The sequence below is a fragment of the Aminobacter sp. MET-1 genome, from assembly GCF_026521175.1.
Classification (GTDB): Bacteria; Pseudomonadota; Alphaproteobacteria; order Rhizobiales; family Rhizobiaceae; genus Aminobacter.
Genome location: NZ_JAMSHL010000018.1, coordinates 1 through 53,577, shown reverse-complemented (window position 1 = coordinate 53,577; position 53,577 = coordinate 1). Strand labels below are relative to the sequence as shown.

The window sequence follows — 53,577 nt, the reverse complement described above, 5'->3', positions numbered from 1 at the left end:
GAACCCACGTCCGGTCCGTGTGCGTCGTCGCCGCGTTCGACCGGCACATAGGCGGGCTCGATCGCGCCGGCGTCGGCGCCGGTGGCCTCGGCGACGCGCCGCGTCAGCGTGGTGAACTCCATCGCCTTGAGGAAGGAAATCAGCCGCGCGCCGTCAGGTGGCTGCAGAGCGAATGCATCGAGGCCTTCGGTGACCGGCACGTCGTTCTTCAGCTTCACCAGCTCGCGGCTGATGCGCGCCTTGTCAGCGTTGTCGATGATCGACTGGCGGCGCTTGTCCTGCTTGATCTCGGAGGCGCGGGCGAGAAGCGTGTCGAGATCGCCGAACTGCTCGAGCAGCTGTGCAGCGGTCTTCGGGCCGATGCCTGGCACGCCGGGGACGTTGTCGACGGAGTCGCCGGTCAGCGCCTGCAGGTCGATCATCTTCTCAGGCGGTACGCCCCACTTTTCGATAACTTCGGGGATGTTGATCTGCCGATCCTTCATCGGGTCGTACATCGACACCGTCTCGCCAACGAGCTGCATCAAATCCTTGTCCGAAGAGATGATGGTGGCGTCGCCGCCGGCCTCGCGGGCGAGGCGGGCATAGGTGGCGATCAGGTCGTCGGCCTCAAAACCTTCCATCTCGATGCAGGGCAGGTCGAAGGCTCGGGTCGCATGCCGGATCAGTCCGAATTGTGGGATCAGGTCCTCGGGCGGGGCCGAGCGGTTGGCTTTGTATTCGGGGTACAGCTCGTTGCGGAAGGTCTTCGACGAATAGTCGAAGATAACGGCGAAATGGGTGGGCGTGACGCCAACATCGGTGTTGCGTGCGTCCTGCATCAGCTTCCACACCATGTTGCAGAAACCGAGGACCGCATTGGTGGGCAGTCCGTCGGATTTGCGGGTGAGCGGCGGCAGCGCGTGATAGGCACGGAAGATGTAGCCGGAGCCGTCGACAAGGAAGAGATGATCGCCTTTTTTCATGGCGATACGGGTAACTTGGCGCAGCCGCGCTGTCCATGGTCAAGGCGGCTCCGAAGCGCCCACTCATGCCGTCAGCTGACGCTTTCCACACTATCCCATTTTTCGGGACAGTCGTTTGCGCCTTCCGCCGCTTATCATCGCCTGCCGTCGCGATAGGATTTTCCCGGGAAAAGCGCAGGAGCAAGCGGGAATGTGCCAAGAAACTCGATTGCATCGCAGCGAGATGGCAAAGGCGGCTTCGACCGTCCGCAAACCGGGTTGCACCGGGACCTGTACGCGCTGCCCGCTGAATGCAGGAGCAGTCGCGCGGGCGTTGGAGGCGCTGGCGACCCCGGAGCTGCTGTCTCCGGAGCCGTCGTCAGGCACGATCAGACACTAGGCCTGGTCGATCCACGTCTGGTCGAAATGCTGGTCGTAGGCCTGGTGGATCTGGTAGCCCATTACGTTCGGGCGCATATGGGCAAAGAGCTTGCGCCAGAAAGGCTGCACGATCACACCGGACCCCTGCAGGATCGCCTGCAACTCGCCCATGATCTGCTTGCGCTTGTCCGAGTCGCCGATGGCGTTCGCTTCCTTGAGCTTGGCGTCGAACTCGGGATTGGAGAAGCCCGACTCGTTCCAGGCATTGCCGGTCTGGTAGGCGAGCGCCAGGGTCTGGATTCCCAATGGCCGCGCGTTCCAGTTGGTGGTCGAGAACGGATATTTGGTCCAGTCGTTCCAGAAGGCCGATTCAGGGATGAGCGTGCGTTTGACCTTGAAGCCCGCTTCACGCATCTGCTGGGCGATGACGTCGGAACTCTCCTTGCGATAGTCGCCGTCGACCGAGATCAGGTTGAACTCGAAGTCGAGCTTGCCGGCCTCGGCCAGCAACACCCTTGCCTTTTCGATGTCGCGCTTGACCGGCGGCAGCGGCGCATAATCAGGATGCATCGGCCCGACATGGTGGTTCTCGGCAGCGATGCCGTGGCCGTTGGCGCCGAGCTTCAGCACCGTCTCGTTGTCGACGGCAAGCTGGATAGCCTTGCGGACGCGCTGGTCGTTGTAGGGTTCTACATTGACGTTGGTGCGGGCGACGATTGTCGTTGCCGTTACGATCTCCGAACGCTTCAGCCCGAGCCCGTCGAGGATATCGACGTCGTTGGTCTGGGTCTGGCCATTGAGATCGACCTCGCCGGACTCGAACGCCGAAATGGTGGCAGCCGAGTCGGTGCCGTAGTCGATCCATTCTATGCCGTCGAGATAAACCTCGCCGCCCCACCACGCGCCGTCGGGCCGCCGCTTGACCGATGCCTTGACGCCGACGTCGATGCCGGTCAGCTCGAACGGTCCGGTGCCGATGGGCTGGGCCGACAGCATCTCACCGCTCCTGTCGAAGTCGCGGTGGACGATCAGCGCGGGGTAGTCCGTCATCGCCGGAATGATCGTGACGTCCGACCGCGCCAGCTTGAGCACGACTTTATGGGCGTCGGGCGCGGTAATGGCCCCTTCGATCGCCTTCTTCGTCGCCGGATCGATCAGCGCACCCATGCGCCCGGCCATCGAATTGCCCGGAGCGTCCTTGTCGCACCAGCGGGTGATGTTGAACACCACGTCTTCGGCGGTGAAGTCGTCGCCATTTGACCACTTCACGCCCTTGCGGACGTTCAGCGTGTATTCCGTGGCGTCGTCATTGATCGACCAGCTTTCGAGCAGCATCGGTCGGAAGGTGAAATCGGAGTTCCAGCGAACCAGCGGTTCGAGGAACTGCATGGCGATGTTGCCCATCTGAGAGACGCTGAACTTGCGCGGATCCTCCAGCGCCATCACCTGCATGGCGATGCGCAGCGTGCCGCCGCGTTGCGGGGTTGCGGCGCGGGCCACCCCGCCACCTGGCGCAGCCAGTCCCAGCAGCGAATAAGCAACCGCGGTGCAGGCGCCGAAGGCGCTGGCCAGGCTGAGGAATTCGCGGCGATGCATGCCGCCGCTGTCCACGTCGCGCAGGAATTTCCCGATTGCCGGATGAAGGTCTTTGGTCTTCATTTGTTTCTCTCCCATTGTAATCGTTCAGTATGTCGTTGTTCCGATAGTGCCCGGCCGGGTTCGTTGTTGTTATGCCGGGTATTCAGGTGTGCCGCCGATCGATTGCGACCGGCCGGATGTGAAATTCGCAGAGGAACGGCATGAACCTTGTGACTGCCATGAAGGTGTTCGACCGGGTGGCGCTGCTGGGCAGCCTGACGGCGGCGGCCGACGACCTGACGATGTCGACGACGGCCGTCAGCCGCTACATCAAGGAGTTGGAGGACGATCTTGGCGTCAGGCTGATCAACCGCACCACACGCCGGCTCAGCCTGACAGAAGCGGGCAGGGAATATGCGACCCGCGCGCGCGCTCTTCTCGACGACCTGGACGAGTTGCGCGACGCGACCAGAGGCCTGCATCGCGATACCCGCGGCTCGATCAAGGTGTCCTGCTCCAATGTGCTCGCACACACCCGGGTCACCAGGCTGGTGCCGAAATTCCTCGACGAAAATCCGCAGGCCTCCATCGAGCTGCACCTGACCTCGCGCTACGTCGTCGGCATCGTGGAAGAAGGGTTCGACGTCGCCATCCGCTTTGGCGAACAGAACGATTCCGCATTGATCGCCAAACGCCTCGGCGAAGTGCGCAACTATGTGTGTGCCACGCCCGAATACTGGGATCGCCATGGCCGTCCGCAACATCCTGGTGAACTGGCCCAGCATTCCTGTGTCTTGAGCAATTTCGCCAAGCGGCTCGGGAGCTGGCCGTTCCAGGGACCGGACGGGCCGTTTTCGGCGCCGGTCAGGGGGCGCGTGTCGACCAATCACATCGAAGCTGCCTATCAGATGACCCTTGCCGGCTTCGGCATCGGCAACCTGCCGAGCCTGCTGGTCGACAAGGCCATAGCGTCGGGCGCGCTCGAGGCGCTGCTCGAAGAGTTCAGGCCGGAGTCCAGCCCGATCTATGCGCTCTATCCGCACCGGACCTACGTGGCGGCCAAGGTGCGGGCGTTTGTGGATTTCCTCATGCGCGAGCTTTCCTCCGACCTCATAGCCTGAAGGCCGCGTCGGGGAACGCGGCCTCTGGGGTTTGCTGGACTTAGTTCCACCACGCGGTGGTGTCGTATGACGGGCCGGGATCCTCGAAGAGCCGCTCGTATTTGCAGAGCTTGGGCTTGTCGCCGAGCGGCATGGAGACACCGTCCTTGAACGCCCATTCGCCTCTGGAGGTAGAGTCGGCTCGGACGTAGCTCGACAGCGCGAACGCCCGGTCGTGAGCGGATTTGTTGGCGGCCGATCCATGCACGGTCAAAAGGTTCCACATGGCGAGGTCGCCCGGCTCGAGTTCAAGCGAAACGATGTTGGCGGGGTCGATACCGACGGCGACCAGCTCCGATTCCGCAGTAACCCCCTTCATCAGCTGGCCGTGGCCCTCGTCGGACAGTCCGAGATAGCCGAGCTTGTGGCTGCCGGGGACGACCTGGAGGCAACCGTTCTCCACTGTGGCGCGGTCGACGGCCAGTCCGGTGGTGACGGTCGACTCGACGATGGCGTCGAAGTCGGCCTGGTTGCGGAAGCGGATGTCCTGGTGGAAGCGGTAGCCGGTAAGATTGGCGCCCGGCGGCTTCCAGTGGAGCTGCTGGGCGATCTGCTTGATGTCGCGCCCGATCAGCCCTTCAAGCAGCTTGAGATAGTCGGCGTTGCGCCGGAACTCCTCGAAATACCGGTTGATCCACGAGAACCAGTAAGCCTGTAGCACGTAGCGCTTGTCGAAATGTGTCTCGGGCAGGACCTGGAAGTTCAGGTTGCCATGCCGGAAGGTGGCGTGATGGCGCAGGCCCTCTTCATAGACGGCCTGCGTCTCCTTGCGCAGCCGCACCAGGTCGTCGCCATCGACGAAGCCGCGGACGATGGCATAACCTTCCTCGCGATATTGCTCTGCGGCGTCTTTCGCCTGTGCAGTTGTGATCATTTCGGTTCTTCTCCCATACCGTCCAGAGGGAGAATATCGATCGGCTGCCAGGCGATAAGTTTCTAAATCCGCAAACAACTCTGCCGAATTTCGGGACAATGAGCGGCGGAACGTCTTCCCAGCCGTTCAGTTTGGCGCGAGACGCTTGGAGATGGTTTCCGGGCCTTCCCGATAGTCGGTGAAGCCCATCCCCTGGTAGAACGCCAGTCCGCCGGTGTTTTCCTTGCGAATGGTGGCGTCGATGAAGCTGGCGCCTGCTTTTCTGGCGGCTTCCAGCGTGTTGGCGAACAGCGCCCGTCCGGCGCCCTTCTTGTGCACGCGCGGATCGACGAAGGTGGCGACAATGGCCCAGTCCGACGGCAGCTTGTCGCCTGGCCAGTCAGGGTCGGACCATTCGAGCGACTGGAACCCCAAAACCTGCTCGCCTTCCAACGCCACGAAGCAGCTGATTCCGAGTTTTGGCGCGATGAAGTAGCTGATGATGCGCTGCTCGTCGAAATGCTCGCGGTGTGCTGTCGTTCCGCCGATCTCGATGATTTCATTGAGGATTCGCGCCATCGCGCTTGCGTCTTGCGGTTGGGCGGGTCGGACATGCAGGGGCATGGATCGGTCATTCCACTGTTGGTTTGATTTGCCGGAAACTAAGCGTCCTGCAGCTGTTCTGCAAAGGCGAGGACTACGCAGCTGACATTGGCTGCGGCACTCGGCAGGTTGATGTCAGGAAGAAACGGGCCGAGGCTTCCGATCACGGGTATGTTACGAAAGTGTAATCTTCGTGCCCTTGAATCGCCACGTTCGCGGCCACAAATAGCAGTCATCGGCAGTTTTTGCCGAAGTCCGGTCTCAGGCCCGTCCCCCGCCTATCCGGACCCTGCGGCAGCCTCATCCCCCTCTCCGGGCTGCCGCACCGTTTTGAAATGTGCCGCCGTGGCCACCCCTCCACCACGGCGGCACTTTTTTGTCCGGAGTTCAGCGGTTCCCCTTTCCCTGCGCCGGCCTCTGGCCCAATCCTGCCCGCTTTGCGTTTTTCTCTTCGGCCACTAGTTTGCGCCGCAGAAGAATCGAAAGGCACCCACATGTCCGCTGTCGCACCCGTTCTCGATCGTCTCGACAAGAATCTCGACCAGAGCCTGGAGCGCCTGTTCGAGCTGCTCCGCATCAAGTCGATCTCCACCGACCCGGCCTTCTCAGCCGACTGCCGCAAGACCGCCGAGTGGCTGGTCGCCGACCTCAAGACCATCGGCTTCGACGCCAGCGTGCGCGATACGACGGGCCATCCGATGGTCGTCGCCCACCATGCCGGCCCTGCCGGCTCGCCGCATGTGCTGTTCTACGGCCATTACGACGTCCAGCCGGTCGATCCGCTTAACCTCTGGGAAGATGATCCCTTCGATCCCAAGATCAAGGAGATCGCAGGCGGCATCAAGGTCATCACCGGCCGCGGCTCGTCCGACGACAAGGGCCAGCTGATGCTGTTCGTCGAAGCATGCCGCGCCTGGAAAGAGGTGCATGGCGGCCTGCCGTGCGAGATCACCCTGCTGTTCGAGGGCGAGGAAGAGTCCGGCTCGCCGTCGTTGAAGCCGTTCCTCGAGGCCAATGCCGAGGAACTGAAGGCCGATTTTGCCATGGTCTGCGACACCGGCATGTGGGATCGCCAGACGCCGGCCATCTGCGTCGGTCTGCGCGGCCTTGTCGGCGAAGAGGTGATCGTTCACGCCGCCAACCGCGACCTGCATTCGGGCGAGTATGGCGGCGCTGCCGCCAACCCGGTGCGTATCCTCGCCAAGGTTCTCGCCGACATCCACGACGACAACGGTCGCGTCACGATCCCGGGCTTCTACGACGGCGTCGAAGAAACGCCCTCTCAGGTGCTGAAGTCGTGGGAAACCCTCGGCGAGACGGCGGAAAACTTCCTCGGCGAGATCGGCCTGTCGATCCCATCGGGCGAAAAGGGCCGCTCGGTGCTCGAGCTGACCTGGGCGCGTCCGACCGCCGAGTTCAACGGCATATCAGGCGGCTACACCGGCAAGGGCTTCAAGACGGTGATCGCGGCGGAAGCGTCGGCCAAGGTGTCGTTCCGCCTCGTGCACAAGCAGAACCCCGAGAAGATCCGCGCCGCCTTCCGCGAGTTCGTGCGTGCGCGCATTCCAGCCGACTGCAGCGTCGAGTTCCACGAGCATGGCGGCTCGCCGGCGATCCAGCTGTCCTACGACTCGCCCTTCCTCGCCAAGGCCAAGGACGCACTGTCGGATGAGTGGCCGAAGCCGGCCGTGATGCTCGCCATGGGCGGCTCGATCCCGATCGTCGGCGACTTCCAGACCTTCCTCGGCATGGAGTCGCTGCTGGTCGGTTTCGCCCTGCCTGACGATCGCATCCACTCGCCCAACGAGAAATACGACCTGGCCTCGTTCCACAAGGGCCAGCGGTCCTGGGCGCGCATTCTCGAGGCGCTCACCCGCAAGTGAGGTAGAAACCGAGGTTTCTATTGATTTTTCCTCCGATCGCGGCAAGTGAGAAGCCAAGCCGCGATCGGAGACACGCATGACCATCCGCTTCCACAAGCACGACCTTCCAGACCTTACGCATTACGATGTCGACGCCGTTGCCATCGACACAGAGACGCTGGGCCTGAACCCGCATCGTGACCGCCTCTGCGTCGTCCAGATTTCGCCGGGCGACGGCACCGCCGACGTCATCCAGATCGCGCCGGGCCAGAAGAAGGCGCCGAACCTCACGGCACTCCTGAAGAACCGCAAGGTGACGAAGCTGTTCCATTTCGGCCGCTTCGACATCGCCGTGCTTTACAATGCCTTCGGCGTGATGGCCGAGCCGGTGTTCTGCACCAAGATCGCCTCGCGCCTGACCCGCACTTACACCGATCGCCACGGCCTCAAGGACATCTGCAACGAGCTTCTGGGCGTGTCGCTGTCCAAGCAGCAGCAGTCGTCGGACTGGGCCGCCGAGACGCTGTCGCCGGAGCAGTTGGAATATGCCGCCTCCGACGTGCTCTACCTGCACCGCCTGCGCGACGTGCTCGCTGGCCGGCTGGAGCGCGAGGGCCGCGCCAGGGAGGCCGAGGCCTGCTTCCGCTTCCTGCCCACGCGCGCCAAGCTCGACCTGATGGGCTGGGGTGAAGAGGACATTTTCGCCCACAGCTGACCTGGCGCATCGGTCCGGAAATCGGAAACGGTTTCCGAAAAACTTCGAGGCGTGAATTCAACACCTGGAGCACCCCTGACGCGTCCATCCGGACGCATGGTGCGCCAAGGTCTGGGCTGGTCGATGGAACGAACCGGCCCGTTCGCCCGTTTGGGCTGCGTCGTGTCTGCGGCGCGCCCTACGTCCTCTTGGGACATGAAACCCGGTGCCGCAGCAATTTGAATCCGCGCGCGGCCCGGCTGGATATCGATCCATCGGGGCAACGCGTCAGCAAAGGACGCACAAATGGCTTCGACCCGCGAAGAAATCCAGAACGACCTCGAAGAGCAGGTTGCCCAGCTGAACAAGCAGGTGGCGCAGCTTACCAAGGCCATGTCGAAGCGCAGTGCGGCAGCCCTTGCCGAAGGTCGCGACAGTGCTGCCGAACTGTATGACGACCTGCACGGCCGCTTCGCCGATGCCATGCCCGGGATTCGCAGGCAGGCTCGGGTGGCGCAGAAGACGGCGCAGGACAATCCGTTGGCCACAGCCCTCGTCGGCGTCGCCCTGCTTGGCCTGGTGGCCGCGCTGGTGGCCCGTCGCTGACCGGTCTTGCCGTGCGGCCGGCGGTGGCTGATGCTGCGCATTCTTCCATTTCATCCAAGGGAAATCGAATGAGCACCAAGAAGCCCATCGCCACCGCACCCAGGGACGGCTCGAAGATCACCGTCTACTGGACCGACCGCGACGGCCAGGAGAACGAATCCATTGCCCAGTATCGCTCGCTGTCGCGGCTCCAGGCCGCCGGCGGGCAGTGGGACGCAAGCGACGAAGGCTGGTGGGCCTATGTCGACAGCGAAACGCAGAAGCGCATCGAGCCGCATTCCTGGGCCGCGCCCGGCGGCAAAGATCAGGACGACGAGGAAGAATAGGCGTATTCTCGGGCGTTCATCTGCCGGGGAGAAGACCCATGGCCGACAGGTCGGAGAAGGACACCCACGAATTCCTGGTTACGGCGGTCGAGCATGCCCGCGACGACAAGCTCGACGGCGTCGCGCTGATGCTGATCGATGCGCGTGGCGGCCGGGTACGCCTGCACATGCACGCCGATATCGCCGAGGTGTTGCGCGAGCATATCTCGGCGGCGCTGGCGAAGACGACAGGCCCGTAGAACTCTGTTTGCCGCCGCCTCTCTAGACGTGTCTACGCGCGACTGCCGCTGGGGCTGTTGCGAAGCCCTGCATGGGTTGGACCGCACGGCCGGCCCGGCCGGATGGAATTTTCCCGCGTGTTGCTGCCGCGCCCAAAAAATCTTCTCTGCCCTTTGAACCTTTCTCCGCGCCACAGCGACCAATCGCTGTGGACGGGCAATCGAGCCCAAAAGGAGAAAACGATGAGTGCATTGAGGAACATCCTTCTGGCGGTTGCGACAGCGTCCGTCGTCACGGCGTGCCAGTCGACAGAGATCCGGCATTGCGAGTGGAAGCCGAAGAAGCAGATCTATCTCGAAAGCAGCAACTGCTGTGATCGCAACAACCCGTCGAGCCCCTGCTACAAGGGCGGCAGCGACAAGCCGGATCGTCCGAAGCCCGACAGGCCCAACGACCCGCGCCCCGATCCGATCCCGCAGTAAAGGGCCCATAGCGGTCGCAAAAGCCGTCGGCAGGCAAGCCGACGGCTTTTGATTTTCTCAGGTGCCGGTGCACACCTGAAGGAATCTGCCACCTCAGCGACACCGTCCCGCCATTGCGCCCGCGGCTGCCAGAATCGCCACCGCCAGCGTGTACCGGGTGGCCACGAACAGCGGCGAGTCGTTGAACCAGTGGGCGGTGTAGAAGCTGGCAGCGATGCTGCCGGCGAGCAGTCCGGCCACGGCTCCCGCCAGCAGGAGTTCAGCCTGCACATATTCGGCAACCAGCGCCGATCCTGATGGCGACGCTGTCAGGCGTCGGCGAGATCGTGCGGCCGATCCTGCCGGTGCTCGGGCCCGGCACACGCTTTGCCGCCCTCGGCATCCTCGCCATGACCGCGTCATCCAGCTGACCGTTCCAGACGGCTGGGCGATTTCCATGTGCCCTTGGCAGCAATGACGCTGACGCTGGTCGTCCATGGCGGCGGCCTGTCGCGGTCGACCGAGCGCTCAGGCTCTCGTCTAGCCCGAGCGGCTGCCTTGGCTGGCCACACAAGCTGTTGATCCCGGCCGTTCGCTGCCAGGGGAGGCTTAACGCCCCCTTAAATCGCCGCATTTACTGTCCAACCGGAACGCCATTGGCATGGGGGCCGGACTTTAGACATGGCGAACCGGAACGACAGACGCATCGAGCCTAGCTTCGGTGAGGCGCATGAGGATGCGGACGACGATGTCCTTTCGGTCCGCGAAGAGGATCGCGTCGTGCCCACCCGCCGCAAGCAGCCTACCAAGCGCAAATCGTCGAAGGCCGGGACGTCCGAGCGCGGTCGGGGGCGATCGAAAAAGCCCAGGCGCGGCCTGTTCGGCATCCTTGGTCGTATGGTCTACTGGTGCTTCGTGCTGGCGATCTGGGGCGGCATCGCCGCTGCAGGCATCGTCATCTATTACGGCGCCCAGATGCCTAGCGCCACGACCTGGGCCATTCCCGATCGCTCGCCCAACATCAAGATCGTCGGCGTTGACGGCCGCCTGGTCGCCAATCGTGGCATGACCGGCGGCGAGGCCGTCGGCCTGCACGAGATGTCGCCCTATATCCCACAGGCGGTGATCGCCATCGAGGACAAGCGTTTCTATTCGCATTTCGGCTTCGACCCGATAGGCTTGGCGCGCGCGGTATCGACCCGCTTCCTGCATGGCCGTTTCACCCAGGGCGGCTCGACGCTGACCCAGCAGCTCGCCAAGAACCTGTTCCTCACCCCCGACCGAACGCTCGAGCGCAAAGTCCAGGAGGTGCTGCTCGCCTTGTGGCTCGAGCAGAAGCACACCAAGGACCAGATCCTCGAAATGTACCTAAACCGCGTGTTCTTCGGTTCGGGCTCCTATGGCGTCGAGGCTGCCTCCCGGCGCTATTTCGGCAAGTCGGCCCGTGACGTGACGTTGGCAGAGGCGGCGCTGCTCGCGGGCCTGCTCAAGGCGCCGTCGCGCCTGTCGCCGGCCCGTGATCCAAAGGCTGCCGGCGACCGCGCCCAGCTGGTGCTCGCGGCGATGCGCGACCAGGGTATGATCGGCGACAAGGAACTCACCAACGCGATGAATGCGCCGGCGACCCGTGTCGCCTCGTTCTGGACCGGATCCGAAAACTACGTCGCCGACCGGGTGATGGAGGAACTGCCGGGTCTCATCGGCGAAGTGCGCTCCGACATCGTCGTCGACACGACGGTTGACATGACGCTGCAGGACCTAGCCGAGAAGTCGATCCGCCGGCTGATCGACGAGAACGGCCAGAAACTCAATGTCAGCCAGGGCGCGCTGGTATCGATCGACAATTCCGGTGCCATCCGTGCAATGGTCGGCGGCTATGACTATTCGACCAGCCAGTTCGATCGCGCCTCCGAGGCGCGGCGACAGCCGGGCTCGGCCTTCAAGCCCTTCGTCTACATGGCGGCGCTCGAACAGGGGCGCACGCCCGACAGCGTTCGCAACGATGCGCCGATCAAGATCGGCAAATGGACGCCGGAAAACTACAACGGCAAATATTTTGGCCGGGTGACCCTGAAGACGGCGCTGGCCAAGTCGCTGAATTCGGTTGCCGCGCAACTTGCCATGGAAGTCGGACCCAACTCGGTCGTCGAGGCAGCTCACCGCATGGGCATCGAATCCGACCTCCAGCCCAATGTCTCGATTTCGCTCGGCACCTCCGAAGTAACGCCGCTTGAGCTGACTGCCGCCTATGTGCCCTTCGCCAATGGTGGCTACCGGCCCGAGGTGCACCTGATCAAGCGCATCACCTCGGCCGACGGCAAGGTGCTCTATGAGAACACCTCAGGTGGCGGCCCGCGCGTCATAAGCCCTGAGGTCGTCGGCATGATGAACGCGATGATGACCGGCGCGGTCGAGGAGGGCACCGCCAAGAAGGCCGCCTTCGCCTGGCCGGCGGCCGGCAAGACCGGCACCAGCCAGAATTCGCGCGACGCCTGGTTCGTCGGCTTCACCGCCAACCTCACGACAGGTGTCTGGTTCGGCAACGATGACGGCAAGCCGATGAAGAAGGTGACGGGCGGCGCACTGCCCGCACTCGCCTGGCACGAATTCATGGTCGCGGCCCATGAGGGCGTGCCGGTTGCCGCCTTGCCGGGCAACTGGACCTCGCAGGGTGCCGCGCCCGACGTCGCCGCCGACGACCAGCCGGCCCAGCCACTCGATGCGAACGCCTTCCCGCCGCCTCCGCAGCCTGTCGGACAACGGCAGGCCACAGGCACCGGCAACCGCGCCGTCCAGCCGGAAGAGCCAACCGCTTCGATCGGTCGGCCGGTGCCGCCTGCCGATGTCGGCGCCCGCCGACCTGTCCCGCCCGCCGACGTCGGCGGCCAGCCGCAGCGCCGCGAGACGTCGATCCTTAATATCTTGCTGGGGAACTGACGCGGGCACACCAAACGACAAAACCCGGCGAGAGGCTCGCCGGGTTTTGTCGTTTTGCTAGCCGTTTCGGCCGATCTCGGTCAGGCCGCCGAAGGCGCATCCGGCCTGCGGTCTTCGACGGGCTCCGCGTCCGCAGCAGGTTTCTGCATCACTTGCTCGACGATGCCGCGGGCGATTTCGCGTTCGCCCATGATCACCTGGTCGGCACCGAGGTTCTTCAGGTGGTCGACTTCGGCGTCGGAATGGGCGCGGGCGATGATCTTCATCTCGGGATTGGCGGCCTTGGCCTTGAGGATGATCTGGCCGGCTTCGAAGGCGTTGGGGATGGCGAGGATCAGCCGCTTGGCGCCGGCGGCGTTGGCCGCGCCGAACACCTCGCCCTTGACCGCGTTGCCTGGCACCGTCTCGACGCCTTCGCTCATCAGCTTGGCGATGGTCTTGTCGGAATCCTCGATAACCAGGAACGGCAGCTCGGCATCCTTGAGCGACTGACCGACCAGCGAGCCGACGCGGCCATAGCCGATCAGGATGGTGTGGTCGGTGAGTTTGGTCGGTGGCGGCGTGTCCTCATCGATCTTGGCGGCGGCCGGCGTGGTGGTGGCAACCTCGCCGGGCTCGGTGGCTGGCCCGATGGGCACGGCCTCAACGGCTTCCGGCACCTTGCCGGCGCGCTTCTCCAGCCACGGCTTCAGGCGACCGACGCCGGCGAAGACCAGCGGATTGAGCACGATCGACAGGATCGCGCCGGCCAGGATCAGGTCTCGGCCTTTCTCCGGCAACAGTTCGAGACTGACGCCGAGGCCGGCAAGCATGAACGAGAACTCGCCGATCTGCGCCAGGCTGGCTGAAATGATCAATGCGGTCGCCACCGGATAGCCGAAGGCAAGCACGATCAGGAAGGCGGCGACCGATTTGCCGATGACGATAATGAACAGCGTGGCGAGGATCGGCCAGGTGTCGGTGAACAGGCTGGTCGGGTCGAACAGCATGCCGACCGACACGAAGAACAGCACCGAGAATGCGTCGCGCAGCGGCAGGGTTTCTTCGGCCGCCTGATGGCTGAGTTCGGATTCGCTCATCACCATGCCGGCGAAGAAGGCGCCGAGCGCCAGCGACACGCCGAACAGTTTGGCTGCGCCGAAGGCGACGCCAAGGGCAATCGCCAGCACTGCCAGGCGGAACAACTCGCGCGAGCCGGTATGCGCCACGTAATGCAGCATCCACGGGATGACGCGCCGGCCGACGACCATCATCAGCACCACGAAGGCGGCGACCTTGGCCAGCGTGATGCCGACAACGCCCCAGATGCCGAAATCGAACCTCAGAGCCAGGATGTTTGGCGCATGCGCCACCTGCTCTTCGCCGCCGAGCACGCCGGCGAGCGCGGGCAGCAGCACCAGCGCCATGACCATGGCGAGGTCCTCGACGATGAGCCAGCCGACGGCAATGCGGCCGCGCTCGGTCTCGATCATGCGCCGCTCCTGCAGCGCGCGCAGAAGCACGACGGTGGAGGCGACCGATAGTGCCAGGCCGAAGACGAGACCCGCACCAAGCGACCAGCCGAGCATCCAGGCGAGGCCGGCGCCAAGGGCGGTTGCGAAGGCGATCTGGACGACAGCGCCGGGGACGGCGATGGCGCGCACCGACAGCAGATCCTTGAGCGAAAAATGCAGGCCGACGCCGAACATCAAGAGGATCACGCCGATCTCGGCGAGTTCGAGCGCCAGTTTCTGGTCGGCGACGAAGCCGGGCGTGTTGGGCCCGACCAGCATGCCGGCGATCAGGTAGCCGACGAGCGGCGGAACCTTGAAGCGATTGGCGAGCGCGCCGAAGATGAATGCCAGCCCCAGACCGGCGACGATGGTTGCGATGAGGGGCGTGTCATGCGGCATTGTCCGGGCGGCACCTTTGAAAAGAGTTTCAGATTTTCTTTGGGGTGCGGCGGAAAAATCCGCTGCATTTCCAATATGGTGGACGCAATGCTGCAAGCGCAACCCTGGTTGACCCAGAAACTTCATCCCTGGCCAAAAAAGTTTCGCTCGAATGATATCGGAACTATTCGCCGGGACGATCGTATGCGCCGATCCGACCTGGTTGCGAGCAAACGTCGTTTCGATATGATGACGCCGAGACTGACTCGGGTCTTGGTTGGCAGGGTGGAAATGCTGTCGCCGGCATCAGGCTTGCGGGTCGCAGGAGAAGATCGAGGCCGTTTGCGCGACCTATGACCGTCACGGAACATAAGCTTTTGGCCAGGCCAGACCCTGTCCCGAAGTTGGCTGGCGGCGTCCTGTCTTAATTCTACTAAATCAGTAGAAATTAGGAAAAAGCCGTCCGACCGGCAGGGTGGCGTCTCCGGCTGCGCTGTGTCGGCGAGCTCGCGTCAGAAGCCGCAATCATAAGCATTTCCGCGGGTTCCACACTGGTGTTCAGCCGCTCTGGCTCGGTATGGTCTTGAAAACCGGAGGCGGCTTCGCCTGCCAATGTTGGAAAAAAATTCTTCTGCCTCGTGCGCGAAGGCAAAAGCGATTGCATCCACCATCGGCGCGCGCGAGTGGGTTTCTTCTACGAAGGGGTGCCGGCGGCTAGAAATGGCGGGTCCTCCGGAACCCTCGCGTCATGACTCAAGCCGCCCCCAAGTTGAACGCCTTCCCGATCTTTCTCAAGGTCGAGGGCCGGGCCGTGGCCATTGTCGGCGGCGGCGACGAGGCGCTTGCCAAGGCGCGCCTGCTCAGCCAGTCGAGCGCCGAAATCCGCATCATCGCCGATCACGTCGAGCCGCAGCTGCGCGACTGGATTGCCGCCAATGGCGCGTTGCGCATCCACGCTGCCTATCATGCATCGCTGGTGGAAGGCGCGGTGATGGTCTTTGCCGCGACCGGCGATGAGGCGCTTGACCGACGTATCTCCGAAGACGCCCGCCGTCTCGGCATCGCCGTCAACGCCGTCGACCGGCCGGAACTGTGCGATTTCTTCACCCCCGCACTGGTCAATCGCGCGCCGGTCGCCGTTGCCGTCGGCACCGAAGGCGCGGGGCCCGTGCTCGCCCAGATGATCCGCGCCCGCATCGACCGCATGCTGTCGCCGCAGCTCGGCGCACTCGCGGCACTGGCCGCGAGCTTCCGCGATGCGGTCGAGCGTTTGTTGCCCAGGGGCAATGTCCGCCGCGCCTTCTGGCGGGAGTTCTTCGAAGGCGCGCCGGCACGTGCGCTGGACAACGCTACCCTTGCCGAAGCGCATGACGCCGCCACCGAAATCCTGTTGCGCGACGCGCCCGCGAACGGTCATGTTGCCCTGGTCGGTGCCGGTCCCGGCGCCGAGGACCTGCTCACGTTGCGGGCCCACCGTCTTCTGATGGAAGCCGACGTCATCGTTTACGACGCGCTGGTGCCCGAGGCGGTTGTCGCCATGGGCCGCCGCGACGCCGAGCGTCTGTCGGTCGGCAAGCGCAAGGGCTGCCATTCCAAGACGCAAAGCGAGATCGACGATCTGCTGGTCGCGCTCGCGCGGGACGGCAAGCGCGTCGTGCGGCTCAAGTCGGGCGACCCGCTGGTCTTTGGCCGCGCTGGCGAAGAGATGCAGGCGATGCGCGATGCCGGCGTGTCCTATGAGGTGGTGCCGGGCGTGACCTCGGCCTTTGCCGCCGCTGCCGATTTCGAGCTGCCGCTGACGCTGCGCGGCGTCACCTCCTCGATGGTGTTTACGACCGGCCATGACCTCAAGGGCGGTTCGCTGCCCGACTGGGCCAGGCTCGCCATCTCGGGCGCGACGGTTGCCGTCTATATGGGGCGGTCTGTTGCCGCCGACGTCGCCGGCCGTCTGATAGAGGCGGGACTGTCGCCCGATACGGCGGTCGCCGTGGTCGAGAATGCCAGCCTGAGGCATCGCCGGCGCTTCCACGGCACGCTCGCCGACCTGCCGTCGCTCGAAGGTCGCATCGACCTCGACGGCCCGGTCATGACCATCATCGGCGACGCCGTCGCCGGCGCCAATTTCGAACGCTCCGAGCCGCTTTCGGCACGCAGGCATGGGACGGCGGCAATCGCTGTCATGGAAGGACAAAGGGCATGAAGATCCTGACCGCCAACAGGCTGACCGACGGCGAGGCCGTATGGTTTTCGGCCACGGGCAACTGGGCCGAGACCATCGACGGCGCCGATATCGTCGCCGACAAGGACGGCGAGACCAGGCTCGAGGCCATCGGCAAGCATGCCTACGACAACAACGAGGTGGTCGACGTGAACCTGATCGACGTCAACGTCGTTGGGGGCGCGATCCAGCCGCTGCGCCTGCGCGAGGTGATCCGCGCCGCCGGCCCCACCAACCGTCTCGACCTCGGCAAGCAGGCGCGCCCTGCCGCTGCCGCCTGACCAACACCGGAAGACGACCATGTACCGCTACGACGAGTTCGACCATGACTTCGTGAAGGCCCGTGTCGCCGACTTCAGCGACCAGGTCGAACGCCGCCTTGCCGGCGAGATCACCGAGGACCAGTTCCGCCCGCTGCGGCTGATGAACGGCGTCTATCTCCAGCTGCACGCCTACATGCTGCGCATCGCGGTGCCTTACGGCACGCTGAGCGGAAAGCAGCTGCGCATGCTCGCCCACATCGCCCGCAAATACGACAAGGGCTACGGCCACTTCACCACGCGCCAGAACATCCAGTTCAACTGGCCTGCTCTGTCGGACATTCCGGCGATCCTCGCCGACCTCGCCTCGGTCGAGATGCATGCCATACAGACCTCGGGCAACTGCATCCGCAACGTGACGGCCGACCATTTCGCCGGTGCTGCGGCCGACGAGGTTGCCGATCCTCGGCCCTATGCCGAGATTCTGCGCCAGTGGTCGACGGTGCATCCGGAGTTCTCTTACTTGCCGCGCAAGTTCAAGATCGCGGTGACGGGCGCCGAGCGCGACCGCGCCGCCATCCAGACCCACGACATCGGTCTGCACCTGAAAAAGAACGACAAGGGTGAGTTGGGCTTCGCCGTCTATATCGGCGGCGGGCAGGGCCGCACGCCGATGGTCGCCAAGAAGATCCGCGACTTCCTGCCGGAAGAGCACCTCTTGTCCTACACGACGGCGATCCTGCGCGTGTACAACCTCTTCGGCCGTCGCGACAACAAGTACAAGGCGCGCATCAAGATCCTGGTCCACGAAACCGGTGTCGACGAGATCGCCCGTCAGGTCGAAGCCGAATGGCAGGCGCTGAAGGACGGCGAACTGAAGCTGCCGGAATCGGACGTTGCGGCCATTCAGTCCTATTTCGCGCCGCCCGTTCTCGCTGCCCGTCCCGAGGGCGACGACGTGCTCAAGGTCGCGCGCCTGGATTCGAAGAGCTTCGGCGAGTGGCTCGACCAGAACGTCTTCACCCACCACAATCCCGATTATGCCGCGGTGACCATCTCGTTGAAGGCCATCGGCGAAGCGCCTGGCGATGCCACCGACAGCCAGATGGAAGTCGTCGCCGACATCGCCGAGAAGTTCGGCTTCGACGAGATCCGCGTCAGCCATGAGCAGAACCTGATCCTTCCGCATGTCGCTCGTGCCGACCTCAAGGCGGTCTATGATGCGCTGGTGGCGGCCGATCTGGCTACCGCCAACTCGAACCTGATCAGCGACATCATTGCTTGCCCGGGCCTCGACTATTGCGCGTTGGCCAATGCCCGTTCGATCTCGGTGGCACAGGACATTTCGCGCCGCTTCGCCTCGCTCGAGCGTCAGCGCGACATCGGCGAACTGAAGCTCAAGATCTCGGGCTGCATCAACGCCTGCGGCCACCACCATGTCGGCCATATCGGTATCCTCGGTGTCGAGAAGAAGGGCGCGGAACTCTATCAGGTGACGCTCGGCGGCTCGGCCGACGAGCACACGACGGTCGGCGAGATCATCGGCCGCGGCTTCGGCCCGGAAGAGATCACCGACGCGATCGAGACCATTGTCGAAACCTATCTCCAGGTCCGCAGCGGCCCGGCGGAAAAGTTCCTCGACGCCTATCGCCGCGTCGGCCCCGCGCCGTTCAAGGAGGCGCTTTATGCAAGCGAAGCCAAGGCAGCCTGACGCCGAGACCCCGGACGCCGGGATCGTAGCGCAGGTTCAGGCCGAGGCCGCTTCGCTCGATGCGCTCCACGGGCATCTGACGCCGCAGGAGATCATCGTGCGTTCGGTAGAGCGCTTCGATGGCGGCATCGCTGCGGTCTCGTCCTTCGGCGCGGATTCCGCCGTGCTGCTGCATATGATTGCGGAAGTCGACCGCAACCTGCCGATCGTCTTCCTCGACACCGGCAAGCATTTCGGCGAGACGCTCGACTACCGAGACGCGCTGGCGGCAGATTTCGGCCTGACCGACATCCGTATCGTCACCCCAGACGAGGCAGCGCTGGCGCGCATCGACCCTTTGGGCGACCTGCACAAGAGCGATACCGACGCTTGCTGCGACGTGCGCAAGGTCGAGCCGATGGCGCGCGGCGTGGAACCCTTCGGCGCCTGGTTCACCGGCCGCAAGCGTTTCCAGGCATCGACGCGTTCGGCGCTCGCCGCGTTCGAGCAGGTCGGCCCGCGTTTCCGCATCAATCCGCTCGCCCGGTGGGGCACGTCCGACCTCGCCGACTATATGCGCAAGCATGCCTTGCGCGAGAATCCGCTTGTCGCCTACGGTTACCTGTCGATCGGCTGTTTCCCCTGCACCCAGCCGGTCAAGCCGGGCGAAGACGCTCGCAGCGGTCGCTGGGCCGGCCAGGCCAAGACCGAATGCGGCATCCATCTTTCCGGTCTCGAACAGTCGCTGACCGACACATCCCTTTAGGAACTTGCGTATGACCGAAGCGACTTCAGAGACCAGGATCCGTCTGTGGACGCCGGAAGGTTTTCGTGAGGACGGCTGGATCCATGCCGAGGACGCGTCGGCACTGGCTGGCAACACCAGGGTGATCCTGCCGCTGCACGCCTATCTCGACCTCGATCCGGAGCAGCGCAAGGCGGCCGGCGAAAGGCTGGGCGTTCAACTGCAGCCCGGCGACCAGCTCGACGCCATCCTCGACCTGCTCGGCGAGCTGTCACTGGTGGCGCTGGCCTTTCCGGCCTTCAATGACGGCCGCTCCTTTTCCAAGGCCGAGCTGCTGCGCAGCCGCCATGGCTTCAAGGGCGCAGTGCGCGCGACCGGCCAGGTGCTGGTCGACCAGCTGCCGCACATGCTGCGCGTCGGTTTCGATGAGTTCGAGGTGTCGCATCCGGTGCTGCTGAAGCGTCTTGAGGCTGGCAACTCCGGCGGTCTGCCGCTCTATTACCAGCCGGCTGCGAAGGCTTCGGGACCCGTGGAGAAGGGTGCGAAATACGCCTGGCGCCGCACCGCCGGCTGATCGGGGCGCAACCAGACGGAACTAGCGCTGCGTTGGCCCGCTCTCGACGTTGGCGAGCTTTTCAAGCAGGCGCTTGAGCTTCTTGGGCAAGTCGTGGTCGGCGCGGAACGCTGGCAGGGCCTTCAAGACGCGCTGGTTGGTTTCCGTCGCGATCTCTCGCCGGATATGCGCCGTCAACCGCGCTGCCTGCTGTGTACGTGCTCCTGCCATGATCAGACCCTTTGTTGCCCGGAAGAACTCCTGCGGGCGGCAAATGGTTCCTATGCCGCGCATTTGCAGTGAAAAGCTGCGCCGTTTGGGTAAAATTTGACTTAATATCCGAGGGTGCCGATCTTGGCCCGGTCCGGCGCGGCATCCGGTCTCAACGGCCCTTGCCCCTTGATTTTTGGCACCCGAAGCTCGATATCGGGCGCAACTTCCAATCTGATGAAAAGCGGGATTTGGCGATGAGCGACCAGGCAAAAGACGAACGCGCGCCCGACGAGACGGCGGCTGCCGAGGCCCAGGCCGAAAAGTTCGAAGGCGGCATCGACGGCGATTATGAAGCCGTCGTGCGTCTGCTCAAGGAAAACGAAGAGCTGAAGGACCGCGCTTTGCGTGCCGCGGCCGAGATGGAGAACCTGCGCCGCCGCACGGCACGCGACGTTCAGGACGCGCGAGCCTATTCAGCGGCCAATTTCGCACGCGACATGCTGTCGGTGTCGGACAATCTGCGCCGCGCCATCGAGGCAGTCACCGACGAGGCCAAGGCGGCCGGCGGCGACGGCCTTGCCAGCCTCATCGAGGGCGTCGAGGTGACGGAGCGCGCGATGCTTTCGGCGCTCGAGCGTCACGGCGTGCGCAAGCTCGACCCGCTGGGCGAGAAGTTCGACCCTAACTTCCACCAGGCGATGTTCGAGGTGCCGAACCCGGCCGTCCCGGCCAACACGGTCGTGCAGGTCGTACAATCAGGCTACACCATCGGCGATCGCGTCCTGCGCCCGGCCATGGTCGGCGTCGCCAAGGGCGGCCCCAAGCACGCCGGCGAGACCCCGGCCGAGCCTGGCCCGGTGAACGAGCAGGCCGAGAAAGACGCCTGAGAAGCGAATGGCGAATAGGGAGTAGCGAATAGGGAATTCATCGCTACAGTGAGCCCAAACGGGGGGCTGCAGTGTTCTTTCCCTATTCGCTTCTTCCATGAACCCGCTGCTGTACCTCGACTATGCCGGCGTGGCGGTGTTTGCCGCCACGGGCGCGCTTGCTGCATCGCGCAAGCAGCTCGATGTCATCGGCTTCCTGTTCCTGGCAAGCTTCACCGGCATTGGCGGCGGCACTGTCCGTGACGTCATTCTCGGCTTGCCGGTCTTCTGGGTGGTCAACCCGGCCTATGTGCTGGTCTGCGCCGCCGTGGCAGTCGTCGTGTTCTTCACTGCCCATCTGGTCGAATCCCGCTACAAGCTGCTGCTCTGGCTCGATGCGCTCGGCATGGCCGCCTATGCCGCGATCGGTGCGGCCAAGGGCCTGGAGGCGACGGGGTCGCTGACAGTCGCCATCATCATGGGAATGCTGACCGCCACCTTCGGCGGCATCCTGCGCGATCTCCTTGCCGGCGAGCCATCGGTGCTGCTGAAGCCCGAAATCTATGTGTCGGCCGCGATGACGGGTGCCGGCATCTATACGCTCGCCGAATTGGCGGAGCTGCCGACCGAAGTGTCGGCCTTTGTCGCCTTCGTCGCTGCCTTCATGGTGCGTGGCGGGGCGCTGAAGTTCGGCTGGACCTTTCCCGCCTATCGCAGCCGCCCCGGCCGCCGGCCCGAAGACATTCCCTGAGCTTCCAAGCTATATCCCTGTCCTGAAATTTGCTTCTACTATGCACCCAGCAAGCAAGGGCAGCATTCATGCATCAGCGAATAGTGGTCGTCGGCGCGGGGTTTGGCGGTCTGGAAGTCGTCAGGGGTTTGGCTGGCGCTGCGGTCGACATCACCTTCATCGACAGGCGCAATCATCATCTGTTCCAGCCCTTGCTGTACCAGGTGGCCACAGCCTCGCTTGCGACATCGGAGATTGCCTGGCCAGTCCGTTCGCTCGTGCGCGACAGGCCGGAGGTGACGACCGTCCTGGCAAATGTGTCGGGTGTCGATGCGGAGCGTCGCCTCGTGCAGCTGCAGGATGGCGCCTCGGTGCCTTACGACACGCTGGTGTTGGCGACAGGCGCTCGCCACGCCTATTTCGGTCATGACGAGTGGGAGCCTTATGCGCTCGGCCTGAAGACGCTGGAAGATGCCACGACGATCAGGCGACGCATCCTCGTGGCGTTCGAGCAGGCCGAACGGGAAACCGATCCTGCCAGGCAGGCGGCGTTGCTGACCTTTGTCATCGTCGGCGCAGGCCCAACCGGCGTGGAAATGGCCGGCACGATCGCCGAACTGGCGCGGGACACGCTGCCGCGCGAATTTCGCAACATCGACACGGCAAGAGCCCGGGTCGTGTTGATCGAAGCCGGACCGCGCGTGCTGGCCGGATTTCCCGACGAACTCTCCGACTATGCGCTGCGCTCGCTGCGCAAGCTTGGCGTCGAGGTCGAGCTTGGGCGCGCCGTTTCCGACTGCACGGCCGACAGCGTTGCCTATGGCGACGCCAGGCTGGCGACAAGCACGATCATCTGGGCTGCCGGCGTGCGGGCTTCGCCCGCAGCCGAGTGGCTGGGCGTGCCTGCCGACAGGGCCGGGCGTCTCCAGGTGATGCCCGACCTCACGGTCCCCGGTCATCCCGAGATCTTTGCCATAGGCGACACCGTCACGGTGAATGGCCCGAACGAAAAGCCGGTGCCGGGCATCGCGCCTGCGGCCAAGCAGGAGGGCCAGCATGTGGCCGCCATCATCAAGGCGCGGCTGCGTGGCGAAACAGGGCAGATGCCATTCCGCTATCGCCATCAGGGAAGCCTTGCCCAGATCGGCAAGCGGCGCGCGGTGATCGATTTCGGCCGGATCAAGCTGCGGGGCGCGTTGGCATGGTGGTTATGGGGTATCGCCCATATCTACTTTCTGATCGGTTCGCGGGCCCGGCTCAGCGTGGCGATCAACTGGCTGTGGATCCATGCCCGCAACCAGCGCAGCGCCCGGCTGATCACACAGGGCGAGGCGGCCGAGAGCTCGCCGGGCAAAGATGCCGGGTCGGACCTGCGGCAAACGTAAGCTCAAGCGCCCGCCTGTTCTTGCCGCCAAGCCCAGTAGGAATAGGCGATGCTGCCCAGGCTGATCGCAACGACGCCGCCGACGATGGCCGACACCATGATGGCGGGCGCGGCATTGGCGATGGCCAGCGCGACCAGTCCAATCCCCAGCAGCACCGAGGCCCAGCCGAACACGCGGTGGGTCTTGGCCCAGATGCGGTCGCTGGCGCGTGTCCATGGCGTGCGCACGCCCATGATGCCGTTCGGCCTGATCCGGCTCGCGACATTGCCGGTCACCATCAGGAAGAGGCCAAGCACGGCGGTCAGCCCGCGCGGGATCGACAAAGCCATGCCCAGCGCGCTGGCGATGATAACCGCATGGGCGACCAGGAGGATCGCCAGGCTGCCGATCCAGAAAGTGGCATAGGCATTTCCGGAGCGTTGGAGATTGTCCCGCCTGCGCTCGAAGCGCGGTGCGACCGTAAATATCAGGGACAACAGCAGCACGGCCACCGGCATGATGGCGAAGGCGAAGAGTGGGCTGGCGAAGCGGTCGGGCGCGCCTTCGAGGTTGAAATGCACGGCCACCTGCGTATCGCCGGGGACGATTGTAAGCGCCCAGGCGGAAGCAGCTGCCATCGCCAGCAGGGCAGCTGCGCTGAATTTCAGCGGAAGCGCGTTGTTCATGACGTCACCTTGGGGTTGCTGGCCGCGCCGGCGCGGGGCTGGCCGATGCGAAACTGGTCCATCAAAAGTGCCAATGCATCCTCGAGAACCGACAATTGCAGCGAATAGGTGATGCTGGTGCCCGATTTCTCGCCCTGGATCAGACCAGCCTCGCGCAGCACGCCGAAGTGGCCGGTCAGCGTCGGTTTTGACAGGCTGAAGTGGCCGGCGATCTCGCCGGCGGTCATCTCGCGCTGGCGCAGCAGCCGGATGATTTCGCGGCGTGTCGGGTCGGACAGAGCTTTGTAGATACGGTCCATGTTTTGTATTTAGGAAAATACCGAAATAAAGTAAAGTGCCTTTCAGCTTGGTTGCGACCTGACCTTGGAACCATTGCCGCCTTTCGGGCGCAATGCGACCATCGGGCATGGAAGAACCGAATCGAGTGCGCCGCCGCTGGGCCTTTTTCGGCTATGCCGTGCTTGTTGCCGCGCTGCCAATAGCCTTCCTCGGGCTGCTGCCTGCCAATGAATACAAGGCCTGGGGTGGCGGTGGCATCGATTGCGACGGCCCGGGCCCGGTGCTGTTTTTCGGCGCCGTGGCAATTGCGATCTATGGTGCGGGGGTCGTGCTGAACGGGCGACATTTCAGAAGGCCTGCCAGGCTTTTGATCGCCGGCGCCTGCGCGCTCGTCTGCCTTGCAATGGTGCCCAATGTCGCCGACGCCGTGAGAGAACAGCGCATCAACGATCTCGCCTCCGAAACCTGCGGCTGAGACCTAGCTTTCCGTAAACGCGGCGAGGTTTGCGAGCGATGAGGCGATGCCTTCCCGATGATCGTCCTCACTGATGCCTGGTGGCACGTCCTCGCAGCTGACGGTCACCCACGTGTCGCCTGCGACAGGTTCCAGCGTGGTCACGATGCGCATGGCCCCGGCAAAGGCCGGGTCGTCGGATTCGAACTCGATCACTTCGACGACGCGCCTGTTGGGCACCAGTTCGACGAAACGGCCCTCGAAGACGTCGGCGTTGTCTGACGTCTTGCCGTGCGATCCGGCATCTTCGTAGATGAAGGCCATTCGGAACGTGCCGCCTTCGCGCGGCTCGAACGCCAGGATTTCTGCCCGCATACCCTGTGGCGGGCGCCAGCTTGTCACAGCTTCGGGATCGACCAGCGCGCGGTAGATCGTTTCGGCCGAGGCCTTGATCAGCCGGGAGCCGGTGTCGGTGCGCCTGAGTTCGGTCACGCTCGTCCTCCCGGCGTTCAGTGCGCTGTCTGCCGGGTCTTGAGCAGGCTTCTCGGCGCCTGCATCAGCCAGGCCCGGTCGAGGCGGCTTCGCAGTTGGTCGAGCGGAATGTCGTGGACGCGCACTAGCACGACGGGCCAGCCCTTGTAGTGGGCAGTCTCGAAGTAGAGATGCGGATCCGCCTCCATCAGCATCTCCTTCTCCTCCAGCGCGCACATCACCGCCACGGTGTCGGCATCCTTGACCCGGCAGAGGAACTTCTTGCGGACGTGAAGGGACGGCGTGCCGTAGGACGTGCCCGCGACCACCTCCGCCAGCCCCTCGGCTGCAATGAGCAGCTTGTCGAAGGCGGGCTGGAGGTCGTCGGCCATCGCTCTATGCGGCGAATCGCTGGGTTTCGCCGCCGTAATAGTTGATATAGCGGGCGCCGATTTCTTTGACCGGCATGACGATGAAGACGTCGACCGTGCCGAAGTCATGGTCGATGACGCAGCCGTCGCCGATCTTGGCCCCGACGCGCAGATAACCCTTCACCAGCGGCGGCATGGACGAAATCGCAGCCTTGGCATTGATTGCCTCGATCGGCATCAGGTCCATCTGGCAGTAGCGGCCGGCCACGGCGCGCACGTCCCAGTCGGGGCTGGTACGGCAGTGGTGGGCGAGATAGGTCAGCGCCTCTGCATGCGCCGCTGGCACCGTGCCGTGGAACGAGGCGCAGCCGGTCATGACGTCGATGTCATAGCGGTTGAGATAGGACCAGATGCCCTGCCACAGCGCCTCGATGGTCCGCTTCGAGCGGTATTCGGGCAATACGCAGGAGCGGCCAAGCTCAAGGAAGCGCTGGCCGGGATGGCGCGCGATCAGCTTCTTGAGCTCGAATTCGTCGTCGGAATAGAAGCCGCCGGCCTCGGCCGCGCGCTCCTGGCGCAGCAGGCGGTAGGTGCCGACGATCTGCCGGTGCGTGGGGCCCGATATCGATGTGTCGAAGACCAGCAGATGGTCGCAGATGTCGTCGAATCGGTCGGCGTCGCGCTGGTCGATGGTGTGCAGCGCCTGCTTCTTGGCACCCAGCTCGTCGAAGAAGACGCGGTAGCGTACTTGCTGCGCGGCAGCGATCTCCGATTCGTCGCGGGCGAGGCGAACCTCGAGCGTGCCGATCTTTCCGAGGGGCGTTCCGGGCAATATTGGATTGGAAGGCACTGTCACCTTGGCGCCATTGGCTTTCTGGGTGTCACTGTCCGGCAAGGCTGTATGCACGGGTGATTCTCCTTCGAGCCATCCCTCCTGGCGCGGGGATACGGTGTCGGTGCTACAGGATTGTGACAGTATCGTGATCGACCCGCCCGGGCAAGACTTGCACGGCAAGCAACTTCGTCTAGCCGGCTAGGAAAATCAGAGAGATGACCTCTAGGCAGCTGCCCGTTGCTCGACCAGATTGATCAGCACATCGGGGTCCAGAGGCTTGGTGATGAAGCCGCTGGCGCCATGTGCGAGCACCGCGTGGCGGGTCTTTTCCTGGCTGTCGGCCGACAAAACCATGATCGGAACGGCGGCAAGCCCGTGCTGTTCCTCATGCCGGCGGATGGCTGAAATTGCGTCCAGGCCGTCCATCACGGGCATGTGCATATCCATCAGCACGACGTCGTAGCGATGTTTGTGCGAACCGCTGGTGACGGCTTCGACGGCGGCCTTGCCGTTGTTGACCACCTCGACGCGGTGGCCGGCTTTGGTCAGCGCCGCGCGAGCCAGCATGGCGTTGATGTCGTTGTCCTCGGCGATCAGCACCGACAGGCTGCCGCCTCCGGCAGGCTTTGCCGCCCTCAGGCGATTCGCTGCCTGCGGTTGGTTCGCAAGGCTGCCCTTGGCCGCCAGGAGGACGCGCATCAGCGTTTCGCCGCGCACCGGCCGGGCCAGGAACGTGGCGTAGCCGCTGGCACGCAGTTCGCCAAGCAGGCCGCGGTCGGTGGGCGCGATCAGCGTCACGGCATCCGCCGTGGCAAAGCCGCGTTCCCGCATATGGCGCAGCAAGCGGCCGTCGGTGTCTTCCATGGCGGCATCGACCAGCAGCGCATTGCATCCGTCGGCGTAAAGGCGGGCCTGTTCCGGCGTCGCCACGATGTCAGCCCTGCCGCCATGGGCACGGATGGTCTCGGCAATGGCCTCGGCCTCGGTTGTGTTGCGTGACAGGATCACCGCCTGGCGGCCGGCCAGCGCGTCGCCGCGCATCGGGGCTTCGTCCGAGGCGCCATAGGCCGGCAGGTCGAACGAGAATTCCGAGCCCTGGCCGGGCACGCTGGTGACCGTCAGCGCCCCGCCCATCGAGGTGGCCAGGCGCTTGGAGATGGCAAGGCCGAGGCCGGCGCCGCCATGCGAGCGGGTCGAGGTGCCGTCGGCCTGTTCGAACTCTTCGAAGATGCGTTCCATGTCCTCCGGGCGCAGGCCGGTACCGGTGTCGGAGACGGTGAAGCGGATCTTGCCGGGATTGCCGTCGTCGATGCGCCGCACAGTCAGGCGTACGCCGCCGGCGTCGGTGAATTTCACCGCATTGCCGATCAGATTGAGCAGCACCTGGCGAACACGGCCCGGATCGGCCGTCATCATCGCGGGCACATCGGGGGCGACATGGCAGCCGAGGCCGATGCCCTTGGCGAAGGCGCGTGCGGCAAGCAGTTCCACCACATTGTCGGCCATCTCGCGCGGCGACATCGGCTGCGGCTCGGGATCGAAGCGCCCTGCCTCGATCTTGGAATAGTCGAGCAGATCTTCGATCAGCGCCAGAAGCGCGCTGGCCGAAGTCGAGATCGCGCCGAGATAGGTGCGCTGCTCGGGCGACAGTTCGGTGTCGTGCAGCAGCTTCGCCATGCCCATGATGCCGTTCATCGGCGTGCGGATTTCATGACTGACGGTCGCCAGGAAGCGCGATTTGGCCTGGCTGGCGAATTCGGCGCGTTCGCGCGCGCCGATCAGCGCGGTCTCGGCGCGCTTGCGGGCGGTGATGTCGCGGGCGATGGCCCGGTGCGAAACCGCATGGCTGGCCTTGTCACGGACCGACAGCTCGATCCACGAGAACCAGCGCACGATGCCGGCCGAGCGGATGCCGACATCGGTCGAACTCAGGCACTCGCCTTCGGCAAAGGCGGCATCAGGCACCACGCCGACGTCGACGCCGAGTTCCGACAGGGTCTTGCCGGCGAGGTCGCGCAGGTCCTTGCCGACGAGGTCGGCAAAGACCTTGTTGGCATAGACGATGCGGCCGTCGCGGTCGCGGTGCACGACCAGGTCGCCGAGCGCATCGATGAGGCCGCGGAAGCGCTCTTCGCTTTCCTGTAGTTCCCACATGCGGTCGGCGAGCGTTTCGATCTCGGCGCGGTTGCGCGAGGCGTTTTTGGTGATGGCGCCGGCGGCGCGTTCGCGTTCGCTGAGACTGCGGGCCAGAAGCACGAGGCCGGCGGTGCCGGCACAGATGAGACCGATGCTGATGAAGCTTGGCGCGCCGGTGAGATGGGCGAGCCCGGCAAGCACGAGCACGGTGACTAGCGTCGCAAAGTAGAGGCCGCGCGGCGGCTCCTTAGGCAGTTCCGCCTCAAGCGGTTGCGGGGTCAGGATACGCCTGGGCGTCGACGTCTCAGCCTCGGTCGCGGCTGCGTCGCTTGCCTTGCTCTCCTCGGTAACGCCTGACTCCGTCATCATGGCGGAAGCCTAGCAGGCAGAGCTTAGGGAAGATTTTGGCGGATCGTTCGAGTTTTAACGATCGTGTCGGGCGCTACTGGACGTAGGATTTGTAGATGAAGCCGCGCTGGCCGTTGAAGACGATCTCGCACCATTTGGTGCATGACACGACTTCCACCGAAGCCTTTGCCGGGATGACTTCGAGTACGGCGCCGCCGGGCTTGGAGCGCATGTTCACAGAACGCTTGATGGTGATCTGGCCGCCGGCCTGGGCCTGCTGGGCTGGCTTGGCCGCTGCAGGCGCAGCCTCGGGCGCCATTTCGGCGTCCGCGGTCTCGTTTTCGATTGCCTGAACGGCTGCAGTGGCACTGGCATCCGGCTCGACCAGAGCCAGGGCATCGGTCTCGACCGGATCCTTGGCTATGACTTTTTCGGCGCCGGGGATTGCGGGAATGGCCTCGAGCGGCTTGTTGGCGCTCGCCGCCACCACCTGGGCCCAGCGCGGATCAGCGGCCAGCGGCATGTCGGTCGCCTCTTCGGCCATGGCGCTGGACACAATGATCGACGAGCTGGTCGAGGCCAGCCGGTTCTGGCGGCCTGTAGGCTCTGCCGTGATGGTGGTGATCTTGTCTTTTGCTGGCTCGGCCCCCGGCTGGACTTCAGCGCGGCGCACTTCCTGCGCGCTGTTGGCGGAATGCTGTCCGAGGTGGGGAACGATGAAAAGCGCGGAAACGGCGGTCACGCTCATCAGAGCGGTCATCGCCAACACGCCGCAGACCAAGCCACGGTTCGGCGCGTTGTCGCGCCAGGATGACTGGTCGGTTTTCGTGAACATCATCGAAGAGCGCGGCTGATTGGCAGCGCCCGACCTGAAGGGCATTCTCACAAACAACTCTCCACTAGGCCCCGTTTGCTCGAAAATACCGAGCGTCCCACCCGCCGTTCCAGCCCACGAATCTACGCCGCGTGACCGAAGAACAGTCCAGACAGTGCCTTATTGGCTCGTCCCACACCCTGCATCATGGATAGCGATTGTGGCAGAGCTTGGACCCGATTGCGACCTTCCTGAAATTTTTGCTAATCGCCAAGCGAATTCTGTGCGTAAGTCACGACTATCGTAGAATGCCATTCCGGCTGGAACTATGCGCGTCCGGCCGGGCACACCGAGCGTAATCTAATCTGTTGAATCTGAACATCATTCTGGCCGGAAGCCGAACTCGGTTCCCGGACGGGGCGTCAATCGTTCGCCTTGGCTTTCTCGGCGCGGCCGCGCCGCCAGGCCAGGAATTCGTCCAGCACGACCAGGGCGGCACCTACGGAAATGAAGGCGTCGGCAAGGTTGAAGATGGCGAACGACCATACAGGCGTGTGGAACAGGATGTAGTCGATGACGTGGCCGTAGACCGTACGGTCGATGAGATTGCCCAGCGCGCCGCCGACGATCAGGGCAAAGCCGAAGCGCGAAATGGTCTGCTCCGGCGTGGTCTTGATGGCGAGAAAGGTGACGAAGGCGACGACCGCGCCGGTCAGCACGATCAGGCCGGTGTCGCCGACATTGGAGAACATCGAAAACGCGATGCCGGTGTTGTAGGTGCGGTAGAGCGCCAGGAAGGGCAGCAGGTCGATCTTCTCGTGCATGACCAGATTGGCCTCGACGAGCACCTTGATCCACTGGTCGATCGCAACCGCGAGCGCCGTGACGATCCCGTAGAATGCGACTGGCTTCACCGGCGGCTCCTAAAGCTTCAGCGCGCCGCGCCGGATTTCAAACAGCATGACGCCGGTGGCGACCGCGAGATTGAGCGAATCCGCACGGCCCGCCTGCGGGATGCGCAGCAGCTTGTCACAGGCGTCGGCCAGATTGTCGGGCAGGCCCTGCTGCTCGTTGCCCATCATCAAAAGCACCGGTCGCGTGCCGAAATCGACCGAACGATAGTCGACCGCGCCTTTGAGATGCGTGCCGGCGACGATGCCGGCAAAACCCTTGCGCCATTCGAGGAAGGCATCCGGGTGCGTCTTGGCGACCGGCACCGCGAAGATCGAGCCCATGGTTGCGCGCACGGTTTCAAGCGAGAACGGGTCAGTGGTGTCGCCGACCAGGATGACGCCCTTCGCGCCCACCGCATCGACCGTGCGGATGACGGTGCCGAGATTGCCGGGGTCGCGCACCCGGTCGAGCGCCACCCAGACCTCGCCGTCCTTGGGCCTGATGTCCCTGAGCGGCACGAAACGCTGGCCGAACACGCCGACGACAGCCTGCGGATTGTCGCGGCGGGTGATCGCGGTGATGACCTTTTCCGACACTTCGAGCACATCGCCGCCGGCGGCACGGGTGCGCGCCGCGACCTTCTCGATGGCCGGATTGCCGAGGCCTGACTTGGCGAAGATCAGCGTCTTGATCGTCCAGCCGAGGTCGAGCGCGTCGATGACCAGCTTCAGGCCTTCGGCGATGAAGGCGTTCTGCTGGTCGCGGAATTTCTTCAGCGCCAGCGACTTGATGTCCTTGACCAGCGGGTTGGCAAGGCTCGTCACTTCCTTGACGCGGCCGGGCGCTCCGGTGCGATGTTCGCTCATTTGGCCACCCAGCGTGAGAAAAGCGATGTCGAAAGCGCCCGTCCGGCCGATTTCTCGCGGATGACGAGTTCGCCCGACTCGATGGTGCCGCCCATGCCGGCGAAGGTGTCGCGCATCAAAGCGTGGATGGCAAAGAACGAGGCGCGGATCGAATAGGCCGTCAGCACCACCGCCAGCGGCTTCGGCGTCAGGATCGAACGGCAGATGTCGGTCATGGCGGGCAGGCTCTCGAACAGCTGCCACACCTCGCCTTTGGGTCCGCGGCCATAGGCCGGCGGATCGAACAGGATGATGTCGTAGCGGCTGCCGCGGCGCTCCTCGCGCTCGACGAACTTCATTGCGTCCTCGCAGATCCAGCGGATCGGCTTGTTGGCGAGACCGGCCATCTCCTGGTTCTCGCGCGCCCAGCCGATGGCCTTTTTCGAGGCGTCGACATGGGTGACCTCGGCGCCGGCGCGGGCGGCTACCAGTGAGGCAAGCCCGGTATAGCCGAACAGGTTGAGCACCTTCACCGGGCGCTTGGCCTCCACGATCATCCGCGCCATGTGGTCCCAGTGCGTCGCCTGTTCGGGGAATACGCCGACGTGGCGGAACGAGGTGAAGCGGCCCTGATAGTGCAGCCCGTCATGGCGCATCGGCCATGTTTCGCCGAGCGGTTCCTTGGGGAAGCGCCAGCGGCCCAGGCCCTCTTCATCGGTGTCGCCGGTGAAGACCGCGTCGGCGCGGTCCCATTCCTTTGCCGGCAGCGCGCGCTGCCAGATCGCCTGCCCCTCGGGGCGCACGATGCGATAGGGGCCGTATTGTTCGAGTTTCTGGCCGTCGCCCGAGTCGAGCAAGGCGTAGTCGTCGTTGGGCGCGACTTCGAGGATCAGCGGCAGGCGCTCGGCCGGCAACTCTCCTTCGCGGCGCGTAAGCTTGCGTGGTTCCGACCTCGGCTCGACCTGATGCCTTGGCTCGGACTGATGCTTGGGTTCTGGCTTATGGTCCTGGCGCGGAGCTGGCCTCTGCTCCTGCCTGCGCTCCGGCTGCCGCTCGGTGCGTTCGCGCGCTTGCGCGGGCGCGGCACCGCTCTTGCGGGGCGGTTGCGGGCGGCTGTCGCGGCGTTTGTCGCGCGGATGCTTCAAGGAACGGCGTCTCCAGATGGTTGGCCGCTTTTGACACAGGCCATCTCGCACCGCAACCGGACGGGCGGTCGCGGGCAGGTCGCGGCTCTCTCAAAGCCCTGATGGTGAACCCGTTGGACGATAAGAGCTATTGAAGGGCTTTCGCCACTCCATGCCTTCCGGCGATGCATGCCGCGGCCTATCGTACACGCCAAACTCGCCCGAGAATCATGTCGCGCTCCGAACGCCTGCTCGACCTCATCCAGATCTTGCGCCGCCACCGCCGGCCGGTGAGCGGGCTTGTGCTTGCCGGCGAGCTGGATGTATCGATCCGCACGCTCTACCGTGATATCGCCACCTTGCAGGGGCAGGGCGCGCCGATCGAGGGCGAGCCGGGGCTGGGCTATGTGCTGAAGCCCGGCTTCATGCTGCCGCCGCTGATGTTCACCGACGAGGAGATCGAGGCCATCGTGCTTGGATCGCGCTGGGTGGCCAAGCAGCCTGACACCAGGCTTTCGGCGGCTGCGGCCGACGCCTTGGCTAAGATCTCTTCCGTCCTGCCCGACGATTTGCGCGAAGAGCTCGACGCCACCGCGCTTTTGGTCGGCCCAAGTGCCGAGGCGACGCGTGAGGGCGCCGACCTCGGGATCATTCGCAAGGCGATCCGCGGCGAGCGCAAGCTCGAGATGACCTATGAGGATGCTTCGGGAGCAAGCTCGCGACGCAGGGTGTGGCCCTTTGCGCTCGGCTTCTTCGACAAGGTTCGGGTGATGGTGGCGTGGTGCGAGATGCGGCAGGATTTCAGGCACTTTCGTGCCGACCGAATCTCAGACCTCGCTGCCACCGACACGCGTTACCCTCTCCGTCGCGCCGTCATGCTGAAGGAATGGCGGGCGACGCTCGGCACCTCTAGGAAGCTTTGAACGCTACTGCCAGAATCTGACAGTGGCGCCGGCTACACCTGTCCTCGTCCCAACAAGGAGAGCACAGATGCGCAGTCCCAACTTCATCATCCTCTATGTCGACAGCCCCGAGACCAGCGGCGCCTTCTACGCCAGGCTGCTCGGCCGCCAGCCGGTCGAGACATCAGCGACCTTCGTCATGTTCGTGCTCGACAACAGCTTCAAGCTCGGCCTGTGGTCGCGCCACACCGTCGAGCCGGCGGCAACTGCGGCAGGCGGCGGAGCCGAACTTGTCTTTGCGCTGGCAACCCCTGACGCCGTCGACACGACGTGTGCCGAATGGGCCGAACACGGGCTTGATATCCTGCAATCGCCCGGCAACATGGATTTTGGCCGCACTTTCGTGGCGCTCGATCCGGATGGCCATCGCCTGCGCGTCTACTGCCTCGACGAAGCAGCTGTGGCGCAGCCATGAGTACGGGCATGAGCACCGGCAACTGGCTGGCCGTCGCCTCGGCCGATCATGTCCGTATCGGCCGGGCCAGCGGCTTCATGCAGGTCTGCCACGGCAAGGCAGGCCCGCTGCGCCGGATCGGCGCCGGCGACGGCGTGGTCTATTATTCGCCGTCGACAGTCATGGGCGGCAAGGATGGGCTGAAATCCTTCACGGCAATCGGCCGGGTGCGACCGGGCGAACCCTATCGTTTCGACATGGGTGGAGGCTTCGTGCCATCCCGCAAGGATGTCGATTGGGCCGTTGCACACGAAGTGCCTGTCGCAGCGCTCGCCGGGCAGCTCGATTTCACGGCGGGGCCCAACTGGGGCTACCAACTGCGCTTCGGCCTCTGTCCGCTCAGCGAGCACGACTTTCGCCTGATCGCGGAAGCCATGGGTGCCGACGTCGAGTTCAGGCTTTCGGCTTGAGTGACTTGTAGACGGCGATGCCGGCGGCGAGATCCTCGAGAGCGGCGCCCACCGACTTGAACAGGGTGATCTCGTCCGCCGACTGGCGGCCGGCCTTCTGGCCGCGCGCGAGTTCATGCAGGTCGGCTATGATGGCGTCGGCCTTGAGCACGCCGGACGCGATCGGCTGGACGATGTCACCGGCTTCCTTGGTGGCGCCGGCGCGGGTGTCGACATAGACGCGCGCAGTCGAGATGGCGTCGTCGTCGGCCTCGCGCATGCCGGGCGTGAAGCCGCCGACGAGGTCGACATGGGTGCCCGGCTTCAGCCTCGCACCCTTCACCAGCGGGGTGGTCGAGATCGTGCCGGCGGTGACGATGTCGGCCCAGCCGAGCTCTGCATCGAGGTCGGACACCGCCTTGGCGTCAAAGCCTTCGCTCCTCAGCGACGCGGCCAGCGTCTCGGCATTGGCGATCGTACGGTTCCAGATCCGGATTTCCGTGATCGGGCGCACGGCTGCGTGGGCGCGGGCCAGGAACCGGCACTGCGCGCCGGCACCGATCACCAGGAGCTTCGAGGCGTCCTCGCGGGCGAGGTAGGTGGCAGCCAGCGCCGAGGCGCAGGCCGTGCGCCACTGGGTCAGCCGTGGGCCATCCATCAAGGCCTGTGGCTCGCCGGTGACGCCGTCGAGAAGCAGATAGATGCCGACGACCGCCGGCTTGGCGATATCGTTGTTGTCAGGCGAAACGGTGACGATCTTGACGCCGATATGACCCTCGGCAGCGGCGGCGGGCGCCTTGAAGTCGGTCCAGGCCGGCATCAGAAGCAGCGTCGAGTCAGTACCCTTGGCGCGCTCGACCGTATGATGGTGGCGCACAGGCTGCACCGCACCTTCGCGAAAGGCGGTTCTCAGCGTTTCGACAAGACCGGGAAAGGTCAGTGCCCGGTCGATATCGCCGGCCGAAAATTGCAGCATGGATTTTCCCCCAGAAGGCGCCTGGCGCCGGTCAGTGCGGGCGCGGCAGTGCCGGGCCTTGCGGTGCGGCCGGCGGACGCTGGCTCGCCGCCTGGCGCAGGCTCTCGGCCTCGAGGCTGCGCTGGCGCGCCACCTTGCGGTGACGGCCCTGCTTTACCCAGGTCACCGCGCTGCCGAGGATGACGCCGAGCCCGAGCGCCAGGAACAAGAGCACGAACAGCGGCGCCTGTACGGTCAAGCCCGGATTGCCGGGATTAAAGGGGTCGAGCGTGAAGGCGATGGGCGCGCGGTTGGCCACGGCGAGCGCAATCAGCACGATCGCCAGGGGCACCAGGACCACGATGAGCATGACGCGGTTAAACATGGGCATTCCCGATTGAAACTGGCGGCGACCGTAAATCGACTATTTGGCCGCGTTGAGGCGCTCGCGCAGTTCCTTGCCGGTCTTGAAGAACGGCACCCACTTTTCCTCGACCTCGACGGAATCGCCGGTGCGCGGGTTGCGGCCGGTCCGGGCCGGACGGTTCTTGACCGAAAATGCGCCAAACCCGCGCAGTTCGACGCGGTTGCCTTCGGCCAGTGCCTCGGTGATCTCGTCGAAGATGGCGCTGACGATATTCTCGACGTCCCGCAGAAACAGATGCGGATTGCGAGTGGCAATAATTTGCACAAGTTCGGACTTGATCATGCGCGCGGTCCCCGTCGAAATGTCGATGATTTTATTTGTTTTTCAATTGCCTGACACAGCTTTTTCAGGGTGCCAGAGCGACAGCATACCGTCAAGGAACAAGCGTTCGGCGCCCATTTCCTTGATGATTTCGGACGAGAAGTCGCCGACGCCGAACGCGCGGCCGAGTGCCTTGGCCAGCGAGTTCGGCAGGAAGAAGCTGCCCGTGCGGGCGGGTTTCCATTCGACGACCGTCAACTTGACGTCGACTCCCTTGGTGCCGAGCCAGGCAATGGCCTGGTCTTCACCGCCGACCTCGTCGATCAGCTTGTTGGCGAGCGCCTGGCGCCCGGTGAACACCCTGCCGTCGGCAAGCGCCGTGGCATCGGCCTTGGACATCGCGCGGCGGTCGGCGACGATGCCGACGAACCAGTCGTAGCTGTCCATGATCATGTTGCGGACCATTGCGCGCTCGTCGTCTGTCGTCGGCTTGAAGGGCGAGGGTGCGGCTTTCAGCGGCGACGATTTCACTTCCTCGAGCTTGATGCCGAGCTTGTCCATCAATCCGGTCAGGTCGGGATATTGCACCAGCACCCCGATCGAACCGACGATCGAGGACTTGCGCGCCACGATGTGGTCGGATGCGGACGCAATCATGTAGCCGGCCGATGCGGCAAGCGTGCCGACCTGCGTCACCACGGGCTTCTCGGCGGCGAGCTTGCGCACGGCGTCGAAGATCGCCTCGCCGCCGGCGGTGGTGCCGCCGGGCGAATCGATCGACAGGATCACGCCCTTGACCGACGGCGACTTGCGGATTTTGTCGAGGCGGTCGAGCAGGTCCTCGTCCTCGGTGATCGTGCCTTCGATCCTGACCTTGGCGATGTGGTCGCTGGCCACGCCCGGTAACCTGTCGCCGGCCATCCAGGTCGAGACGGCGACGATGGCCAGTGCAGCAATCACCAATGCGGCAATACGCCAGAAGGTCAGCTTGCGCCGCAACCGGCGGCGGTCGATCAGATCGTCGGCTCTCATGGACATCGCGTGCCTCGAATTTTGCTAAGTCCAAGGCTTTTAAAGCAACGTCCCGGCGAGAGCCACCGCTTTCCTGACGCAGCTGCCGTTGCGGGACGTTGGTTTTCTGGAGTAAATACCCATATTGCAGGTTGCATCTTGGCTGCCGGAAGCTTCGCGATTCGTGCATTTGACTGCAACTCCTTGACCTTATGGTCATATTTTCGTGGCTTTCATCCGCTTCACGGTGCCGTGCCTGAAACGGCACAGACAGAACGGCACAGACAGTTCGAAGAAGGGCTTTGGCGTTGGCGCGACCAATCGAGACGAGCGGCGGCGGTGGCGGCGTTGCGGTGGAAACCGCGATCGCGCTTGCGACTTCGCGCGCCGATGCCTTCGACAGGGCGACCCGCCATTCGCGCCGTGTCCGCTTCCTGAAGCTCGCTCTGCCGCTGGCGGCGGTGACGCTCGCGGTCCTGTTCGGCGGCTATTCCTATTTCGCTGCCCCGCCGGCGCTGCAGGTCAAGGCCGAAGGCGCTGCCTTCTCCGAAGGCAAGCTGGTCATGGCCAAGCCGCAGCTCAACGGTTTCACCCGCGACAACCTGCCTTATTCGATGACGGCCGATCGCGCCGTGCAGGATCCGGGCAACCAGGGCGTGGTCGAGCTTCTGGGCATCGATGCCAATCTGCCGATCTCGGCCAAGGACGTCGCCAAGGTCGATGCGACGCGCGGTGTCTACGATCGCGATGGCAACACGCTCAATCTCACCGACGACGTTACTGTAAAGACCAGCGACGGGATGGTAGCGCGGCTCAAATCGGCGTATCTCGACATGGGCAGCGGCGCGATGAAGACCGATCAACCGGTTGAAATAAGCCTTGACGGTTCGACCATCAGGTCCGATTCGATGTCGATGCATGATAACGGCAAGGTTGTCGTCTTCGAAAACAGGGTGCGCGTGGACATTGATCCCGCGCGGATGAAGGCGGCGCGGGTTGGCAGCGGAGGCGGGAGTGCGGGCAATTAATTCGTGGCGGTCTATGGCCGCCCTATCGTTCATGGGGCTGGTGCTCGCCACTGGCGGTGCCCATGCCCAGGACAGCCAGAGCAGGCTTTCGGGCCTCAAGCTTTCTGGCGACCAGCCGATCCAGATCGAGAGCGACAAGCTCGAGGTTCGCGAATCGGAAAATCTGGCGATCTTCACCGGCAATGTCAGCGTCACCCAGGGGCCGACGGTGATGAAGTCTGGCAAGATGACCGTCTATTACGCCAAGGACGCCAAGGGCGGTTCGGCCGCCACGGGATCGGCGGCCATCGACCGGCTTGAAGTCGACGACAAGGTTTATGTGAAGTCCGACAAGCAGGTGGCGACCGGCGACCGCGGCACCTTCGACATGAAGACCGAAGTGCTGGTGATGTCCGGCAAGGAGGTCGTTCTGTCCGAAGGCGACAATGTGTTGGTCGGTTGCAAGCTTACCGTGCAGATGAAGACGGGCCTGGCCCAGGTCGACGGCTGCACCAAGGGCGCCGGCGGCAACGGTCGTGTGATGATGTCGATCACACCGAGTTCGCAGAAGAAATAATGTCCGATACATCCTCGCTGTTGTCGCGTCTTACGCCCGGTTCGGCGCGCAAACCTGCCGCGCCTGCGGCCATCAGTGGCACCAAGAACGGCACGTTCAAGGGCACGCTGATCGCCAAGGGCCTGACCAAGGCCTACAAGGGCAGGCAGGTTGTCAGCGGGGTGACGCTCGGCGTTCGGGCCGGCGAGGCTGTTGGTCTGCTTGGACCCAACGGTGCCGGCAAGACGACATGCTTCTATATGGTCACCGGCCTCGTGCCGGTCGACCAGGGCACCATCGAGATCGACGGTTTCGACGTCACCCACATGCCGATGTACCGCCGGGCGCGCCTCGGCATCGGCTATCTGCCGCAGGAAGCCTCGATCTTCCGGGGCCTGTCGGTCGAAAACAACATCCGCGCCATTCTTGAAGTGGTCGAAAAAAGCCACAAGGAGCGCGAGAAGACCCTCGATTCGCTGCTCGAGGAGTTCCACATCAGCCATCTCCGGAAATCGCCGTCGATCGCGCTGTCGGGCGGCGAACGCCGCCGCCTCGAGATCGCCCGCGCGCTCGCCAGCCGGCCTAACTACATGCTGCTCGACGAGCCCTTTGCCGGTGTCGACCCCATCGCGGTGGCCGACATCCAGCAGCTTGTGCGCCACCTGACCAAGCGCGGCATCGGGGTGCTGATCACCGACCACAACGTCCGCGAGACGCTCGGCCTCATCGACCGCGCCTACATCATCCATGCCGGCGAAGTGCTGACCCATGGTCGCGCCGACGAGGTGGTGTCGAACCCCGACGTCCGCCGGCTCTATCTCGGCGAAGGCTTTACGCTTTAGGGCCTGTTTCCCGGCGGGTTGCCCTCTGAAGGGGCAGTCCCGGTGTCGCATCGCGGGCAAAGCGGTCAATATGGTTCCGGCAAAACCCCAATCTGCTTGACATGCAAAAGCCGGGCCAGTTTTATCGAAGCTGGCAGGCGAGCCGGTTTTCGGCCGCATGAAAAAAGGGATCGGGTCAGGCAGAACGATGGCGCTGTCGGCGAAATTGCAGCTGCGGCAGTCCCAGTCGCTGGTCATGACCCCGCAGCTGATGCAGTCGATCAGGCTGCTTCAGTTCACCCATGCCGAGCTTGAGCGCTTCATCGACGACGAGATCGAGCGCAATCCGCTGCTTGATCGGGCCGAAACCCCGGACGACGTCGCCACCGACCAGTTCCCGAAGATCGAGACACAGGGCGAAGCTGCCGGACAGTCGAATGACGACTGGTTCGAGGGCGAGGCCGGCTGGAGCTCCGAGGCCATCTCGGAGAAGCTCGATACCTCGCTCGAAAACCTGTTCCCCGACGATCCCGGCACCGTAGAGCATGTCGGCCCCGAACTTGCCATGCAGTGGAAGTCGGCGTCGCCGGGTGCTGCCCCTGGCGGCGGGGGCGACGGTTTCGACATGGAGGACATGGCTGCTGCGGCGGTGACGCTGCGCGATCATGTCGGCGAACAGGTCGCCTTTGCGTTTGCCGATCCGGTGGAGCGGCTGGTGGCGGCGGAGCTGACGGATTGGCTGGACGAGGCAGGCTATTTCCGTGGCGACGCGGCTGACATCGCCGAACGCTTTGGCGTCGACGAGGCGTTCGTGCTTGCGATGCTGAAAGGCTGCCAGGCCTTCGATCCTGCCGGCCTGTTTGCCCGCGACCTGGCCGAGTGCCTGCGCATCCAGCTTGCCCGCCGCGACCGGCTCGATCCCGCCATGGCAGTTCTGGTCGACAATCTCGAGCTTCTGGCGCGGCGCGACTTCCAGAGTCTGCGCCGGCTGTGCGGCGTTGACGAAGAGGATCTGCTGGCCATGCTGGCTGAGATCCGAGCGCTCGACCCCCGGCCAGGCGGCGCCTTTGCCGTCGGCGCGGCCGACACGGTCGTGCCTGACGTCGAGGTGCGCCAGGCGGCCGATGGCAGCTGGGCTGTGGAACTCAACCCGGAGACGCTGCCGCGCGTGCTGGTCGATCAGGTCTATTTCGCCCAGGTGACCGGCCGTGCCAAGGATGCGACCGAGCGCAACTTCCTCGCCGAGTGCCTGCAGAACGCCAACTGGCTGACCCGCAGCCTCGACCAGCGCGCCAAGACGATCCTCAAGGTCGCTTCAGAGATCGTCCGGCAGCAGGATGCCTTCCTGGTCCACGGCGTACGCCATCTCCGGCCGCTCAACCTGCGCACGGTGGCCGATGCCATCAGCATGCATGAATCGACTGTAAGCCGCGTCACCGCCAATAAGTATATGCTGACGCCGCGTGGCGTTTTCGAACTGCGTTACTTCTTCACCGCGGCAATTGCTTCGGCCGAGGGCGGCGATGCCCATTCCTCGGAAGCCGTACGTGACCGCATCCGCCAGATGATCGAGGAGGAAAAGCCCTCCGAGGTGCTGTCTGACGATGCCATCGTGGACATTCTGAAGAAGGACGGCGTCGACATCGCCCGCCGCACCATCGCCAAATACCGCGAGGCCATGAACATTGCGTCCTCGGTGCAGCGGCGGCGCGAAAAGCGTGCTTTGGCCGGCCTTGCCGGTTGAGTCCGGTGGCGCAGGTTCGCGGATTCCGTGCGTTGATTGACAATCCCTAATGAAGTGTCTAGAAGCCCGCCCGCATGAAGGGGGGGCTGAACCCGCCAAGGGTCGATGCCGTGCGAACTGGCTTGCGATGCGAGCCGGAACGCTGTGGGGCAACCCATCATCGATCGGGAAGTTCGGACTTAATTTCGGTGTGCCAAGCGAGCCAGCGCTTGTTTGCACCGGCCACGGGTATAAACTCGGACGAGTTTGAAGTCTGAACAGAAAAGGTCAGTTTTCAGATGAGCTTGCGTATTTCGGGAAAACATATGGATATCGGCGATGCGTTTCGTACGCGCATCGAAGGTCGTATCGGCGAAGCGATCGATAAATATTTCGATCGTGGATTCTCCGGACACGTCAATGTGGTGAAGGCCGGGTCTCGCTACACCGCTGACTGCATGGTGCGGTTGGATTCGGGCATGTCGCTGCAGGCGACCGGAGAGGCCCAGGAACCGACCGCCGCATTCGATGTGGCGGCCGACAAGCTCGAAACCCGCCTGCGGCGCTACAAGCGCAGGCTCAGGTCGCATAGCTCGGGGAGCGGCAACGGTGCCTTGACGGACGTTGCCTATTCGGTGGTCGCGCCGCTCGGCGACGACGAGGACGAAATCCCTGAGGACTTCGCACCCGCAATCGTCGCAGAATCGACGGTGGTTCTGAAAACCATGTCGGTGGCCTCGGCTGTCATCGAACTCGACACCAAGGACACCCCGGTCGTGGTGTTCCTCAATGCTGGCAACGAACATCTCAACATCGTCTACCGCCGGCCGGATGGAAACATCGGCTGGATAGATCCCTCGACCGCTAAGGTCGGCCAGGGATAGTCGATACCGACCGTATGCGGGGCGTTTGGGGCCATGCGGCGGTATGCACAGCAAGGGATATTTCAGAATGGATCTGAGTGATCTGATCGAGGTACCGGCAATCATGCCGGCCTTGAAGGCGAACTCCAAGAAGCAACTGCTTCAGCTTCTCGCCGAAAGGGCCGCTACGATTTCCGGCATCCCCGAGCGGGAGGTGTTCGACACCATCCTACAGCGCGAGCGTCTCGGCTCGACTGGTGTCGGCAACGGAATTGCCATCCCGCATGGAAAGCTCGCAGGGGTAAAGCGGATTACCGGTGTCTTCGCGCGGTTGGAAACGCCTGTCGATTTCGAAGCGCTCGACGACCAGCCGGTCGATCTCGTCTTTCTGCTTCTGGCGCCCGAAGGGGCGGGCGCCGATCACCTGAAGGCGCTGTCGCGCATCGCCCGCGTTCTGCGCGATGCCGATACCGTGGCCAAGATCAGGGGCACGCGCGATGCAGCTGCAATCCATGCGCTGCTGTCCGAAACGCCGGCCTCGCACGCGGCCTGATTTCGCCCAATCTTGGAAAAAAGCCTGGAGGGGCCGCGATTCGCGGCCCTTTTCCGTTCAGGCTGCCGTCTAAGCCAGGCCAGGCGTCAGGCGTCCTTCCGGACGCGCGGCGCACTAGTGGATGGCGACGGTGGTCAGATCGTTTTCCATCGCGCCCGCAAGCGCGCGGTCACGGGCATCAGACAACAGGATCGGTTCACCGGTCGCGGCAAACAGCGCCCACAGCTCGAGGCCGGGATCGATCTCCGTCAGGCCGGGGAAACGGCCGCGCAGATCGTCGCTGTTGACCTTTCTGAGATAGGCGACGGAGCCTTCGCCGAGATGGGCGAGTTCGCCCGTGGTCATGATGAGTCTCTGGACAGTATTTGGCATTTCAGCCTCCTTCTAGCGAGGATGCCGACGCGGCCATCCCGCATGAGAGCTTCGGCAACAGCTATTCTGCTACCGATATGTTTATTTTCCGTACCAGCCTTTCTGCTTCCGGCCGGTCGAGATCGACCGAGAGCAGTCCGTTCTTCAGTTCGGCCGCGATCACCCGCATCCCGTCTGCCAGCACGAAGCAGCGTTGGAACTGCCGTGAGGCGATGCCGCGATGCAGGAATTCGCGCTCCTTGTCGTCGCTCTGTCGACCACGAACAATGAGCTGGTTCTCTTCGACGGTGACATCGAGATCGTTTTCGGCAAAGCCGGCCACCGCCAGAGTGATCCGCAGCCTTTCGCCCCGCTCATCCGCGCTTCTGATGCGTTCGATGTTGTAGGGGGGATAGCTGTCGCCCGTCTTGGCAAGGCGCTCCAGCGTCTTTTCCATCGTATCGAAACCCAGAAGAAGCGGGCTCGAAAAGGGCGTCATGCGGCTCATGTTACAACGTGTCCTCTTGGAGCGACATAAAGCGGAAAAACCCGGATGGCATTTCTCCGCCTGTTGCTGATATGGTCCGCCGCTTCGGCAACTTCAAGACTACAGAACCTGCCCAATAAGGAAAGAAAATGCCCGAACCGCGCAAGATCATCATCGACACCGACCCCGGTCAGGACGATGCCGTCGCCATATTGCTGGCGCTCGGAAGCCCCGAGCTCGAAATCCTGGGAATCACCGCTGTTGCCGGCAATGTTCCGCTGAAGCTGACCGAGACCAATGCCCGCAAGATCTGCGAACTGGCCGGCCGTCCCGACATCAAGGTTTTTTCCGGCGCCATCCGCCCGCTGATGCGCGAACTGGTCACCGCCGAGGAAGTGCACGGCAAGACCGGCCTCAATGGCCCCGAGCTGCCCGAGCCCCAGATGAAGCTGCAGGAGCAGCACGCCGTCGACTATCTGGTCGAGACGCTGATGCGCGAAGAGGCCGGCACCATCACGCTGTGCCCGCTCGGCCCGCTGACCAACATTGCACTCGCCATGATCCGTGAGCCGCGCATTGCCCCGCGCATCAAGGAAATCGTGCTGATGGGTGGCGGCTTCTTCGAGGGTGGCAATGTTACGCCGTCGGCCGAGTTCAACATCTATGTCGACCCGCATGCGGCCGACGTGGTGTTCCGCTCGGGCGTGCCGATCGTGGTTATGCCGCTCGACGTCACCCACAAGGCGCTGACCACCACCAAGCGCATCGACGCCTTCCGCAAGCTTGGCACCAAGGTTGGCCTCGCCACCGCCCAGATGCTGGAGTTCTTCGAGCGCTACGACGAAGGCAAGTATGGCACCGACGGCGGTCCGCTGCACGATCCGTGCGTCATTGCTTACCTTATCAAGCCCGAGCTGTTCCAGGGCCGCTTCGTCAACGTCACCGTCGAGACGTCGTCGGAGCTGACCATGGGCATGACCGTGATCGACTGGTGGGGCGTCACCAAGCGCCCGAAGAACGCCACCGTCATGCGCGACATCGACCATGACGGTTTCTTCGCGCTTCTGGTCGAGCGTCTCGGTCGGCTCTGAGCGGGCCAAGCGACCAGCAACAAACAAGGGGCGGCACCAGGCCGCCCCTTTTTCATTTCTGATGCAGGGCGAGGTGCCGTTATCTTGTCCTCGAAAATGCCAGCCACACGCCGCCGCCGACAAGGAACGTGCCCGATATGCGGGTCATCAGCTTGAGGCGCTTGGCCGACAGGAACTTGCCGGCGCGGCCGGCGGCGATCGCGTAAGCCGAGTCCGACATGGCGGCGAAGACCATCGCGGTGATGCCCATGATGACGATCTGCTGCGCGTAGTTGGCGCTCGGGTCGATGAATTGCGGAATGAAGGCGCCGAAGAAGATCAGCGTCTTGGGATTGGAGATGGCAACCAGGAAGCCCTGCAGGAAGAAGCCGCCGCGCGGCCGCTTTGGCAATCCGTCGGCGGCGAGCTCGCCGCCCGAGCGGAACATCTGGATGCCGAGCCAGATCAGGTAAGCCGCGCCCAGAAGCCTGACCCATTCGAACCAGTGGCCCATCGCCTCGATCATCTGGTTGAGGCCGATGCCGACGATGGCGATCATTGCCGCCACGCCGATCTGCGTGCCAGCGGCGTTGGCCAGCCCGGCGCGCGTGCCATGCCTGATGCTCGAGGCGATGATCAGCGTGACGGTCGGTCCCGGTATCAGCACGATGACGATGCAGGCGACGACATAGGCGGCGTAGAGTTCGAGCGACATTTCCGTTCCTCCAGATGTCGCTCGATAATAAGCACCGAGATTTTGCGCGTGTCCAGAAGCGGCGGCATTCAACCCCTGAGTGCCGTGTCCACTTCGCTTGCCAGAGGGATCGAGGGCTGCGCGCCTGGCTTCAGGCAGGCCAGCGAGCCGGCAGCAGCGGCGCGCTTGAGCGCATCCTCAAGGCCAAGCCCGGCGGAAAGTCCGGCTGCGAGATAGCCGCAGAAGGTGTCGCCGGCGCCGACGGTGTCGACAGGGGTGATCTTGAGTGCGTCGACATGAATGATGCCGCCGTCCTTGGTTGCCAGCACGCCTTCGCCGCCGAGCGTGACGATGAGGGCGGCGCCGGTGCGGCGGGCAAATTCGCTCATGCGCTCCGGGCGTTCGCCGGCCGGCAGGGCCAGCGCTTCGGCATAAAGGTCGAATTCGGTTTCGTTGGCGACGACATAGTTGGCCTTGCCGACAAAGCCCGCGGCTTCGGCGCGGAAAGGCGCCGTGTTGAGCAGGGTGATCGCGCCGGCCTGACGCGCCGCGCCGATCGCTGCGTCGACCGTCGACAACGGAATCTCGTGCTGCAGCAGCACGATGTCACCCTTGGCGAACTTGGCCTTGTCGAGGTCTCCCGGCACGACCGTGCCGTTGGCGCCGGGCACCACGGCGATCATGTTCTCGCCGTCGCCGCCGACCAGGATCAGGGCGATGCCGGTCGCCGCATGCATCTCGGCCACGCCGCCGAGATCGACGCCGCCATCCCTGAGATATGCGAGCGCTTCGCCGGCGAATGCATCCTTGCCGACTGCACCCACCATGCGGACCGGGGCGCCGGCACGGGCGGCGGCGAGCGCCTGGTTGGCACCCTTTCCGCCCGGGGTCGACTTGAAGTCGCCGCCGGGCACGGTCTCGCCCGGTCCGGGCAGGCGGCCGACGGTGGCGATGAGGTCGAGGTTGATGGATCCGACAACGGTGATCACGGCAGTCTCCTGAAAAGTCGGGCGGAAACTAGCCTGTGTTGCGCGCTCTTGCCAGATGGCGCGGCGTCATTCGCAGCGGAAGACGACCTGTGCCTGGTAGGGGCCGGCGGGGAAGATGCCAGTCGACTTGGTGGCGGTCAGGTTGACCGGGACGATCCTGGTTCCGTTCGACACGCGTGTGACCGTGCTGCCGCCATAGGTCACGCCATCCACGGTGTAGGTGGAGGCGAAGGTCACGTTGGTATCGCCTCCGCTCGGAGCCGACAGGAAGTTGACCGGTGCAGGCGCCGACAGGCCATAGCAGTCGAGCAGGTTGAGGAGGCTGCACAGCAGCGAGCTGGTGGTCACGCTGACCGATGCGGCGGCGGCGCCCGATTGCGTGGAGCCAAGCGTGTTGATGGTGGGATTGGCTGTCAGCGTCCCGTTCGACGTGATGTTGATCGTGCAGGTGCCGATGATGGCGGCTTGCGCGGGCGTGCTGACGAGGCCAAGGCACGCGATCCAGAAAGCGCGGGTGCCGGTGCGCATGATCATTGTCCTGGCTGTTTCTGTGGCTTCTGCGTGCCGTCGGTCCAGCCGCTTTCGGCCCAGCCAGACTTGGAATGCTGCACCGAGCCGGTGATGTCGCCGCCACCGTTGCCCTGGCCGCCAAGCCCCATCTTCAGAAGCTGCAGTTCCATCTGAAGCCGCGCCACTTCGAGCTCGTAGAGCCTTGCGCAGTCGAGCCGCTTCGGCGTCCTGCCGATTGGGATGACCACGCGGCCATAGGTGGCGATGTCGGTGTTGTTACGGCCACTGCCCTGGATCACGCCGACATCGAGATAGGCGCCGTTGCCCGAAACCGCCGAGCGGCAGGTGGTGCCGTCGGCGGCGCGCACCTCGTCCTGGCCCTGGGGCAGGGTCACGCCCGGGAGAGTGAACCCGTTCTGGTTCTGGTTGAGGTTGTAGACGTCTTCAGCCCATGCGGTGACTGGCGCAGTTGCGGCCAGGCACGCGAGCGTCAGAAACGCCGCTGTCCCAGGAATTTTCCGCATATCTGAGCCTTTATCTGCGTCTGTTCGTTGGGGAATGGAACGCTTTCGGTACAGATACGCACTTTACGCTCGGAAGCGCCGTCGAACGGAATGACGACGAGGACAGGGCGCGAGGCCTCGGCGCCCAGCATGAAGCTGTTGGGTGCGACATCGGCCTTCACAGGCTGGAAGTTCTGGTCATAGACACGGACGTCGACCCGGATCTTCGTGTTGTAGGGGTTTGCCGGAAACACCCTGACGGCAAAGGCGTCGGTGAAGCTCGTGACCTCGCCGCGCATCGGCGACATCGACTGTCCCAGGGCCACTGGGCTGAGCATGGCTGCGGTGACAAGCGGGAGCAGGAAACTGGCCTTCATTGCGTGCTGCTCCTTTGGCTACTGGCAGGTGACGACGACGGTGGCGGAATAGTTGCCGCTCGCGAACACGTCGGTGCCGCCCTTTGTGCCGGTGAGGTGCACGGTGACCGTGTCGACCCCGGGCGTGGTGATCGGCGTTGCCGCTGATGTTTCCGCGATCGTGTGTGTCCCGGTCGCCAGATATGTCGACGTCCATGTCGTCGCCGCCGTGTCGTGCGCCGGAACCGTGATCGATGTCGCCGACCCGACGCTGAGCGAAACGCCGCCGGTGGTGGTGATCGTGACCACGCCTGCCACGCCGCCGGCATTCTTCGAGCTCAAGGACTGCAGGCTGGGGCTGACGGTCATGACGCCGGCCGAGTTGTTCACGACCATCGTGCAGATGGCGGCCACGGTGCCGTTGAAGGTGATGTTGCCGGTGGCGGCCGACGCCGTCTGGATCGATGCGCCGGCGGTGAGGATCAGTCCGGATGTGAGTATGCAGTATTTCATTCTGCTCTCCCAGGATGGCGCTGGTGTCGCGTTCCTGGGTCGACCGTGCTCCCGGTATGGTTAATTTGGTGTTAACACCAAATTGTTCGCCAGAGTTCGTTTGTGTACGTTGCTTTTTACTTGACGCAAAAGAAAGTTTTTTGACACTGTGTCAGTGAATAAAATATTCGATATTAGATATTTGCTTTATGGGTACAAAGTAAAAATACAGAATATCGTCAAAATGAGGTGTTGTCGGCGTAGGAAGTTAGGAACCGGCTTGAGCTTTGGTCGTTGACAGGTTCACGATAGGTGGCCGCCTCCCCAGGGCATTGTTCAACGTTGAATGACTGTCATCGCCAAAAGCTCGCTCATGCGTAACAGCTCATCTAGGGAAGACTGGCCAGGCACAGCGAGTTTTCAATCTTTTGTTGGCTTGCGTTTGAGCTGCAACTTGGCGGTGAGGTCGCGCGAAATTCATCGCGCGACCTTGCCGGCCTCCCAACCGAGGATGGCGCGCTTGCGCGTCAGGCCCCAGTGATAGCCGGTGAGCGCCCCTGATTTGCCCAGCGCGCGATGGCAGGGCACCACGAAGGACAACGGGTTGGCGCCCACTGCTGCGCCCACCGCGCGGCTCGCCGTGGGTTGGCCGATGTCCTTGGCGATGGCCTGATAGCTGCAGGCTCGCCCCATCGGGATCTTGAGCAGCGCTTCCCAGACGCGCAGCTGGAAGTCCGAACCGATCATCACCACACGGAGCGGCTGGTCGGCGCGCCACTGGCTCGGCTCGAAGATGCGTGCGGCATAGGGCGCGGTCGCACTCATGTCCTCGACATAGGTGGCGTTCGGCCACCGACCAGCCATGTCGGCGAAGGCCGCACGCTCTTCGCCGGCATCGTTGAACGACAGGCCTGCGAGGCCGCGATCGGTCACCATGATCAGCGCCACACCGAAGGGCGAGATGTGGAAACCATAGCGGATGGTCAGGCCGGCGCCGCGTGTCTTGTAGTCGCCGGGCGACATCGCCTCATGCGTCACGAACAGGTCGTGCAGCCGGCCTGGCCCGGACATGCCGAGTTCGAACGACGTCTCCAGCAACGGCATGCCGTCGTCGAGCAATCGGCGCGCATGGTCGAGCGTCACGGCCTGCAGGAAGGCCTTCGGCGAAAGTCCGGCCCACCGGCTGAACAGCTTCTGCAGCGAGGTCGGCGTCTCCCCGACTTCGTCGGCGAGCGCTTCCAGCGATGGCTGCTCGCGATAGTCGAGGCTGATCTTCTCGATCACCCGCCGGACGGTCTCATATTCCGAGCCGGTGGGTGTGATGTCTTTTTGCAATGTGGCGACAGGCATGATCTTTGTCTGGGCGTTCATGGCTTTATCTCCTTGAACGCCAATATCACCCCGAGGTCGAGGCTTTCCCACCCGATTCCTGCCGAAAGGCTGAGCTTCCTTCGTACTTTTCCAGGAATTGCGTCAGCGGGTCTTTGCCGTCGCCAGTGCACGCGAAAAAGCCTTGGCAAAGCTTTCGCGATCATCGGGATTGAGGAAGCTGCCCAGCGACACGCTGTTCTCGCGCGACACGACCGCCATGCCGGTGATGCCGATCTCTTCGTGGCGGGAGATGGCGAACCGGGTCCAGAACGGATTGAAGTGGAACTGCTCGGACTGGCCCGAAGGGGCGGTCTTGCGGATGTCGAGGCTGGTGCGAGAGACGCTGACCTCTTCGCGTGTTCGGGCGGCGCGATAGTTGAGCCGGAAGGCTATGTAGAGGCCGATGACGTCGAGGCCGAAGAAGCCGAAGATCGGCCATGCGCCGTTGCTTAGGAAGACGATGCCGGTGACGACCCAGCCGAACATCAGCGCGCCCATCAGGATCATGAACCCGGTGTGGCCCATCGACCTGTATGGCACAAGCAGAGCCTTGAAGAATGGCTCGTCGGCGGCGAAGGTGGCGTTTGTTTCGCTCATGCCTGTCGATTATAGAAGCGCCATGAAAAACCCCAAGACAAAAGATGGTGCGCGGACGGCACCTGCGGGTCGCAGCCAGGTTTCGAAGGCAAAGCCCAAGCCTCGTACGACCCGCCGGCGTTCACTCTATTCGGCCGATGAGGTGCGCGAGATCTTCCGCCGTTTCGCCGTCCAGCGGCCGGAGCCGAAGGGAGAGCTCGAACACGTCAATGCCTTTACCCTTCTTGTCGCGGTGGTGCTGTCGGCGCAGGCGACCGACGCCGGCGTCAACAAGGCGACGCGTGCGCTTTTCGCCATTGCCGACACGCCTGAGAAGATGCTGGCTCTCGGCGAGGAAAAGGTCGGCGAGCACATCCGCACCATCGGGCTCTGGCGCAACAAGGCCAAGAATGTGATCGCCTTGTCCGAGGCGCTGATCCGCGACTATGGCAGCGAGGTGCCCGACGATCGCGACATGCTGACCAAGCTGCCCGGCGTCGGCCGCAAGACGGCAAACGTGGTGCTCAACATGGCCTTCGGCCACCACACCATGGCCGTCGACACGCACATCCTGCGCATTGGCAACCGCATCGGGCTGGCGCCGGGCAAGACGCCCGATCAGGTCGAGCAGGGGCTCTTGAAGATCATCCCCGACGAGTTCATGCGTCATGCCCATCATTGGCTGATCCTGCATGGGCGTTATGTCTGCAAGGCGCGCAAGCCAGATTGCTGGCGTTGCGTTATCGCCGACATCTGCAAGTCGCCGGAGAAATCGACCGATGTGCCGGCGCCGCTTGTGCCGCTCGACGATATCGATGAGATCGAGGTGGCCGAAGCCGAAGTGGTGGCTCAGTAGCCGCGCGCCATTGCCGCCGCGAAGACAGGGATCAGCGCGAAGACCACAGCCTCCATCTTGAGGAAGCTGCGCACGCGCAGAACGTCCGCGTCCGGAATGACATAGCTTTCGGCGTTCGCCGCCCGCCAGCGCAGGATGCGGATGGTCGGCACGATCGACAGCAGCCCGACCAGCGCGAAGGCGGCCATCTTGGCCCAGAAGGTCGGGTTGTAGACGTAGAATTCCCATCCCTTGAGGCCAAAATAGACCCGCGATGCGCCGATGATGATCAAGAGCATGGCAAGCGCGCCATAGGCTGCGTCGATGCGGGTCAATATGGCCAGTGCCCGCCCGCCAAGCCCCGGCCGGATCAGGACCAACTCTGCCGCGATGACGCCGGCCAGCGCAAAGGCGAGCAAATGATGGGCAATGGCTAGAACGAGATCGGTCACAATTGCCTCGCTTGGCTGCTTCGCACGCAACCATATCAGCGGCCGTGCTGATGTCGCTACTGACAGAGACTGTCAGCAAGGCTGGCACTCGGCCGATTGACTGGAAGGGCAGGATTTGGCCATTTCATGCACCATGGCCCTTATCCGCGATCTCAACCCTATGCCCGACTGGATCCGCAGCGAACTCGTTTCGCGCGGGGTGTTCGAGGCTTACGAGGCGCGGCCGGCCTACCAACGAAACGACTATCTTGGCTGGATAACCAAGGCCAAGCTCGAGGTCACCCGCCGCAAGCGTCTCGACCAGATGCTCGACGAACTCAAGCGTGGCGGCGTCTACATGCGCATGGCGTGGAACGGATAAAGCGCCGATCAGCCTGGCGAAAAGGTCCTCTGCTTTTCGCAGGGGTGGATTTTCGCAGGGGCGGATTATGAAAGCGAATTCTGGCCTGCCGGATGGCCGGCCACCTGTGCTAGAGGCGGGCAAAGACGCATGGAGCCCTAGAGATGACCGCCTTTTCCCTTTCAGATATCCCTGTCATCGAAACCGAGCGGACGATACTCAGGCCGCACCGGCTCGCGGATTTCGATGCCTACGCGGAAATGTGGGCCGACCCTGTCGTCACCCGTTTCATTGCCAAGCCGCGCACGCGCGAGGAAAGTTGGCAGCGCTTTCTGCGTCATGCCGGTTCGTGGTCGCTGATCGGCTACGGCTTCTGGGCAGTCGAGGACAAGGCTTCTGGCCGCTTCGTCGGCGAGGCCGGCTTTCACGATCTCAAGCGCGATCTCGTGCCGTCGATCGAAGGCCTGCCGGAAGCCGGCTGGGGTTTCGCCGCCGACATGCACGGCAAGGGGCTGGCGAGTGAAGTCGTCGGCGGGTTCGTCAAATGGGCTGACGGCCGTTTCCCGCGCACCGTCTGCATCATCGATCCGAACAATGGCGCGTCGCTGCGCGTGGCAGAGAAGAACGGCTACCGCGAATACGCCCGCACCACCTATCACGGCGAGCCGACGATCATGCTCGAGCGCCACGGCTGAGCTGGAGCCAGCCACGGCGCTCGGCATTGATAGCCTTCGGGTCAGCGGCGAGCCGCCGTCTCCGGCACCGGCTTGGCGCCGCCGATGCGTTCCCAGCGTCCGCCATTGCCCTGGGCCTGGCGGGCGAAATATTTGTAAGGTGTGTTCGACCAGTCGCGCACCGAGCTGGTCAGGTTGTCGAGGATCAGGTCGCCTTCGCTGGTGCGCACGGTCAGCACCGTATGACCGTCGCCCCGGTAGCGGGCCACGGTTATCAGCAGCGCCGACGCCGGCCAGCCGCGCTTCATAAGCTCGTGCTTCTTGAGGATAGCGATGTCCTCGCAATCGCCTGTGGCGCCGGCCATGCGCCAGTCGTCTTCCTTGCCGACCGTGGACATGTCGCTTCGTTCCGACACACGCGAATTCACCGACCGGTTGACCTGCTGAAGTTCAGCCTTCCGCTCTGGTGCGAGGTCGATAACTTTCTGGCCGCCCTTGGTGCTGCAAAGGCGTGGGTTGCTGCTGCAGAATGGGTAGAAGGCCGGCGGCGCGAAGGCGCTTCCGGTTGTCGTCATGGATGTTCCGGCCTCGGCGGCGAAGGTGGTGGCAAACGAAGTCAAAAGCGCGGCTAGCGCGATGTAGCGTTTCACAGTTGATGTCCCCGATGCGTGGATTAAAGGGTGCTGTAGGGTGGTTAATAAGGCGTTGCTAAAATTCGGATCGGGCTGAACCGAGGCAGGTTGGTTAACAAATTGTAACTTGATTATATAACATTTGAAGAGGCTAGATGAGCGTGGTTGCGGCACCCCCTCCCAAGGAGACAGCAAATGTCTGCAATCAGGGAATCGATAGCCAAAGCACTATTCGTGGCGCTTTCCGTTTCAGGTTCATCTCTTTACATAACGGGATATGCTAGCGCTGCCGTTCCGCAACGCATGGCAGCCGCCCAATGCAGCCCTTTGACTGGCTCCAACTATCAGAGCTGCTGCCTTGCCATGAATCGCTCGGAGATTCTGACGCAGGCTCAGCTCGACCAATGCCCGCCCTGGACGACGGCGGTTATTGTTGCAAATACGTTGCCGGATTCGGAGGGAGGTGACGATAGCGTTACCCCGATTGTTCCCCCTACTGTGACGCCGCCTGATGACGGCCACCACCACCATCACCATCATCATGGTGGCGGCGACGGCGATGACCATCACCATCATCACCACCACCACCCTGGCGATCATGATCACAATGGTGACGACCATCATGGCGATCATGACCACCATGACCGTGACCACCATGATCGCGATCGCGACCATCACGATCGTGACCACCATGACGGCGATCGCGACCATCATGACCGCGATCACCATGAAGGTGACCATCATGAAGGCGGCGACCATCACCAGGGTGGCGACCATCATGAAGGCGGCGACCACCACCAGGGTGGCGACCATCATGAAGGCGGCGACCACCACCAGGGTGGCGACCATCATGAAGGCGGCGACCACCACCA

At 63.8% G+C, this 53,577-nt stretch carries 64 protein-coding genes and 1 pseudogene (1 of these 65 only partly in view); 32 read left to right on the top strand and 33 right to left on the bottom strand.

Going from position 1 to position 53,577, the window contains the following annotated elements; genetic code table 11:
- Together polA and NDO48_RS22085 are read right to left on the bottom strand one after the other, a co-directional pair.
- Positions 1-965, bottom strand: the 5' portion of a protein-coding gene (gene polA / locus NDO48_RS22090; RefSeq protein ID WP_018425887.1) for a DNA polymerase I. The gene continues 1,999 nt to the left of window position 1, outside the view; the window shows 965 of its 2,964 coding nt (coding positions 1-965); it begins with the start codon at positions 963-965; its stop codon lies beyond the left edge, outside the window.
- Between the two features lie 375 nt (positions 966-1,340).
- Entirely contained in the window at positions 1,341-2,984 is a 1,644-nt protein-coding gene (locus NDO48_RS22085) for an ABC transporter substrate-binding protein (RefSeq protein WP_018425888.1), read from the bottom strand.
- Positions 2,985-3,124: 140 nt separating this feature from the next.
- Here NDO48_RS22085 and NDO48_RS22080 point away from each other — a divergent pair, with 140 nt between their 5' ends.
- The gene (locus NDO48_RS22080; protein ID WP_018425889.1) at positions 3,125-4,024 is read left to right on the top strand and encodes a LysR family transcriptional regulator; all 900 of its coding nucleotides are present in this window, start codon (positions 3,125-3,127) and stop codon (positions 4,022-4,024) included.
- 40 nt (positions 4,025-4,064) lie between these two features.
- On the opposite strand, the gene NDO48_RS22075 is transcribed toward NDO48_RS22080, so the two are convergent.
- Together NDO48_RS22075 and NDO48_RS22070 are read right to left on the bottom strand one after the other, a co-directional pair.
- Positions 4,065-4,937, bottom strand: a complete 873-nt coding sequence (locus tag NDO48_RS22075; RefSeq protein ID WP_018425890.1) for a phytanoyl-CoA dioxygenase family protein — start codon at positions 4,935-4,937, stop codon at positions 4,065-4,067.
- A gap of 126 nt (positions 4,938-5,063) precedes the next feature.
- Positions 5,064-5,495: a GNAT family N-acetyltransferase gene (locus NDO48_RS22070; protein ID WP_018425891.1), complete on the bottom strand. Its 432-nt coding sequence runs from the start codon at positions 5,493-5,495 to the stop codon at positions 5,064-5,066.
- A gap of 518 nt (positions 5,496-6,013) precedes the next feature.
- Here NDO48_RS22070 and NDO48_RS22065 point away from each other — a divergent pair.
- The 6 genes from NDO48_RS22065 (at position 6,014) to NDO48_RS22040 (ending at position 9,708) form a co-directional block, all read left to right on the top strand.
- Entirely contained in the window at positions 6,014-7,402 is a 1,389-nt protein-coding gene (locus NDO48_RS22065; RefSeq protein ID WP_018425892.1) for a M20/M25/M40 family metallo-hydrolase, read from the top strand.
- A gap of 76 nt (positions 7,403-7,478) precedes the next feature.
- Positions 7,479-8,096 carry a ribonuclease D gene (locus NDO48_RS22060; RefSeq protein WP_018425893.1) on the top strand — a complete coding sequence of 206 codons (618 nt, stop codon included), beginning with the start codon at positions 7,479-7,481 and terminating at the stop codon, positions 8,094-8,096.
- 285 nt (positions 8,097-8,381) lie between these two features.
- Positions 8,382-8,681, top strand: a complete 300-nt coding sequence (locus tag NDO48_RS22055) for a hypothetical protein (protein ID WP_018425894.1) — start codon at positions 8,382-8,384, stop codon at positions 8,679-8,681.
- 68 nt (positions 8,682-8,749) lie between these two features.
- On the top strand, positions 8,750-9,007 hold the full coding sequence (locus NDO48_RS22050; RefSeq protein WP_018425895.1) for a hypothetical protein: 258 nt from the start codon (positions 8,750-8,752) through the stop codon (positions 9,005-9,007).
- A gap of 38 nt (positions 9,008-9,045) precedes the next feature.
- The gene (locus NDO48_RS22045; RefSeq protein ID WP_018425896.1) at positions 9,046-9,246 is read left to right on the top strand and encodes a hypothetical protein; all 201 of its coding nucleotides are present in this window, start codon (positions 9,046-9,048) and stop codon (positions 9,244-9,246) included.
- 222 nt (positions 9,247-9,468) lie between these two features.
- Complete coding sequence (locus NDO48_RS22040; RefSeq protein WP_157632666.1) at positions 9,469-9,708, top strand: hypothetical protein; 240 nt, start codon at positions 9,469-9,471, stop codon at positions 9,706-9,708.
- 93 nt (positions 9,709-9,801) lie between these two features.
- Here NDO48_RS22040 and NDO48_RS22035 read toward each other — a convergent pair.
- Positions 9,802-9,963, bottom strand: a pseudogene (locus NDO48_RS22035) (NrsF family protein); the annotation flags it as partial.
- A 41-nt stretch (positions 9,964-10,004) separates the two neighbouring features.
- Here NDO48_RS22035 and NDO48_RS30480 point away from each other — a divergent pair.
- Together NDO48_RS30480 and NDO48_RS22025 are read left to right on the top strand one after the other, a co-directional pair.
- Positions 10,005-10,118, top strand: coding sequence for a DoxX family membrane protein (locus tag NDO48_RS30480; RefSeq protein ID WP_018425899.1), 114 nt, complete (start codon positions 10,005-10,007; stop codon positions 10,116-10,118).
- Positions 10,119-10,368: 250 nt separating this feature from the next.
- Entirely contained in the window at positions 10,369-12,624 is a 2,256-nt protein-coding gene (locus NDO48_RS22025; protein WP_018425900.1) for a transglycosylase domain-containing protein, read from the top strand.
- 80 nt (positions 12,625-12,704) lie between these two features.
- Here the strand turns inward: NDO48_RS22025 and ybaL are convergent, their stop codons facing one another.
- Complete coding sequence (gene ybaL, locus NDO48_RS22020; protein WP_018425901.1) at positions 12,705-14,516, bottom strand: YbaL family putative K(+) efflux transporter; 1,812 nt, start codon at positions 14,514-14,516, stop codon at positions 12,705-12,707.
- 727 nt (positions 14,517-15,243) lie between these two features.
- Here ybaL and cysG point away from each other — a divergent pair.
- The 5 genes from cysG to NDO48_RS21995 are packed head-to-tail and all read left to right on the top strand — an operon-like array spanning position 15,244 to position 19,982.
- The gene (cysG, locus tag NDO48_RS22015) at positions 15,244-16,695 is read left to right on the top strand and encodes a siroheme synthase CysG (protein WP_018425902.1); all 1,452 of its coding nucleotides are present in this window, start codon (positions 15,244-15,246) and stop codon (positions 16,693-16,695) included.
- Positions 16,692-16,994: a DUF2849 domain-containing protein gene (locus NDO48_RS22010; protein WP_018425903.1), complete on the top strand. Its 303-nt coding sequence runs from the start codon at positions 16,692-16,694 to the stop codon at positions 16,992-16,994. Before cysG ends, NDO48_RS22010 begins: the two co-directional genes overlap by 4 nt.
- 19 nt (positions 16,995-17,013) lie before the next feature.
- The gene (locus NDO48_RS22005; protein WP_018425904.1) at positions 17,014-18,684 is read left to right on the top strand and encodes a nitrite/sulfite reductase; all 1,671 of its coding nucleotides are present in this window, start codon (positions 17,014-17,016) and stop codon (positions 18,682-18,684) included.
- Positions 18,659-19,429 (top strand): phosphoadenylyl-sulfate reductase, encoded by a 771-nt coding sequence (locus tag NDO48_RS22000; RefSeq protein WP_267322355.1) that lies wholly within the window; start codon positions 18,659-18,661, stop codon positions 19,427-19,429. Before NDO48_RS22005 ends, NDO48_RS22000 begins: the two co-directional genes overlap by 26 nt.
- A 10-nt stretch (positions 19,430-19,439) precedes the next feature.
- Entirely contained in the window at positions 19,440-19,982 is a 543-nt protein-coding gene (locus tag NDO48_RS21995) for a DUF934 domain-containing protein (protein ID WP_267322354.1), read from the top strand.
- Between the two features lie 21 nt (positions 19,983-20,003).
- Here NDO48_RS21995 and NDO48_RS21990 read toward each other — a convergent pair whose 3' ends face one another.
- On the bottom strand, positions 20,004-20,192 hold the full coding sequence (locus tag NDO48_RS21990; protein WP_157632667.1) for a hypothetical protein: 189 nt from the start codon (positions 20,190-20,192) through the stop codon (positions 20,004-20,006).
- A gap of 236 nt (positions 20,193-20,428) precedes the next feature.
- Between NDO48_RS21990 and grpE the strand changes: the two genes are divergently transcribed.
- The 3 genes from grpE (at position 20,429) to NDO48_RS21975 (ending at position 23,155) form a co-directional block, all read left to right on the top strand.
- Positions 20,429-21,061 (top strand): nucleotide exchange factor GrpE, encoded by a 633-nt coding sequence (gene grpE, locus NDO48_RS21985; RefSeq protein ID WP_018425908.1) that lies wholly within the window; start codon positions 20,429-20,431, stop codon positions 21,059-21,061.
- Positions 21,062-21,158: 97 nt separating this feature from the next.
- Positions 21,159-21,791 carry a trimeric intracellular cation channel family protein gene (locus NDO48_RS21980; protein WP_267322353.1) on the top strand — a complete coding sequence of 211 codons (633 nt, stop codon included), beginning with the start codon at positions 21,159-21,161 and terminating at the stop codon, positions 21,789-21,791.
- A 68-nt stretch (positions 21,792-21,859) separates the two neighbouring features.
- Positions 21,860-23,155, top strand: a complete 1,296-nt coding sequence (locus tag NDO48_RS21975) for an NAD(P)/FAD-dependent oxidoreductase (protein WP_267322352.1) — start codon at positions 21,860-21,862, stop codon at positions 23,153-23,155.
- A 2-nt stretch (positions 23,156-23,157) separates the two neighbouring features.
- Here the strand turns inward: NDO48_RS21975 and NDO48_RS21970 are convergent, their stop codons facing one another.
- On the bottom strand, positions 23,158-23,820 hold the full coding sequence (locus NDO48_RS21970) for an SdpI family protein (RefSeq protein ID WP_267322351.1): 663 nt from the start codon (positions 23,818-23,820) through the stop codon (positions 23,158-23,160).
- A complete protein-coding gene (locus NDO48_RS21965) occupies positions 23,817-24,119 on the bottom strand; it encodes an autorepressor SdpR family transcription factor (protein ID WP_267322350.1) in 303 nt (100 codons plus the stop codon). The genes NDO48_RS21970 and NDO48_RS21965 overlap by 4 nt, the downstream gene beginning before the upstream one ends.
- 107 nt (positions 24,120-24,226) lie before the next feature.
- On the opposite strand from NDO48_RS21965, the gene NDO48_RS21960 reads away from it, so the two are divergent.
- Positions 24,227-24,574, top strand: coding sequence for a hypothetical protein (locus tag NDO48_RS21960; RefSeq protein ID WP_267322349.1), 348 nt, complete (start codon positions 24,227-24,229; stop codon positions 24,572-24,574).
- 3 nt (positions 24,575-24,577) lie between these two features.
- On the opposite strand, the gene NDO48_RS21955 is transcribed toward NDO48_RS21960, so the two are convergent.
- The 8 genes from NDO48_RS21955 to NDO48_RS21920 form a co-directional block, all read right to left on the bottom strand.
- Complete coding sequence (locus NDO48_RS21955) at positions 24,578-25,045, bottom strand: SRPBCC family protein (RefSeq protein ID WP_267322348.1); 468 nt, start codon at positions 25,043-25,045, stop codon at positions 24,578-24,580.
- Between the two features lie 17 nt (positions 25,046-25,062).
- Positions 25,063-25,416 (bottom strand): MmcQ/YjbR family DNA-binding protein, encoded by a 354-nt coding sequence (locus tag NDO48_RS21950; RefSeq protein ID WP_267322347.1) that lies wholly within the window; start codon positions 25,414-25,416, stop codon positions 25,063-25,065.
- A 4-nt stretch (positions 25,417-25,420) separates the two neighbouring features.
- On the bottom strand, positions 25,421-26,302 hold the full coding sequence (locus NDO48_RS21945; RefSeq protein ID WP_026226781.1) for a GNAT family N-acetyltransferase: 882 nt from the start codon (positions 26,300-26,302) through the stop codon (positions 25,421-25,423).
- 150 nt (positions 26,303-26,452) lie between these two features.
- Positions 26,453-28,735, bottom strand: coding sequence for a PAS domain-containing hybrid sensor histidine kinase/response regulator (locus NDO48_RS21940; protein WP_267322346.1), 2,283 nt, complete (start codon positions 28,733-28,735; stop codon positions 26,453-26,455).
- Between the two features lie 73 nt (positions 28,736-28,808).
- Positions 28,809-29,552 carry an SH3 domain-containing protein gene (locus NDO48_RS21935; protein ID WP_157632668.1) on the bottom strand — a complete coding sequence of 248 codons (744 nt, stop codon included), beginning with the start codon at positions 29,550-29,552 and terminating at the stop codon, positions 28,809-28,811.
- A 398-nt stretch (positions 29,553-29,950) separates the two neighbouring features.
- Positions 29,951-30,442, bottom strand: coding sequence for a signal peptidase II (gene lspA, locus NDO48_RS21930; RefSeq protein ID WP_018425919.1), 492 nt, complete (start codon positions 30,440-30,442; stop codon positions 29,951-29,953).
- 9 nt (positions 30,443-30,451) lie between these two features.
- Positions 30,452-31,288 (bottom strand): TrmH family RNA methyltransferase, encoded by an 837-nt coding sequence (locus NDO48_RS21925; protein WP_018425920.1) that lies wholly within the window; start codon positions 31,286-31,288, stop codon positions 30,452-30,454.
- The gene (locus tag NDO48_RS21920) at positions 31,285-32,412 is read right to left on the bottom strand and encodes a class I SAM-dependent rRNA methyltransferase (protein ID WP_018425921.1); all 1,128 of its coding nucleotides are present in this window, start codon (positions 32,410-32,412) and stop codon (positions 31,285-31,287) included. The genes NDO48_RS21925 and NDO48_RS21920 overlap by 4 nt, the downstream gene beginning before the upstream one ends.
- A 209-nt stretch (positions 32,413-32,621) precedes the next feature.
- On the opposite strand from NDO48_RS21920, the gene NDO48_RS21915 reads away from it, so the two are divergent.
- The 3 genes from NDO48_RS21915 (at position 32,622) to NDO48_RS21905 (ending at position 34,217) form a co-directional block, all read left to right on the top strand.
- Entirely contained in the window at positions 32,622-33,314 is a 693-nt protein-coding gene (locus NDO48_RS21915; RefSeq protein WP_267322345.1) for a helix-turn-helix transcriptional regulator, read from the top strand.
- 67 nt (positions 33,315-33,381) lie between these two features.
- The gene (locus tag NDO48_RS21910; protein ID WP_267322344.1) at positions 33,382-33,768 is read left to right on the top strand and encodes a VOC family protein; all 387 of its coding nucleotides are present in this window, start codon (positions 33,382-33,384) and stop codon (positions 33,766-33,768) included.
- Positions 33,769-33,776: 8 nt separating this feature from the next.
- A complete protein-coding gene (locus tag NDO48_RS21905; protein WP_267322343.1) occupies positions 33,777-34,217 on the top strand; it encodes an EVE domain-containing protein in 441 nt (146 codons plus the stop codon).
- On the opposite strand, the gene NDO48_RS21900 is transcribed toward NDO48_RS21905, so the two are convergent.
- Genes NDO48_RS21900 through sppA form a run of 4 tightly spaced genes read right to left on the bottom strand, consistent with a single transcriptional unit; the run spans position 34,201 to position 36,877 of the window.
- Complete coding sequence (locus tag NDO48_RS21900) at positions 34,201-35,172, bottom strand: ornithine cyclodeaminase family protein (RefSeq protein WP_267322342.1); 972 nt, start codon at positions 35,170-35,172, stop codon at positions 34,201-34,203. The genes NDO48_RS21905 and NDO48_RS21900 overlap by 17 nt on opposite strands.
- Positions 35,173-35,203: 31 nt before the next feature.
- Positions 35,204-35,536: a lipopolysaccharide assembly protein LapA domain-containing protein gene (locus NDO48_RS21895; RefSeq protein ID WP_018425926.1), complete on the bottom strand. Its 333-nt coding sequence runs from the start codon at positions 35,534-35,536 to the stop codon at positions 35,204-35,206.
- A gap of 39 nt (positions 35,537-35,575) precedes the next feature.
- Entirely contained in the window at positions 35,576-35,860 is a 285-nt protein-coding gene (locus NDO48_RS21890; RefSeq protein WP_018425927.1) for an integration host factor subunit beta, read from the bottom strand.
- Positions 35,861-35,902: 42 nt separating this feature from the next.
- On the bottom strand, positions 35,903-36,877 hold the full coding sequence (gene sppA, locus NDO48_RS21885) for a signal peptide peptidase SppA (protein WP_026226783.1): 975 nt from the start codon (positions 36,875-36,877) through the stop codon (positions 35,903-35,905).
- Between the two features lie 281 nt (positions 36,878-37,158).
- Here sppA and lptC point away from each other — a divergent pair, with 281 nt between their 5' ends.
- From lptC to ptsN, 6 genes are all read left to right on the top strand, one after another.
- A complete protein-coding gene (lptC, locus tag NDO48_RS21880) occupies positions 37,159-37,878 on the top strand; it encodes an LPS export ABC transporter periplasmic protein LptC (RefSeq protein ID WP_018425929.1) in 720 nt (239 codons plus the stop codon).
- 13 nt (positions 37,879-37,891) lie between these two features.
- Entirely contained in the window at positions 37,892-38,434 is a 543-nt protein-coding gene (locus NDO48_RS21875) for an LptA/OstA family protein (RefSeq protein ID WP_198292836.1), read from the top strand.
- Positions 38,434-39,255, top strand: a complete 822-nt coding sequence (lptB, locus tag NDO48_RS21870; protein WP_018425931.1) for an LPS export ABC transporter ATP-binding protein — start codon at positions 38,434-38,436, stop codon at positions 39,253-39,255. The genes NDO48_RS21875 and lptB overlap by 1 nt, the downstream gene beginning before the upstream one ends.
- Positions 39,256-39,442: 187 nt before the next feature.
- On the top strand, positions 39,443-40,978 hold the full coding sequence (gene rpoN, locus NDO48_RS21865; protein ID WP_267322341.1) for an RNA polymerase factor sigma-54: 1,536 nt from the start codon (positions 39,443-39,445) through the stop codon (positions 40,976-40,978).
- A 278-nt stretch (positions 40,979-41,256) separates the two neighbouring features.
- Entirely contained in the window at positions 41,257-41,841 is a 585-nt protein-coding gene (hpf, locus tag NDO48_RS21860) for a ribosome hibernation-promoting factor, HPF/YfiA family (protein ID WP_026226785.1), read from the top strand.
- Between the two features lie 67 nt (positions 41,842-41,908).
- A complete protein-coding gene (gene ptsN / locus NDO48_RS21855) occupies positions 41,909-42,373 on the top strand; it encodes a PTS IIA-like nitrogen regulatory protein PtsN (protein WP_018425934.1) in 465 nt (154 codons plus the stop codon).
- Positions 42,374-42,487: 114 nt separating this feature from the next.
- Here ptsN and NDO48_RS21850 read toward each other — a convergent pair whose 3' ends face one another.
- Both NDO48_RS21850 and NDO48_RS21845 read right to left on the bottom strand, forming a co-directional pair.
- The gene (locus NDO48_RS21850) at positions 42,488-42,745 is read right to left on the bottom strand and encodes a DUF1150 family protein (RefSeq protein WP_026226786.1); all 258 of its coding nucleotides are present in this window, start codon (positions 42,743-42,745) and stop codon (positions 42,488-42,490) included.
- Positions 42,746-42,806: 61 nt separating this feature from the next.
- Positions 42,807-43,232: an Hsp20 family protein gene (locus NDO48_RS21845; RefSeq protein WP_018425936.1), complete on the bottom strand. Its 426-nt coding sequence runs from the start codon at positions 43,230-43,232 to the stop codon at positions 42,807-42,809.
- 128 nt (positions 43,233-43,360) lie between these two features.
- On the opposite strand from NDO48_RS21845, the gene NDO48_RS21840 reads away from it, so the two are divergent.
- Positions 43,361-44,302 carry a nucleoside hydrolase gene (locus NDO48_RS21840; protein WP_018425937.1) on the top strand — a complete coding sequence of 314 codons (942 nt, stop codon included), beginning with the start codon at positions 43,361-43,363 and terminating at the stop codon, positions 44,300-44,302.
- 79 nt (positions 44,303-44,381) lie between these two features.
- Here NDO48_RS21840 and NDO48_RS21835 read toward each other — a convergent pair whose 3' ends face one another.
- From NDO48_RS21835 to NDO48_RS21800, 8 genes are all read right to left on the bottom strand, one after another.
- Complete coding sequence (locus NDO48_RS21835; RefSeq protein WP_267322340.1) at positions 44,382-44,996, bottom strand: LysE family translocator; 615 nt, start codon at positions 44,994-44,996, stop codon at positions 44,382-44,384.
- Between the two features lie 68 nt (positions 44,997-45,064).
- Positions 45,065-45,964: a ribokinase gene (locus NDO48_RS21830; RefSeq protein ID WP_267322339.1), complete on the bottom strand. Its 900-nt coding sequence runs from the start codon at positions 45,962-45,964 to the stop codon at positions 45,065-45,067.
- Between the two features lie 66 nt (positions 45,965-46,030).
- Positions 46,031-46,492 (bottom strand): hypothetical protein, encoded by a 462-nt coding sequence (locus NDO48_RS21825; protein WP_198292837.1) that lies wholly within the window; start codon positions 46,490-46,492, stop codon positions 46,031-46,033.
- 2 nt (positions 46,493-46,494) lie between these two features.
- Positions 46,495-46,998: a hypothetical protein gene (locus tag NDO48_RS21820; protein WP_040455939.1), complete on the bottom strand. Its 504-nt coding sequence runs from the start codon at positions 46,996-46,998 to the stop codon at positions 46,495-46,497.
- Positions 46,965-47,354: a hypothetical protein gene (locus NDO48_RS21815; protein ID WP_018425942.1), complete on the bottom strand. Its 390-nt coding sequence runs from the start codon at positions 47,352-47,354 to the stop codon at positions 46,965-46,967. Before NDO48_RS21815 ends, NDO48_RS21820 begins: the two co-directional genes overlap by 34 nt.
- Before the next feature lie 18 nt (positions 47,355-47,372).
- Positions 47,373-47,846, bottom strand: coding sequence for a hypothetical protein (locus tag NDO48_RS21810; RefSeq protein ID WP_018425943.1), 474 nt, complete (start codon positions 47,844-47,846; stop codon positions 47,373-47,375).
- 456 nt (positions 47,847-48,302) lie between these two features.
- Positions 48,303-49,196 carry a methylated-DNA--[protein]-cysteine S-methyltransferase gene (locus NDO48_RS21805; RefSeq protein WP_018425944.1) on the bottom strand — a complete coding sequence of 298 codons (894 nt, stop codon included), beginning with the start codon at positions 49,194-49,196 and terminating at the stop codon, positions 48,303-48,305.
- Positions 49,197-49,298: 102 nt separating this feature from the next.
- Positions 49,299-49,793, bottom strand: a complete 495-nt coding sequence (locus tag NDO48_RS21800) for a DUF2244 domain-containing protein (RefSeq protein ID WP_018425945.1) — start codon at positions 49,791-49,793, stop codon at positions 49,299-49,301.
- A gap of 22 nt (positions 49,794-49,815) precedes the next feature.
- Here NDO48_RS21800 and nth point away from each other — a divergent pair, with 22 nt between their 5' ends.
- A complete protein-coding gene (nth, locus tag NDO48_RS21795; protein WP_267322338.1) occupies positions 49,816-50,628 on the top strand; it encodes an endonuclease III in 813 nt (270 codons plus the stop codon).
- Here nth and NDO48_RS21790 read toward each other — a convergent pair.
- Positions 50,622-51,062 carry a DUF2214 family protein gene (locus NDO48_RS21790; RefSeq protein WP_267322376.1) on the bottom strand — a complete coding sequence of 147 codons (441 nt, stop codon included), beginning with the start codon at positions 51,060-51,062 and terminating at the stop codon, positions 50,622-50,624. The two genes, nth and NDO48_RS21790, sit on opposite strands and share 7 nt — an antisense overlap.
- Positions 51,063-51,174: 112 nt before the next feature.
- Between NDO48_RS21790 and NDO48_RS21785 the strand changes: the two genes are divergently transcribed.
- Both NDO48_RS21785 and NDO48_RS21780 read left to right on the top strand, forming a co-directional pair.
- Entirely contained in the window at positions 51,175-51,420 is a 246-nt protein-coding gene (locus NDO48_RS21785; protein ID WP_267322337.1) for a YdeI/OmpD-associated family protein, read from the top strand.
- Between the two features lie 143 nt (positions 51,421-51,563).
- A complete protein-coding gene (locus tag NDO48_RS21780) occupies positions 51,564-52,094 on the top strand; it encodes a GNAT family N-acetyltransferase (protein ID WP_018425949.1) in 531 nt (176 codons plus the stop codon).
- A 41-nt stretch (positions 52,095-52,135) separates the two neighbouring features.
- Here NDO48_RS21780 and NDO48_RS21775 read toward each other — a convergent pair whose 3' ends face one another.
- A complete protein-coding gene (locus NDO48_RS21775) occupies positions 52,136-52,723 on the bottom strand; it encodes a transglutaminase-like cysteine peptidase (RefSeq protein WP_267322336.1) in 588 nt (195 codons plus the stop codon).
- A gap of 493 nt (positions 52,724-53,216) precedes the next feature.
- On the opposite strand from NDO48_RS21775, the gene NDO48_RS21770 reads away from it, so the two are divergent.
- A partial coding sequence (locus tag NDO48_RS21770; protein WP_267322335.1) for a hypothetical protein occupies positions 53,217-53,577 on the top strand: 361 nt, incomplete at its 3' end.

What these genes read in the sequence shown, in the direction of transcription:
- NDO48_RS22085 (WP_018425888.1), bottom strand. Translation starts at nt 2,984, where the DNA reads ATGAAGACCAAAGACCTTCATCCGGCAATCGGGAAATTCCTGCGCGAC.
- NDO48_RS22080 (WP_018425889.1), top strand. Translation starts at nt 3,125, where the DNA reads ATGAACCTTGTGACTGCCATGAAGGTGTTCGACCGGGTGGCGCTGCTG.
- NDO48_RS22075 (WP_018425890.1), bottom strand. Translation starts at nt 4,937, where the DNA reads ATGATCACAACTGCACAGGCGAAAGACGCCGCAGAGCAATATCGCGAG.
- NDO48_RS22070 (WP_018425891.1), bottom strand. Translation starts at nt 5,495, where the DNA reads ATGGCGCGAATCCTCAATGAAATCATCGAGATCGGCGGAACGACAGCA.
- NDO48_RS22065 (WP_018425892.1), top strand. Translation starts at nt 6,014, where the DNA reads ATGTCCGCTGTCGCACCCGTTCTCGATCGTCTCGACAAGAATCTCGAC.
- NDO48_RS22060 (WP_018425893.1), top strand. Translation starts at nt 7,479, where the DNA reads ATGACCATCCGCTTCCACAAGCACGACCTTCCAGACCTTACGCATTAC.
- NDO48_RS22055 (WP_018425894.1), top strand. Translation starts at nt 8,382, where the DNA reads ATGGCTTCGACCCGCGAAGAAATCCAGAACGACCTCGAAGAGCAGGTT.
- NDO48_RS22050 (WP_018425895.1), top strand. Translation starts at nt 8,750, where the DNA reads ATGAGCACCAAGAAGCCCATCGCCACCGCACCCAGGGACGGCTCGAAG.
- NDO48_RS22045 (WP_018425896.1), top strand. Translation starts at nt 9,046, where the DNA reads ATGGCCGACAGGTCGGAGAAGGACACCCACGAATTCCTGGTTACGGCG.
- NDO48_RS22040 (WP_157632666.1), top strand. Translation starts at nt 9,469, where the DNA reads ATGAGTGCATTGAGGAACATCCTTCTGGCGGTTGCGACAGCGTCCGTC.
- NDO48_RS30480 (WP_018425899.1), top strand. Translation starts at nt 10,005, where the DNA reads ATGGCGACGCTGTCAGGCGTCGGCGAGATCGTGCGGCCGATCCTGCCG.
- NDO48_RS22025 (WP_018425900.1), top strand. Translation starts at nt 10,369, where the DNA reads ATGGCGAACCGGAACGACAGACGCATCGAGCCTAGCTTCGGTGAGGCG.
- ybaL (WP_018425901.1), bottom strand. Translation starts at nt 14,516, where the DNA reads ATGCCGCATGACACGCCCCTCATCGCAACCATCGTCGCCGGTCTGGGG.
- cysG (WP_018425902.1), top strand. Translation starts at nt 15,244, where the DNA reads ATGACTCAAGCCGCCCCCAAGTTGAACGCCTTCCCGATCTTTCTCAAG.
- NDO48_RS22010 (WP_018425903.1), top strand. Translation starts at nt 16,692, where the DNA reads ATGAAGATCCTGACCGCCAACAGGCTGACCGACGGCGAGGCCGTATGG.
- NDO48_RS22005 (WP_018425904.1), top strand. Translation starts at nt 17,014, where the DNA reads ATGTACCGCTACGACGAGTTCGACCATGACTTCGTGAAGGCCCGTGTC.
- NDO48_RS22000 (WP_267322355.1), top strand. Translation starts at nt 18,659, where the DNA reads ATGCAAGCGAAGCCAAGGCAGCCTGACGCCGAGACCCCGGACGCCGGG.
- NDO48_RS21995 (WP_267322354.1), top strand. Translation starts at nt 19,440, where the DNA reads ATGACCGAAGCGACTTCAGAGACCAGGATCCGTCTGTGGACGCCGGAA.
- NDO48_RS21990 (WP_157632667.1), bottom strand. Translation starts at nt 20,192, where the DNA reads ATGGCAGGAGCACGTACACAGCAGGCAGCGCGGTTGACGGCGCATATC.
- grpE (WP_018425908.1), top strand. Translation starts at nt 20,429, where the DNA reads ATGAGCGACCAGGCAAAAGACGAACGCGCGCCCGACGAGACGGCGGCT.
- NDO48_RS21980 (WP_267322353.1), top strand. Translation starts at nt 21,159, where the DNA reads ATGAACCCGCTGCTGTACCTCGACTATGCCGGCGTGGCGGTGTTTGCC.
- NDO48_RS21975 (WP_267322352.1), top strand. Translation starts at nt 21,860, where the DNA reads ATGCATCAGCGAATAGTGGTCGTCGGCGCGGGGTTTGGCGGTCTGGAA.
- NDO48_RS21970 (WP_267322351.1), bottom strand. Translation starts at nt 23,820, where the DNA reads ATGAACAACGCGCTTCCGCTGAAATTCAGCGCAGCTGCCCTGCTGGCG.
- NDO48_RS21965 (WP_267322350.1), bottom strand. Translation starts at nt 24,119, where the DNA reads ATGGACCGTATCTACAAAGCTCTGTCCGACCCGACACGCCGCGAAATC.
- NDO48_RS21960 (WP_267322349.1), top strand. Translation starts at nt 24,227, where the DNA reads ATGGAAGAACCGAATCGAGTGCGCCGCCGCTGGGCCTTTTTCGGCTAT.
- NDO48_RS21950 (WP_267322347.1), bottom strand. Translation starts at nt 25,416, where the DNA reads ATGGCCGACGACCTCCAGCCCGCCTTCGACAAGCTGCTCATTGCAGCC.
- NDO48_RS21940 (WP_267322346.1), bottom strand. Translation starts at nt 28,735, where the DNA reads ATGATGACGGAGTCAGGCGTTACCGAGGAGAGCAAGGCAAGCGACGCA.
- NDO48_RS21935 (WP_157632668.1), bottom strand. Translation starts at nt 29,552, where the DNA reads ATGATGTTCACGAAAACCGACCAGTCATCCTGGCGCGACAACGCGCCG.
- NDO48_RS21925 (WP_018425920.1), bottom strand. Translation starts at nt 31,288, where the DNA reads ATGAGCGAACATCGCACCGGAGCGCCCGGCCGCGTCAAGGAAGTGACG.
- NDO48_RS21915 (WP_267322345.1), top strand. Translation starts at nt 32,622, where the DNA reads ATGTCGCGCTCCGAACGCCTGCTCGACCTCATCCAGATCTTGCGCCGC.
- NDO48_RS21910 (WP_267322344.1), top strand. Translation starts at nt 33,382, where the DNA reads ATGCGCAGTCCCAACTTCATCATCCTCTATGTCGACAGCCCCGAGACC.
- NDO48_RS21905 (WP_267322343.1), top strand. Translation starts at nt 33,777, where the DNA reads ATGAGCACCGGCAACTGGCTGGCCGTCGCCTCGGCCGATCATGTCCGT.
- NDO48_RS21900 (WP_267322342.1), bottom strand. Translation starts at nt 35,172, where the DNA reads ATGCTGCAATTTTCGGCCGGCGATATCGACCGGGCACTGACCTTTCCC.
- NDO48_RS21895 (WP_018425926.1), bottom strand. Translation starts at nt 35,536, where the DNA reads ATGTTTAACCGCGTCATGCTCATCGTGGTCCTGGTGCCCCTGGCGATC.
- NDO48_RS21890 (WP_018425927.1), bottom strand. Translation starts at nt 35,860, where the DNA reads ATGATCAAGTCCGAACTTGTGCAAATTATTGCCACTCGCAATCCGCAT.
- sppA (WP_026226783.1), bottom strand. Translation starts at nt 36,877, where the DNA reads ATGTCCATGAGAGCCGACGATCTGATCGACCGCCGCCGGTTGCGGCGC.
- NDO48_RS21875 (WP_198292836.1), top strand. Translation starts at nt 37,892, where the DNA reads ATGGCCGCCCTATCGTTCATGGGGCTGGTGCTCGCCACTGGCGGTGCC.
- lptB (WP_018425931.1), top strand. Translation starts at nt 38,434, where the DNA reads ATGTCCGATACATCCTCGCTGTTGTCGCGTCTTACGCCCGGTTCGGCG.
- rpoN (WP_267322341.1), top strand. Translation starts at nt 39,443, where the DNA reads ATGGCGCTGTCGGCGAAATTGCAGCTGCGGCAGTCCCAGTCGCTGGTC.
- hpf (WP_026226785.1), top strand. Translation starts at nt 41,257, where the DNA reads ATGAGCTTGCGTATTTCGGGAAAACATATGGATATCGGCGATGCGTTT.
- ptsN (WP_018425934.1), top strand. Translation starts at nt 41,909, where the DNA reads ATGGATCTGAGTGATCTGATCGAGGTACCGGCAATCATGCCGGCCTTG.
- NDO48_RS21850 (WP_026226786.1), bottom strand. Translation starts at nt 42,745, where the DNA reads ATGCCAAATACTGTCCAGAGACTCATCATGACCACGGGCGAACTCGCC.
- NDO48_RS21845 (WP_018425936.1), bottom strand. Translation starts at nt 43,232, where the DNA reads ATGAGCCGCATGACGCCCTTTTCGAGCCCGCTTCTTCTGGGTTTCGAT.
- NDO48_RS21840 (WP_018425937.1), top strand. Translation starts at nt 43,361, where the DNA reads ATGCCCGAACCGCGCAAGATCATCATCGACACCGACCCCGGTCAGGAC.
- NDO48_RS21835 (WP_267322340.1), bottom strand. Translation starts at nt 44,996, where the DNA reads ATGTCGCTCGAACTCTACGCCGCCTATGTCGTCGCCTGCATCGTCATC.
- NDO48_RS21825 (WP_198292837.1), bottom strand. Translation starts at nt 46,492, where the DNA reads ATGCGCACCGGCACCCGCGCTTTCTGGATCGCGTGCCTTGGCCTCGTC.
- NDO48_RS21820 (WP_040455939.1), bottom strand. Translation starts at nt 46,998, where the DNA reads ATGCGGAAAATTCCTGGGACAGCGGCGTTTCTGACGCTCGCGTGCCTG.
- NDO48_RS21815 (WP_018425942.1), bottom strand. Translation starts at nt 47,354, where the DNA reads ATGAAGGCCAGTTTCCTGCTCCCGCTTGTCACCGCAGCCATGCTCAGC.
- NDO48_RS21810 (WP_018425943.1), bottom strand. Translation starts at nt 47,846, where the DNA reads ATGAAATACTGCATACTCACATCCGGACTGATCCTCACCGCCGGCGCA.
- NDO48_RS21805 (WP_018425944.1), bottom strand. Translation starts at nt 49,196, where the DNA reads ATGAACGCCCAGACAAAGATCATGCCTGTCGCCACATTGCAAAAAGAC.
- NDO48_RS21800 (WP_018425945.1), bottom strand. Translation starts at nt 49,793, where the DNA reads ATGAGCGAAACAAACGCCACCTTCGCCGCCGACGAGCCATTCTTCAAG.
- nth (WP_267322338.1), top strand. Translation starts at nt 49,816, where the DNA reads ATGAAAAACCCCAAGACAAAAGATGGTGCGCGGACGGCACCTGCGGGT.
- NDO48_RS21780 (WP_018425949.1), top strand. Translation starts at nt 51,564, where the DNA reads ATGACCGCCTTTTCCCTTTCAGATATCCCTGTCATCGAAACCGAGCGG.